General features: G+C 45.4%; 38 protein-coding genes and 3 pseudogenes. 17 read left to right on the forward strand and 24 right to left on the reverse strand.

What is annotated here, in order from left to right; genetic code table 11:
- Positions 1-75 precede the first annotated feature (75 nt).
- The 4 genes and pseudogenes from QGP82_RS24475 to QGP82_RS24490 form a co-directional block, all read right to left on the reverse strand.
- On the reverse strand, positions 76-2,355 hold the full coding sequence (locus QGP82_RS24475) for a strawberry notch family protein (RefSeq protein WP_499061312.1): 2,280 nt from the start codon (positions 2,353-2,355) through the stop codon (positions 76-78).
- 68 nt (positions 2,356-2,423) lie between these two features.
- Positions 2,424-2,516 (reverse strand): annotated as a pseudogene (locus tag QGP82_RS24480) (SDR family NAD(P)-dependent oxidoreductase); the annotation flags it as partial.
- A 134-nt stretch (positions 2,517-2,650) separates the two neighbouring features.
- Positions 2,651-3,022: a VOC family protein gene (locus QGP82_RS24485; protein WP_490795093.1), complete on the reverse strand. Its 372-nt coding sequence runs from the start codon at positions 3,020-3,022 to the stop codon at positions 2,651-2,653.
- 109 nt (positions 3,023-3,131) lie between these two features.
- Positions 3,132-3,482, reverse strand: a complete 351-nt coding sequence (locus QGP82_RS24490) for a winged helix-turn-helix transcriptional regulator (protein ID WP_490795094.1) — start codon at positions 3,480-3,482, stop codon at positions 3,132-3,134.
- 210 nt (positions 3,483-3,692) lie between these two features.
- Between QGP82_RS24490 and QGP82_RS24495 the strand changes: the two genes are divergently transcribed.
- The 4 genes from QGP82_RS24495 to QGP82_RS24510 are packed head-to-tail and all read left to right on the forward strand — an operon-like array spanning position 3,693 to position 6,760.
- Entirely contained in the window at positions 3,693-4,535 is an 843-nt protein-coding gene (locus QGP82_RS24495) for an enoyl-CoA hydratase/isomerase family protein (protein ID WP_163698385.1), read from the forward strand.
- Positions 4,535-4,939, forward strand: coding sequence for a nuclear transport factor 2 family protein (locus tag QGP82_RS24500; protein WP_499061313.1), 405 nt, complete (start codon positions 4,535-4,537; stop codon positions 4,937-4,939). The genes QGP82_RS24495 and QGP82_RS24500 overlap by 1 nt, the downstream gene beginning before the upstream one ends.
- A gap of 30 nt (positions 4,940-4,969) precedes the next feature.
- A complete protein-coding gene (locus tag QGP82_RS24505) occupies positions 4,970-5,938 on the forward strand; it encodes an LLM class oxidoreductase (RefSeq protein WP_163669617.1) in 969 nt (322 codons plus the stop codon).
- Between the two features lie 24 nt (positions 5,939-5,962).
- Positions 5,963-6,760, forward strand: a complete 798-nt coding sequence (locus tag QGP82_RS24510; protein WP_499061314.1) for an SDR family NAD(P)-dependent oxidoreductase — start codon at positions 5,963-5,965, stop codon at positions 6,758-6,760.
- 143 nt (positions 6,761-6,903) lie between these two features.
- On the opposite strand, the gene QGP82_RS24515 is transcribed toward QGP82_RS24510, so the two are convergent.
- From QGP82_RS24515 to QGP82_RS24530, 4 genes are all read right to left on the reverse strand, one after another.
- Entirely contained in the window at positions 6,904-7,191 is a 288-nt protein-coding gene (locus QGP82_RS24515) for a LuxR C-terminal-related transcriptional regulator (RefSeq protein ID WP_490795096.1), read from the reverse strand.
- 4 nt (positions 7,192-7,195) lie between these two features.
- Complete coding sequence (locus QGP82_RS24520) at positions 7,196-7,891, reverse strand: DUF547 domain-containing protein (protein ID WP_490795097.1); 696 nt, start codon at positions 7,889-7,891, stop codon at positions 7,196-7,198.
- Positions 7,892-8,253: 362 nt separating this feature from the next.
- On the reverse strand, positions 8,254-8,496 hold the full coding sequence (locus tag QGP82_RS24525) for a DUF1816 domain-containing protein (protein WP_163669609.1): 243 nt from the start codon (positions 8,494-8,496) through the stop codon (positions 8,254-8,256).
- 189 nt (positions 8,497-8,685) lie between these two features.
- On the reverse strand, positions 8,686-9,138 hold the full coding sequence (locus QGP82_RS24530) for a VOC family protein (RefSeq protein ID WP_499061315.1): 453 nt from the start codon (positions 9,136-9,138) through the stop codon (positions 8,686-8,688).
- A 333-nt stretch (positions 9,139-9,471) separates the two neighbouring features.
- Here QGP82_RS24530 and QGP82_RS24535 point away from each other — a divergent pair, with 333 nt between their 5' ends.
- A complete protein-coding gene (locus QGP82_RS24535; RefSeq protein WP_250565152.1) occupies positions 9,472-9,690 on the forward strand; it encodes a hypothetical protein in 219 nt (72 codons plus the stop codon).
- Positions 9,691-9,819: 129 nt separating this feature from the next.
- Here the strand turns inward: QGP82_RS24535 and QGP82_RS24540 are convergent, their stop codons facing one another.
- From QGP82_RS24540 to QGP82_RS24565, 6 genes are all read right to left on the reverse strand, one after another.
- Positions 9,820-10,260 (reverse strand): VOC family protein, encoded by a 441-nt coding sequence (locus QGP82_RS24540; protein ID WP_163698398.1) that lies wholly within the window; start codon positions 10,258-10,260, stop codon positions 9,820-9,822.
- Between the two features lie 61 nt (positions 10,261-10,321).
- Positions 10,322-10,693, reverse strand: a complete 372-nt coding sequence (locus QGP82_RS24545; protein ID WP_499061316.1) for a cupin domain-containing protein — start codon at positions 10,691-10,693, stop codon at positions 10,322-10,324.
- Between the two features lie 324 nt (positions 10,694-11,017).
- On the reverse strand, positions 11,018-11,482 hold the full coding sequence (locus QGP82_RS24550; protein ID WP_163669603.1) for a glutathione peroxidase: 465 nt from the start codon (positions 11,480-11,482) through the stop codon (positions 11,018-11,020).
- 68 nt (positions 11,483-11,550) lie between these two features.
- Positions 11,551-11,778: a hypothetical protein gene (locus QGP82_RS24555; RefSeq protein WP_163669602.1), complete on the reverse strand. Its 228-nt coding sequence runs from the start codon at positions 11,776-11,778 to the stop codon at positions 11,551-11,553.
- A gap of 244 nt (positions 11,779-12,022) precedes the next feature.
- Entirely contained in the window at positions 12,023-12,772 is a 750-nt protein-coding gene (locus QGP82_RS24560; RefSeq protein WP_163669600.1) for a class I SAM-dependent methyltransferase, read from the reverse strand.
- A gap of 6 nt (positions 12,773-12,778) precedes the next feature.
- Positions 12,779-14,380 (reverse strand): alpha/beta hydrolase, encoded by a 1,602-nt coding sequence (locus QGP82_RS24565; protein ID WP_499061317.1) that lies wholly within the window; start codon positions 14,378-14,380, stop codon positions 12,779-12,781.
- Between the two features lie 275 nt (positions 14,381-14,655).
- Here QGP82_RS24565 and QGP82_RS24570 point away from each other — a divergent pair, with 275 nt between their 5' ends.
- Entirely contained in the window at positions 14,656-15,315 is a 660-nt protein-coding gene (locus tag QGP82_RS24570) for a TetR/AcrR family transcriptional regulator (protein WP_499061318.1), read from the forward strand.
- 163 nt (positions 15,316-15,478) lie between these two features.
- Here the strand turns inward: QGP82_RS24570 and QGP82_RS24575 are convergent, their stop codons facing one another.
- The gene (locus QGP82_RS24575) at positions 15,479-17,197 is read right to left on the reverse strand and encodes an adenylate/guanylate cyclase domain-containing protein (RefSeq protein ID WP_499061319.1); all 1,719 of its coding nucleotides are present in this window, start codon (positions 17,195-17,197) and stop codon (positions 15,479-15,481) included.
- 103 nt (positions 17,198-17,300) lie between these two features.
- The gene (locus QGP82_RS24580; RefSeq protein ID WP_163698407.1) at positions 17,301-19,055 is read right to left on the reverse strand and encodes an adenylate/guanylate cyclase domain-containing protein; all 1,755 of its coding nucleotides are present in this window, start codon (positions 19,053-19,055) and stop codon (positions 17,301-17,303) included.
- 221 nt (positions 19,056-19,276) lie between these two features.
- Here QGP82_RS24580 and QGP82_RS24585 point away from each other — a divergent pair, with 221 nt between their 5' ends.
- Both QGP82_RS24585 and QGP82_RS24590 read left to right on the forward strand, forming a co-directional pair.
- The gene (locus QGP82_RS24585) at positions 19,277-19,786 is read left to right on the forward strand and encodes a GNAT family N-acetyltransferase (RefSeq protein WP_163698409.1); all 510 of its coding nucleotides are present in this window, start codon (positions 19,277-19,279) and stop codon (positions 19,784-19,786) included.
- Between the two features lie 128 nt (positions 19,787-19,914).
- On the forward strand, positions 19,915-20,739 hold the full coding sequence (locus QGP82_RS24590; RefSeq protein WP_163671817.1) for a class I SAM-dependent methyltransferase: 825 nt from the start codon (positions 19,915-19,917) through the stop codon (positions 20,737-20,739).
- 47 nt (positions 20,740-20,786) lie between these two features.
- On the opposite strand, the pseudogene QGP82_RS24595 reads toward QGP82_RS24590, so the two are convergent.
- Positions 20,787-21,009 (reverse strand): annotated as a pseudogene (locus tag QGP82_RS24595) (IS1 family transposase); the annotation flags it as partial.
- Positions 21,010-21,558: 549 nt separating this feature from the next.
- Here QGP82_RS24595 and QGP82_RS24600 point away from each other — a divergent pair.
- Together QGP82_RS24600 and QGP82_RS24605 are read left to right on the forward strand one after the other, a co-directional pair.
- Positions 21,559-24,291 (forward strand): protein kinase domain-containing protein, encoded by a 2,733-nt coding sequence (locus QGP82_RS24600; RefSeq protein ID WP_499061320.1) that lies wholly within the window; start codon positions 21,559-21,561, stop codon positions 24,289-24,291.
- Positions 24,292-24,895: 604 nt separating this feature from the next.
- Positions 24,896-25,669: a hypothetical protein gene (locus tag QGP82_RS24605; RefSeq protein WP_499061321.1), complete on the forward strand. Its 774-nt coding sequence runs from the start codon at positions 24,896-24,898 to the stop codon at positions 25,667-25,669.
- Between the two features lie 89 nt (positions 25,670-25,758).
- On the opposite strand, the gene QGP82_RS24610 is transcribed toward QGP82_RS24605, so the two are convergent.
- From QGP82_RS24610 to QGP82_RS24635, 6 genes are all read right to left on the reverse strand, one after another.
- A complete protein-coding gene (locus tag QGP82_RS24610; RefSeq protein ID WP_163669584.1) occupies positions 25,759-26,184 on the reverse strand; it encodes a universal stress protein in 426 nt (141 codons plus the stop codon).
- Between the two features lie 15 nt (positions 26,185-26,199).
- On the reverse strand, positions 26,200-27,759 hold the full coding sequence (locus tag QGP82_RS24615) for an alanine/glycine:cation symporter family protein (protein ID WP_163669582.1): 1,560 nt from the start codon (positions 27,757-27,759) through the stop codon (positions 26,200-26,202).
- A gap of 437 nt (positions 27,760-28,196) precedes the next feature.
- Complete coding sequence (locus tag QGP82_RS24620; RefSeq protein WP_499061323.1) at positions 28,197-29,582, reverse strand: aminotransferase; 1,386 nt, start codon at positions 29,580-29,582, stop codon at positions 28,197-28,199.
- A gap of 271 nt (positions 29,583-29,853) precedes the next feature.
- Entirely contained in the window at positions 29,854-30,576 is a 723-nt protein-coding gene (locus QGP82_RS24625) for a sulfite exporter TauE/SafE family protein (protein ID WP_499061324.1), read from the reverse strand.
- Positions 30,577-30,578: 2 nt separating this feature from the next.
- Positions 30,579-31,358 carry an SDR family oxidoreductase gene (locus QGP82_RS24630; protein ID WP_499061325.1) on the reverse strand — a complete coding sequence of 260 codons (780 nt, stop codon included), beginning with the start codon at positions 31,356-31,358 and terminating at the stop codon, positions 30,579-30,581.
- Positions 31,339-31,581, reverse strand: coding sequence for a hypothetical protein (locus tag QGP82_RS24635; RefSeq protein WP_499061326.1), 243 nt, complete (start codon positions 31,579-31,581; stop codon positions 31,339-31,341). The genes QGP82_RS24630 and QGP82_RS24635 overlap by 20 nt, the downstream gene beginning before the upstream one ends.
- 691 nt (positions 31,582-32,272) lie before the next feature.
- Here QGP82_RS24635 and ald point away from each other — a divergent pair.
- From ald to QGP82_RS24665, 6 genes are all read left to right on the forward strand, one after another.
- Positions 32,273-33,364: an alanine dehydrogenase gene (gene ald / locus QGP82_RS24640; RefSeq protein ID WP_499061327.1), complete on the forward strand. Its 1,092-nt coding sequence runs from the start codon at positions 32,273-32,275 to the stop codon at positions 33,362-33,364.
- A gap of 406 nt (positions 33,365-33,770) precedes the next feature.
- Positions 33,771-33,971 (forward strand): hypothetical protein, encoded by a 201-nt coding sequence (locus QGP82_RS24645; RefSeq protein ID WP_499061328.1) that lies wholly within the window; start codon positions 33,771-33,773, stop codon positions 33,969-33,971.
- 603 nt (positions 33,972-34,574) lie between these two features.
- Complete coding sequence (locus QGP82_RS24650; RefSeq protein WP_499061329.1) at positions 34,575-34,727, forward strand: DUF4058 family protein; 153 nt, start codon at positions 34,575-34,577, stop codon at positions 34,725-34,727.
- Between the two features lie 564 nt (positions 34,728-35,291).
- Positions 35,292-35,975: a hypothetical protein gene (locus tag QGP82_RS24655; protein ID WP_499061330.1), complete on the forward strand. Its 684-nt coding sequence runs from the start codon at positions 35,292-35,294 to the stop codon at positions 35,973-35,975.
- A 2-nt stretch (positions 35,976-35,977) separates the two neighbouring features.
- Positions 35,978-39,238, forward strand: a complete 3,261-nt coding sequence (locus QGP82_RS24660; protein ID WP_499061331.1) for an ATP-binding protein — start codon at positions 35,978-35,980, stop codon at positions 39,236-39,238.
- A gap of 20 nt (positions 39,239-39,258) precedes the next feature.
- On the forward strand, positions 39,259-41,907 hold the full coding sequence (locus QGP82_RS24665; protein WP_499061332.1) for a COR domain-containing protein: 2,649 nt from the start codon (positions 39,259-39,261) through the stop codon (positions 41,905-41,907).
- Between the two features lie 32 nt (positions 41,908-41,939).
- Here QGP82_RS24665 and QGP82_RS24670 read toward each other — a convergent pair.
- Positions 41,940-42,358, reverse strand: a pseudogene (locus QGP82_RS24670) (IS1 family transposase); the annotation flags it as partial.
- Positions 42,359-42,969: 611 nt separating this feature from the next.
- Here QGP82_RS24670 and QGP82_RS24675 point away from each other — a divergent pair.
- Complete coding sequence (locus QGP82_RS24675; RefSeq protein ID WP_499061333.1) at positions 42,970-43,359, forward strand: SET domain-containing protein-lysine N-methyltransferase; 390 nt, start codon at positions 42,970-42,972, stop codon at positions 43,357-43,359.
- Positions 43,360-43,464 lie beyond the last annotated feature (105 nt).

Here is a 43,464-nt window from a genome sequence, read left to right on the forward strand (position 1 = left end):
TATCCGTAATATGGTCATCAATATTGCACGGCATAATGGCTATCATTCTTTGACCAAAGCTAGGCGATTCTTAGCTCATGACATTCCAACAATTCTTTCCTTTCTTAAATGAATTCTCCCTGCTTTTACACCCTTATCGTATTTTCCACTTTCTTTAGCAGCTTCAATAGCCCCCATGTGCAGGGCTTCAAATTCACCAAAGATAAAATTCTGTTTTTCAATCGGCAATGCCAACATCCGATTTAGGAACCGTGACATCGGTGGCATATCGGCTTTTATGGCCCCTTCCCTGGTTTTAAGGGCAAGTCCTGTAATGTCTTCAAATTCAGCACAGCTCATGCCTTCTATCCGGTTCTGGGCCATCCGGTTGTAAAAGAGGGAGAGGGCATACTTGGCGTAATCGGATTCAAGGTTATTTTCTGCGGTAAAGACGCCCTGGCCCGCTGCATCCCGCTGGCCCCTGGTGAGCGCTCCAAGCTGGCCAATACGTCGGCTAATGGTTGCGGTAAATCGTCGTTCTCCAAGCACATCAGTGGATACCACGCGCACGATGGGAGCTGACGCCTGGTGCGTTCGATGGGTACGGCCAAAGCCCTGGATAGCAGTGGCGGCATTCCAACCTGGTTCCAGCAGGTAGTGAACCCGGCGCTGCTGATTCTGGCAGGCAAGGGAGGCGTGGTAGCTGCGTCCGGTACCTCCAGCCTGGGAAAAAACAAGGATTCGTTTCTCTCCACTTTGAAATGCTTTAGTCTCTTCTGAGTTAGCCCGTGCGCCTCGTTTTGAAGCGTGGTAGCGTCCTGATTCGGGGTCGTAGAGTATCCGCTGGCTTCGCCCAGTCACTTCAGCAACACTTTCCTCTCCAAAGTGAAACAGAATTTGTTCTAAGGCCCCTGGCATCTCAGGTAAGAGCATTAACTCTTTGATAAGGTCCTCTTTCATCTCTAGTGCCCGCTGGCACTGCACTGGGTTATCCTCTGCGTCTTTTACAATGCGAGAGCGGATATTTCCATACTCATCTTCGTAGGGCTCAAAGAGCGTGGTTGGAAATGATCTATCGAGGTATTCAAGGATGCCTTCACGAGGGGTAAAGTCTATCTGGAGATTGTCTCGTTCTCCCACTGGCACCGATGAGAGCTTCCTATCCAGAATCGCTTCATTAGTGCTCACTATCTGAATAACACAGGAGCGATCATGCGCTAAGTCATCCTCAATCGCCTCAATCATTTCAGGGGTTTTCATTGAGGTGAGCAGATGGTTAAAAAAACGCTGCCTTGTGCCTTCAAATACGGATATCGCAGCGGCTTTTGCTCGGCTGTTATAGGCATACCCATCAGGGCTCACCACCCCTGCTACCTGTAAGGCTTCTTGTAGATTGTGGTGGATGATGTAAAAGGCATCGGCAAATTTGTTGTAGATCCGTTTTTGATCATCAGTAAGTGAAACCTCTAACGGTTCATTCTCCACACCATCAAAGCTAAGCACCCGTGCGTTATAGAGCCCAAGGGCTTTTATATCCCGTGCCACCATCTCCATCGCAGCCTGACCTCCGGCATCGACCTGGCTAATAAAACTTGACCGGCTTTCAAAGGGGAATTCCCCAGTGGACCAGAGACCCAGCCGTGAGGCATAGGCTAAGTGAGAGACTTCGGTAGCTCCTGTAGCACTCACATAAATGACTCTGGCATCTGGGTGCAGGTTTTGGATTTTTAAGCCTGCTAAGCCCTGCTGAGAGGGGGCGGTAACGCCCATACTGGTAACCTTCCCTACGGCTCCCCCCATGTTATGGGCTTCATCAAAGGCGATACAGCCGTCAAAGTCATCTCCTAGCCAGTCACTTATCTGCTGTAACCGGCTATAGTGATTCCCTCCACTAGACCGTGTAGAGCGAAGCGTGGAATAGGTGGTAAAGAGAATACCGTCTGGGAGTTCAATGGGCTGATTTATCTTCCAGCTTCCTTGAAGATGCACATCATCTGGATTCCCACCAAGAGCTTCCCAGTCTCGTTTAGCGTCTTCCTGTAGGGTCTTTGACATGGAAACCCACACCGCCTTTTTCCGCCCCTGTAAGACGTTATCCATGATGATGCCTGCCACCTGTCGCCCTTTCCCGCAGCCAGTGCCATCGCCAAGGAAATAACCTCGCCGAAACTGCACCGCATCTGGATTACTGGGGACGGTTGGTTCTGTGGTTTCGCCGTCATCAGTTACCAGGAAATAACCATTGAGGAAGCCCTGGTGAGCGTTTCCGGCATAGGTGACGGTCTCTATTTGAGCATCAGACAATACCCCGTCTGCGATCACTGCTCTTGGCAGCACCGGTTTATAGCTGGGCTCTGGTGGAAGCACCACTGACATCGCCTGACTTTCGACTAGATCCGTTGGATGTGGGTGGGCTCCTGCAATCTCAATTCGTTTTGGTTTATAGCTCCTTCTTCAGCAAAAAGTTTGGCAGTTGCGTAGCCAATACCAGCACTAGCACCTGTTACAATAGCAACTTTGTTAGAAAGCACATTCATGATGTCGTTCTCACAGATCAAACGATACAGACATCATTTTCAAGCGTCAGATAGCCATTGACGATCCAAATCTTGCTATCTTGCTACTCAACTATAAGACTTGAATTCTCACTGCAATCGGTAGTACTGCTTGATCACCCATGGTTGGAATGTAAAGCAATCAAATTTCCTTCTGTATCTTCGAATTCAGCCACCCACCCCAACTCCCCAATCGATGTTTTGGGATACGCCACTTTTCCGCCTACAGCGACTACCCGACTCAGAGTGAGGTCAATGTTAGGCACCGAAAAGTAGAGCCGTGGCCCTTCGTTTGAAGGAACATAGCTTTCTCCCTGAGCCAGTGCACCCGATATGCCTTGACCCTCTTCCGTGACTGGAAACAGTGCCATTTCTACACCATCGATCGTCGTGCGTTCCAATGTATTGGAGAAAACAGTCCCATAGAAAGTGACTGCTCGATCTATATCGGTAACAGGTATCTCAAAATATGAAACAAGGGAATTCATTGATGCGTAGATGAATGTGATTGTGGATTTAAGGGATGTACCGGTCTAGAGCTATGACTATTTACGATGTTTCACCACTAAAGCCATTCCAAGGAGCCGCAATGCCAGATTAATTGTGTTCTGCTTCTTCGGCAAGTCGATGGGCTTTAAATGCATGGCCCCAATCCTGCATGACAACGAGGATGGGCTTCAAAGATTGTCCAAACTCCGTTAGCTCGTATTCGACGCGGGGCGGAACTTCGGCATAGACATGCCGCGCCACCACGCCATCCGCCTCCAACTCGCGCAGTTGTAATGTGATCATGCGCTCTGTTGCGTTAGGAGTAAGACGTCGCAGTTCACCAAAACGCTTGCGCCCATCTAGCAGATGGCAAATGAGTATTGGCTTCCATCGACCGCCAATCACACTCATTGTTGCTTCCACATCGCAACCCGTCTTCCAGTTATATTTCCGCGTCATTGTTGGTTGCCGATACGTTCAAAGATCTCCATTACTTACAAAAATGTGGGTACTTGTCAATATCGTTTTAAGTGACATAGGCTGATGCTGGAACAAGGATGCATCCAACGGAGAACATTGCGTCCTAGCTTACTCCCCCTTCAAGACCAGGTAACTAGCAAAGCCAACTTTTTGACAAAAGCGAACCCTGTAGCCTCTAGGAGACACCCAATGAAAGATAATTTCACTACTTTCAACGTTAAGGTTGAAAATGCGATCGCATGGGTCACCTTTGATTATCCACCCGTGAATATTCAAGGCTTGCCTATGCTTGCCGACCTGAATACGTTGGCCCAAAGATTGGAAACAAATCGCGACATCAAGGTTGTTGTATTCCAATCCGCCCACCCAGAGATTTTTGTAGCCCATGCTGATACGGACTTCCTTAAGGAAATGTCCGCGACTGTAGTCTCCCGTGACGACGTTAAACTGCTCGATCTGCAAACCACGCTAGAACGGATCAGTAAGCTGCCCCAGGCAACCATCGCTAAGATTGAGGGCTTCGCCCGCGGTGGTGGTCACGAATTTGCCCTTGCCTGCGATATGCGCTTTGCCGCCCGCGGCAAGGCAACGTTCATGCAGATGGAAGTCGCCATGGGTATTCTGCCCTGTGGTGGTGGCGCGTCACGCATGGCCCGTCAGATTGGTCTAGGGCGTGCACTGGAGATTATCCTGAGCGCCAGAGACTATGATGCCAACCAGGCCGAGGCCTATGGCACCATCAACAAGGCGCTCGACCCCGAAGAAATCGGCTCGTTTGTTGAAGCGTTGGCTAACCGCATTGCCCTTTGGCCCGCCGAGTCGATCAATGCTTGCAAACAGGCTGTGTATGCCTCCATTGACAAGCCCATTGAGGCAGCGCTAAAGGAAGAGGCCTATTGGCTCTATCAGGCAACAAGTCAAACCCCAGCGCTGAAGCGCTTTAAGTGGGCCGACGACAACGGTGCACAATTCGATATGGACAATCAGCGCGGCTGGGAAGAGGCTCTCATTAGTATTCAGGAGATTAAATAATGAGTATCGAAGATAATAAGAGAATCGTCGCTGATTTCTTCGAATACTTTTCGGCAGCAGACGTACCAGGCGCTCTTGAATTGCTCGATGATGATGCCATCTGGCGTGTGATGGGTCGTGAAGGTGGGTTGCCCATGTCCGGTGAGATGAATAAGGAAGCCATTGGCACGCTGATGGGTAATGTCAAGGCTGCTATCCCAGATGGTATGACGCTAACATCTACTGGATGGACAGCTGAAGGCGATCGGGTGGCCCTGGAAATGGAATCCTACGGCAAAATGGCTAATGGCAATGTTTACAACAACCATTACCATTTCTTGGTCACGGTCTTGGACGGTAAAATCACCTCGCTTCGGGAATATATGGATACGTACCAAGTCAAACGGCTTTTTATTGACGCCTAGGATCACGTTCTTTTTGAACAGAACTCAAAAATGCTCAAACATATTGAAGAGATAAGGTTTCAACCCATCAATAGAGGATATAATTCCGTGTTTCGGCCAAATCGGTTGAGCCTTGGATTGGTGGTGCCAATTGAGACCTATGCAAAGAGTCCGGTACCGACCATGGCCCGTCACCTGGAACGTATCCAACTTGCAGAAGAATTAGGATTTTCCGCCGTCTGGTTGCGTGATGTTCCATTCAACGTGCCCTCATTTGGAGATGCTGGTCAGATTTATGATCCCTTTGTTTATCTCGGTCTCTTGGCGGGCCAGACCGAACGGATTGCCCTGGGTGTGGCCAGTATTATTCTGCCGCTGCGACATCCGGCCCATGTTGCCAAGGCTGCGGCCACCGCTGATGTACTTTCTGGGGGGCGGCTTATTCTGGGGGTGGCTTCCGGAGATCGACCCGAGGAGTATCCGGCACTCAATTTGCCCTTTGCTGACCGTGGTACACGATTTCGCGAAAGCTTTGACTACATTAGACGCATAGGCGAAGATACCCCATCTTGTGAAAACCGCTATGGTAGCCCTAATGGTGGCATGGACATGCTGCCTAAACCAGTGTCTGGAAAACTGCCGCTGCTGATTACGGGAGGCAGTCAGCAAACTCCCGAATGGATTGCACAGAACGGAGACGGCTGGATGATGTATCCGCGCCATACTGACTTGCAGGCAAAAATCATTTGCGATTGGCAGGCGCGGGTTAAGGCAGCGGGACGATCTACAAAGCCGGTGATGCAACCGCTCTACCTTGATCTGACTGACAATCCTGAGACACCCCCACAGCCGATCCATTTAGGTTTTCGGCTGGGCACGCGCCACCTGCGTGCTCATCTAAAATTACTGGAAGAGATTGGTGTAAATCATGTGGCGTTGAACCTACGGTTTAATCAAGCAGCTATGGAGACAACGCTCAAACGTCTCGCCGATGCCATACTGCCAGACTTCGCTGATTAGAAAAAAAGACAAGGAAACAAAATTATGACAAAGACTCTTCTGGTGACGGGGGCAACCGACGGCATTGGCCTGGAAACGGCCAGGATGTTAGTCTCATTGGGTCACAATGTCTTGTTACATGGGCGTAACCGAGCAAAACTGGAAGAATTAGCAAAAATCCTAGCTACAGACAAAGGACAGGTTGAAAGCTATGTGGCTGACTTCTCTCGCATGGCCGATGTGGAGGCTCTCGCGGAGGCTGTTACTGAACGACACACAAGACTTGACGTATTGATCAATAATGCAGGTGTCTATAGCGCGTCCAATCCGGTGACGCAGGATGGTCTGGATGTACGGTTTGTTGTCAATGCGATCGCACCCTATCTGTTAACGCAAAAACTGATGCCACTGATGGGAGCATCTGGAAGAGTTGTTAATGTATCCTCTGCTGCTCAAGAACCCGTTGAGCTAGAGGCATTAACGGGCCAGATTAGGCTCAACGAAGACTTTTCAGCCTATGCCCAAAGCAAGTTGGCACTGACGATGTGGTCGCGCGCGCTTTCCCGCAAAGAAAATAGTCCGACCATTATCGCAGTCAATCCTGGATCAATGCTCGGTAGCAAGATGGTGAAACAGGCCTTTGGTGTAGCAGGTGGTGATATTCGCATCGGAGCTGAAATACTCACTCGTGCAGCATTCTCAGAAGAATTTGGCACTGCTTCTGGCCAGTATTTTGACAATGACTCAGGTCAATTTGCTGCGCCCCACTCGGATGCACTTGACCCGCAAAAATCTGAAGAGATTGTAAGTGTTATTGAGAAGATTTTGGCTGAGATACCATAGGAAGTGAAATTGCCGTCAAATTTCCACAGTTCCAAATCGCCTTTTATCCACCTGGTCATTGGCTTTCTATGGGGTATGGGTGTTTTTGAGTGATGGCTGAGGCAATTTTGCGAAGATGTGCACTAACGTCCCTTGCCAACTGCTTACTCCTTGTTTTTAAGGATCTGGATTAGGGGAGATTCTTTACTGTATCTAGTAACTTTCTGTTGGAGACGGAGAATATATTTCTCAATATTGTGACGGGTTGTACCTAATTGCTGTGCGATTTGCAGATTATCTCGCCCTGCTATGGTCAACCGAAGGATATTGATTTCTCTTAGGGTAAGACCAGGGGGGAAAGAGTCATCTTTATAGCCCACCGCTGTGGGTCTGGTGGGTGGCGGCGGCGGTGGCGACTGGACTTCCGTCAGTACATGAGCTTTTGGGTCCATGGATTTAATTCCCATTTAATTCCCAACTATAGGATAGGTAAACCACTTTGAGCGTAGTCGGCAGCTGGGCGGCAGTGTAGTAGCGATCGCAATACTCTACAATCGAATTCGCTGTCGTCAAAAAATCTGCCTTGTACCACTTGAAAATCTTGCTACAGTACAATGTTCTGTTAGCAGCATCGTAGTGAACTTTGTCTGGGTTGTTGATAAAGCGATCGCAATCGTCCCCCAGTTGATCCATCAGCATATCTGGCGTGTAAGCCTCCGCTCTTAGCAATGGGCAGCCAATGGACGCACACACTAGGGCAAAGTGGATACGCGGATCGAGAAACTGCTGGCGCAAAATGTCGTGCTCAATAGTATTCAAGCTCAGAGATTGACCGTTTAAGGTATAGACTCTTTTGGTGAAAAACCGTAAAAAAGCTAGCCAGTTAGGGATGCCTAGAAACTTAGGTCGAATGGAATCGATGGGGTACTCATAAAGCACCTGTCGGATCGTCAAGGCATTGTATAGGTTTAGGAGAGTTGCGATCACCTGCGCCCTTTCCAATCCTCGCAGGTCCACACTGCTCATCTCTGCTAGCCACTGCTCTAGCACTGGCAGTGATGTTTGCCGCCAGCGGCTATAGGCTACTCGGCCTTGACCATCCACATATTTCTGTAGCAGACTGTCCCAGACAGCAAAATTGAGTTGAGTCATGGGGTGAGCCTTCGCATTTTTACCACATTTTACGGTGATACTACATCTCCCTCGTTAGGATCATTCTCAGGACATCCACAAGGGGGTGTCCCGACAGGATTGTCCACATTTATTCAAGCAAGCGCCAATAGTTCTCATAAGCATAAATACTCATCTGCTTTGATGAGTACTATACACATAACAACTACATGAGTATTTATGCTTAATACTTAACAAACCTACTTATTCCTAAAGTCTTTGTACTACAAGGTTTAGGAATAAGTAGTTGATGTTTTGGTAAACCGGAACGGCTATCTAGAGTCTGTTCTTCCGTAGCAGCCTGGAGATACAAAAAATACTGTAAGAAAAGAATATTGCGTCAATTAAGCCGCCTCAGAGTAATTCACCATACGCCTTTTGGGGGCCTGACGGCGGACAACCGATACTAGTAAAACTTCACGTCCCTGGTGTTCTAGAGCTTTTACGTAGCGCAATTGTTCCTGTAGCGCTTCGCTTTCTGAATTAAAGGGACCGAAAAAATATCCACAACTTGGAGATGCAGCCATTATTTCCAGCCACCAAGACTTGTTAAGCAGGTCAAACACCTGATTGATAAGGTTCGCCATAATGATTAGATGGGTCAGTGAGATAAACGTAGCTATGTGTTCTTAAGAACACATAGCTTTTCTTATACTGTGCTCAGTGTCTCATGCCTGTCGGCTTTGATACTTTATGCTACCTAAAAGTCACAGGACTTTAATTTGGATAAACTAATACAAACTATAGAACATCTATCAAAATTTGTCAGATGTGATTTAATTCGTTTCTTGGGCGAACTCAACAATGTTACCGTCAGGATCCTTGACCGTAGCAATTCTGGTCCCGTTGTTCAGCTGTGTAACGGGTAGCGCAATAGAGATGTTTCGAGCTTTAATCTTGGCCATAATGACATCTAGCTCAGCAACGAGCAGGGTAATATATCGGTAGCCTAGAAATTCTGAGATATCTGTTGGGCCGGGCTTAGAAGGGGGGTTGTGTAACTCCACTAGCTTAATTAGGGACTCGCCATGCTGGAGTTGCACCATACGCCCTTTACCAATGAGTGAGGTTGTTACCTCTGCAACAACTGACAACCCTAATAAGTCTCGATAAAAGCTGAGGGAGCTCTCCATTTTAGCAACAACAATGCCAATATCAATCGCAATACGGACGGTTCTAGCTGTTTGTATCGAGCTATCTGTATTCATCGGTGCCCATGCCGCTGGCATAAATAATTAAAATTTGTGTCTAAATAATATCGACATTGCTGATCCTTGGAATGCCTTTAGTGGTGAAGCATCGTTAAATAGCCATAACTCTAGACCGGTGCATTCCCTCAATCAGCGATCGCATCATACATATCTTGCCTGCTGCCCAAAACTCCTGAAAATGCTTCGGCACCAGGTGCTTATCAACGTATACCTAAACCATCCCAAGGGCACATTTTCAATTTTTTAAGGCAAGTAGAGAGGAATTATTGTCAAATCAGAATAATTCTGATTAAAATATAGCTAACTCAGAATAATTCTGGGTTAGCTATGGCCCAAAACATTTAATTATCTATGGCAATTCTCTATGGGTTTCTCAAGTTCCTAGAAATATTGGAGTATATCGCTGAGCATGTTGACTGCTTGACTACACCAGCAGGAAAGACAATCTGGGTGTGCTTAGTAAGCTATCAGATCTGTCTTATGACTGGCTATCACGAATTAACGGCTGCCATGATTGCGGGGTTGATGTCTCTAACGCTGCATTATGAGGTGCATCATTCTGAGTTTTAGGCCATAGATTGTTTGAGAAAATCCATAAAAGCTCGAACTTTGAGGGGGACATAAGCGCGCGAGGGATAGCCCCGCCATTGAATATTGGACTTACGCTACTGCATAACAACTCATTGTTCAGTTATGTGGCTAATAACTCAGAGCGACTTTTGCCGATGAGTCATACACTTTAGAGCTATCTTCAAACGATTTAAATTCTAGTGGGTTGCCACTATAGTCCAGCACAAACATGGTGGACTGCTGTGCAGCTTCGCCTGGATAACGCGTTTGAGGTTTAACTATAAAATCAATGTCAGCAGCCTCTAGCTTCTGTTGTACATATTTGAACTGAGCTTTACTCAACAGACATCCAAAGTGAGGAATAGGCACTGATATGCCGTCGACATTGCCGCAGTAATCAACGTTTGTACTGACGTCACCTACGTGGGCAGAAAGCTGATGCCCAAAAAACTCAAAGTCGATCCAGCTATCGGTTGAACGACCTTCTCGGCAACCTAAAATCTCTCCATAAAATCTCCTTGTGCTATCAAGATCTTTTACCTTGAATGCATAGTGAAAACTGTTAGTCATAAAATTGATGTCCCTACTGATGGAGAACACATATTATACCTAAATTTCCACCTGGATATCCTTAGATCCAAACATCATTTTGGGCCGTTTTCTCTCCAACAGTGTCTCCTGTGTTAACGACACCACGAGGCTCAATGAGTAACATATGACACTCTTTCTCGGCATGGGGTTTATGTTCTATCCCTTTGGGGACAACAAACATTTCTCCTGTAGATAGCTCTACAGCACCATCTCGAAATTCAATGGTCAAATGACCATTGACAACAATAAATACCTCATCAGTATCTTTATGATCATGCCAAACAAAGTCACCTTTTAGTTTAACTAGCTTAAACTGGTAATCATTCATCTCAGCAATGACTTTAGGAGACCAGCGATCGCTGAATTTAGCTAGCTTTTCTTGAAAATTGAGCGCAGTGTACTTTATTTGCATTGGGGAAAGAGGGGATAAGAATAGAGCCTGAAACCTCGTCAGCCTTGTTCTTAAATTCTATAGGCCTTTTCTATCTGCCTCGCCTAATTATGTTTTTATTTTGGAGAGTGCGGCTGAATTTATATTCTCAGGAAAGAGATTTTTAAGATATCCGGTTATTTTGTAGGGGCGCACCGCAGGGCACCCTGCGGTGTATAGGCAAATGGTTTATCTTCTGCATTGGGTACATATCAATACGCCCCTACGGATTATCCGATTAAATAAAAATGTAAACCCCCTCTATCCAGTTAAGGATAAAGGGGGAAAGCAATTTAAACCTTAGGTTTAACCTAGAGCTTCCTCAATAGCAGCCTTGAGTTCAGGTGCATCAGGAGCTGTCTTAGGATCGAAGCGAGCAACGACATTACCGTCGCGCCCTACTACAAATTTGCCAAAGTTCCAGGTGATATCGTCGCCGTCGCCCACTAGAAACTGGTATAGAGGACTACGATTAGCACCATTAACGTCCTGCTTTTCGAGCAGCGTAAACTCTACATCGTATTTAGTCTTGGTAAAGTCCTTGATTTCATCAGGAGTGCCAGGCTCTTGAGCGCCAAACTGGTTGCAGGGTACGCCTACAACGACGAGTCCTTTGGAGCCATATGCCGTGTCCAGCTCTACCAAGCCGCTGTATTGGGGGGTTAAACCGCAAGCGCTGGCAACGTTAACGAATAGTACAACTTTATTTGCGATCGCATCTGGGGACAGGGGGGTACCATCCAGAGTCGTCAGATTAGTGGGTACAGGCATAATGGATTAACGTTTTTGACAACGCTTTCTATTATCAACCATCCTTGCTCTGACAGGTAAGCCGCATTTTAGTTTCTATGGGTGAGGCTGTCGAATGGCAAAACTGCATCATCGGTGCAATCATCGATCGTCATCTTAATGGCTGGTTCGTCATGACAGGGCTCGGCAAAAAGATATGCTGACGAAAAACAGATATTCAGCTGTAAACAGTTGAAGTCATCGCCATGGGCGGGTACAGCTAAGTAGCCCAAAAGGCTAACTATTCCTAAAGGAATAGATTGAAGGCACCTATTCATAAAAACAAGTGAGAGTTTAGAACTGATAGTTTCTAACTCTAAGTCGGCTAGTCAAACCTACCATCAGAATAAATGCGTAAATAGGGGGCATATCACCCAACGATTTACAGTCTCCTCAGCATATGCACGGAAGCCTCACTGCGAAAATGTGGCAGTTCTCGGTTGGGATCAATAAAACCTGGTGGTAAGTAGTGAGTAGTGACTATGGGCAGGGTGTATCAACGCCAATGAGAAACGCGATGCGTTACTGATGACATATCCTGTTGCTCTGACAGGCAAAGATAACAGAAGCCGGCTTACCCGTTTTGGGATGTATCGGTTCAATTAAGTCCTGCAATACCAGGCCACTTTTAGAGAGAAGACCGATCCAGCTTGCCATTGTTCGAAAGTACCAAGGAGCTGGGTCTACAAAGTCTTGACTAAAGCTAGCCCAGGAGCCTGCACGCCAGCCATCTTTATAGGGTTGGTCACCACACGCCATGAGCGGATGTAGTGTTTGGATTATAAAATGACCACCAGGACTGAGTAATGTCGACACCTGTTTTAAGAGCGCGGCTACAGATTCATTGCCAAATAGGGAAAAGTTACAGACAACAACATCGAAGGTGTCTTGCAAGCAGGTGTCTTGCAAGCAGGTGTCTTGCAAGCAGGTGTCTCGCAAGAAGATGTCTCGCCATTTGCCCGCACTAATCTCTTCATAGGACATCACATCGAACCTGCCATCTCCCTTGGCCCTGGCTTGTTTCACCAGGGCTGGAATCCCATCCACACCGTGAACCATAACGTTATGGGCATGTAACGCCCTGGCTAACCAGCCTTCACCACAGCCAATATCCAACACCGTCTTTGGTGAATAGGACACTACGGTCTCTACAATTGCCTGGTTGGTAACTAGCTGACGACTCTCAATCTGTTGTTCACGGACAGCCACCGTCCACGGGGCAGCATTCTGTTGCCATGAGTGGAGAATCTGTTCTTCATTGGAAAAAATCATGGTCGCTTATCGACTGGCTTCTAACGTTTCTAAGGAGACATCCTGCACCAGCGTCAAGGGTAAAGACTCTCGGCTTAAATATTGGGCATAGCCTGCTTGCAAAAATTGGCGATAGTTTGACTGCCCAGCCACATGGGTTTGCATAAATGCCAGACCCAGGGCTTTAAGATATTCGCGGGCAAGGGTCGGGTCGGGACCCGATAGCTCATCAGGCAACGTCTCAGACTGGGCATAGTTATGGTGACCTCCCTGCATGAGCGCCAGGTATTTATCCGACGGCGTTAACCAGGTAAACGGTTGAATTTGTTCCGTTAAGGCCGGAGCCACCGGATCGGCACTGCCTCCCACCATCAATATCGGCGTACTGAGCTGCCCCAGCCCGGCTTCTCCAAACACTAAGCTGGTAATGGGGTTAAAAACAAACGCTGCTTTGACTCGCTCGTCTTGAAGGGGTTGTTCAAACTGACTTTGTAGGGCTAGACACTGTAAAGGTATGGAAATATTAACCGAGTCTGCTTCAATTAAGTCGCTGGTGCAACGGGCTTCTAACTGTTCAACATTAAGCTGAGCACCAGCCAGGGCCAGGGCTGTATACCCCCCAAAAGAATGTCCTATAACACCCACGCTATTGAGGTCAAACTGATGGGTCAGCGCTCCTCTCGTTTGGGTTTCCAGGTAGTCTAACAAATAGGAAATATCCTGGGGGCGATCTACAAATTCGTTGGGGGCCATTGCAGCTGAGGCATTGCCCGCCAGTAAATTTTCCACCTGCTGAAAGTTGCTACCAGGATGCTCAATGGCTGCCACAGCAATGCCATGGCTCGCCAGATGCTGGGCCACATCGACAAAGTTAGTGCGGCTGGCGGCAAACCCATGGGAAATAACCACCAGAGGAACGGGTGCATTGCTCTGGGGGATATACAGATCCACAGGCAATTGGCGATCGCGTTGTAAGTCTCGCAATTCTAACGTCTGAGTTCGCCAGGAGACTGGCCCCGCCTGGGTTAGATCAGGGCGTTGGGCATAGTCGATGGGCTCTGTAGCGGCTATTTCGGTATTTGTTTGGGTGTGGAGCATTGCGATCGCAGTCTCAGTTTGGTCCAGCAGATCTACCACTGTGTTAACCACATCCAAAATCTCAACCGAGTTAATCCGCAGCGTGGGTGTAGGAAACCGGCGTATCAGATTGAGCAGAGTCAGCCCTTCCTCATCATCAGCGGCCAAAATCAGGGCCCCCCGCAGTCCCCGTGCCCCATTTTGTCGCGACGCTGTTTGAATGACGTTCCCCAATCGATCTAACCAGAGTTCTCCTAAGGGATCGTAAAGTACCTGGGATAGGGTGACAGCACTCACATCCAGCGGTGTCGTCAAAATCTCTCGCAGATCGCGACGTTCTTCTTCATTGAGAAACTTAAGATAAAACTCTAACTCCTCGCTAACTTGGTTGTCAGTGGCATAGCCTTCCAATGAGGCCACTGATACTGATAGCTCTAACAATCCATAGGATAGGGTGACATCTTCCGCAGCCAGGGTAGGAGCACTGAACACCAGCGGTGCAGCACCGCCTAGAAACAGGGCCAAGTTCCGAAACCAGTGAAGGGCTTTCATAGTTGCTAATAGAGCCTTTAAAAAATAAGCAATTAAATCAGAGAACCGTCAGGATAATAGACGGATAGAATGGACCTGAGTTCGGCACCAAAATCAAGGTTGAGATAATAGTATTGTATGAGTTTTGTCGGAACCCTTAGCCTGGGCAAGTAATTGCCAGACATACACGTCCCTAGCGTAGATACCAGCTCCAATTATTAGGGTAAACCAGCAATAAATATACACACTTGTCTAAGATAAGACATCTTTGTCTCATTAGGCTATACTAGTAGCCGATGGTAAAAATTTGGCGCTATTGCATCCACCCATCCATCCATCCATCGACTCATCCCCATGTGATGGTGGGCAAACTTACGCCACAAAGTACTAGTCTAATGAGTGGTCAATCGTCTCGAAACGCATCTAACAAGCAGGCTATTTTGCACGCAGCTGTTGCTGTATTAGCGAAAAATCCAGGGGTTTCTCTCAGTGATGTTGCAGGCAAGTGCGGTGTTGGGCGAGCGACGTTATACCGCCACTTTTCGTCCCGTGAGGCCCTGATCCGTGAGATCGCCTTCGAAGCGATTGAGGCCATTGATCAAATCACAGCTCACATTAGGAATCAAAACCTATCGGCTGCCGATGCCCTACTGGCGTTTCTAGAGGCAGTGGTGCCTCTAGGTGATCGGTTTCACTTTTTGGTAGCAGAATCATCAACCTATACCGACCCAGATATTAATGCGGCCTACGCCCGACAAATGCAAGAACTAAATGACTTTGTAAATGTCCTCAAACAAGATGGGGTGATTGCCCTAGATGTCCCCAATGCATGGGTTGCCACCACCATTGATGCCCTGATCTGGGCAGCATGGTCAGCCATACAAAGTGGTGATATTGCCCGCAATGATGCCGCTAAGTTAACCTATCGAACCCTGATCCAAGGTTTAAAGCATTAGGCATCGTTAAAAACATTCCCGGTCATTATTGACAGTGCCCGTCAATACGATCAGGGCGCAGCATCTGAGGAGGTCAGGTAATCAACGGATAAAACGCGATTGTGTTCATTGCACTCGGCAACCCCAAGCCCCTGTCCGGTGATCCTAAACGTTGTTAGAAAATTTATTTTATATGGACATGCTTTGAAGAACTGCTTGACGTTATTAAATTGAGATAATACGTTGAAGGTCCGTCGTCTGGGACTATGTCTAAACATGCCTGAAACCTTGATATCGCCTCTTCACCAGACATATTTCGATAGACTTCTAACGCCGTCTGAAAACAATCTCGCAACAGAATTAACTTATGATCTGTGCTACCAGCAATACCTAGCAGTTCATAAATAGACTCAGGTTCTCCAGCGAAGGCAATCCGATCAATTTCCCTAACCTCGATGGTATTACCCGCTAGTTCTCTGGTTTTAGCCGTCATCAAAATGCGAGTCCCGTATACCTTATTTAAGGTTTCTAGTTTCTCCGCCAGTTGGGTCACTGGCCCAATAACCGTGTAAGACTTAGATTGTTCAGAGCCAATATTCCCAGCTAAGGCCTCCCCCGATGCCAAACCAATGCGAATATTAATCTCTGGCAGACCTTTTCGAATACCCAGTAAGTCTGGCAAACTACGCCGTAGCTTAGTAAGCTGGTCAAACTGCTCTAGGGCCGCGTAACAAGCCAGCTTGGCATGATCTGCTGGATCTACAAAGGGGGGAGCCCAAAACGCACTGACCGCATCACCAACAAACTGATTAATCACTCCATGGTGCTCCTTAATGGGAGCAGAAGCCAGGGTGAAATATCGATTGATCAGGGTGACTAACCCCGTTGGTGTGAGCAGTTCGCTAATGCGGCTAAAGTTGGCCATGTCCGAAAAGAACAGCGTCATCATCTGCCGTTGACTCCCTTCAGTTGGGTTGGGTTGTCCCAGCAGCGTTTCTACAATGCGTGGGTCCACATATTGACCAAAGGTGGCTTTGAGCTGTTCTTTTTCACGAATCTTGCTGACCATGTGGTTAAAAGATTCTGTCAGCTGACCAATCTCATCACTGGAGTAGACAGGGACTTCCACATTCAGGTTACCTTGTTCAATTTTCTCGGTATTGTTCACTAAACGTCGCACGGGGCGTACTAGTCCAGCGGTAACCCAAGCAGAAAATAGGAGACCAATACCGCTGGCAAGACCGGTTAACCAAAAGCTCAGGTTTAGTGTGCGTTGTTCGGTGGCCTGGGCGTGTTTTGCAGATTGTTCAATAAAAGCAGTGAGCTCAAATAAAATATCCTGAATTCGACGATCAAAATCGTCTTTAAAATCGGTAATTTGATCAATTAGTAGGGTGGCGGCCTCTTGATCACTCGCTTTTAGGCGGTCAATAATGTCCAAGCTATAGTGGTGGAGGTTTTGGTGCTCGGATGCAAGCACTTCTAACAGTGGGCGAATGCGAGCAATTTCAAGGATATCTTCAGGAGTGTGGGCCGCTTGAGCGGCCTTGTCAGCAAGGGCGATGGCGATAGCAATATCTTGTTTAACCCGTTCCCCCCGTTCCTTAAAGGCCTCTTCTTCGGCGTTGACTTTAGCGCTGCCGATACCGTCGATTTTGTTGTTGCTAATGGTGTAATACCGAACCATGCGTTCAAAGTGAATCTCCTCTTCAAGCACATGGACGTTAATATTGGCGATATCTTCTGTCAGGGGAGCTAGGTAGTAGGCAATGTCAATCAGTTCATAGTTAACCTGGCGAATGCGGACATGGTTGAGATAGGCCACCCCTAACAGTAGACCTAGCATGCTGCTGGCAATACCAAAAATCTTAGTGCCAATGGAGAGAGAAAAACGGGACTGCATGGTAAGTGTGGTGGAGAGGGACTCTGGGGTTGAGGAAGAACGGAGTTTTTAAGGAGATTATTGCTGTTGCTGATTTATGGAAGGATCAGCAATGGCAGATTATTTATTTCTGGGTTAGCTGCCATACTCCGTCCCAGCTGGTGTCAGGTGGATTCGCCTCTAGTTGGTCAACCCGATCTAGATAGAGTAGGGCGGGACGGTCGCCAGGTTTTTGGGCCAAACATTGATTAAAGTGCTGGCGGGCCTGGTTCCATGCCTGTTGTCGATAGGCTGCAAGACCCTGGGCAAAAGCTGCGATCGCAGCCCCATCTGTAGTCGTTAGAGTATTTCTATGACCCAGTAATTCATAAATGTGGATAGGATCTTCTTTGCCCACCACTCGAATCAGGTCTAGCTCTCGGGTGGCCATGACATCTGACACCTGTTGCTGGGTGGCCTCATTGATCACAATGGTCACTCCGTACTGTTGGCTCACACCCTTGAGACGGGATGCGGTATTTACGGTATCTCCCATAACGGTGTACGCCTTAGCCGCCTCTGAGCCCATATTGCCCACGACTAAGGGACCGGTGGAGAGACCAATGTGGAGATTTCCGGTGTGCGTAATGTCTAGCTGGGACAGTTTGGGATATAGCTGGGTAAGCTGGTCAATGCTGGCTAGGGCCGCCTCACAGGCCAGGCGAGCGTGACTGGCCCCATCGGTGAAGGGAGGTCCCCAAAACCCCATAATCAGGGTGCCAATAAATTTGTCGATTACCCCATCATGGTTACTGATGGGGGCCGACATCAGGCTCAGGTAGTCGTTTATGATCCGCTCTTGGTTTGTCGGTGTTAGCGGGGCCAAACAGGTTTCTATACCTTGCACCTGGGCAAAAAAGACGGTCATTACCTGGCGTTCACCATCGGTGGCAGCGGTGTCACTGCTCTGAACAAGGGATTTTACAATGCGCGGATCGACATACTTGCCAAAGGTCTCTTCTAGACGCGCCTTGAGTCTTAGCTCATCCACCATAGTATTAAAGGTACGGGCCAGGGTGCCCACCTCATCGCGGCTGGAGGTGTCTAAGTGAATGTCCAGGTCACCGGCTTGCACAGCGGTAGTACCCACTTTAAGGGAACGCACAGGCCGCACTAACCCTAGGGTGACCAGGGTGGCATAGACCAAACCCACCAAGGTGGCCAAACTTGCCACTGATGCACTGAGGGTTTGCACTACCTGCTGGTGATGTTGTCCCGCTTGGGCCGCTTCGACAGTAAAGGCTTCTAGCTCCAAAAAAATATCGTTAATTGCCTGGTTAAAGTTGGTCTCTTGGGCAATCAGCTTTTCTTCCAGCTGATGGGCAGACTCTAGATCTCCGGCGGCTAACAGCTCCAAAAGCTCACTAGCATGGGTTTGAAACGCTTGATGCTCGGTTTCAATGGCCCTTAACCTGGGGGCAATATGCTGCCATTCGGCCTTGGCTTGGGGAAGAGTCGTCTCATCAATGGCGGTTTGCACCAGTGCGATCGCAGCTTCAATTTCCCCATCGACCTGCTGTCCTCGCTCTGCAAATCCCATTAGCTCTGACTGCAAGCGCTCCTCATGTAGGGGCTCAATTTCATACAGCGTTTGCACCCGCTCAAAGTGCAGCTCCTGTTCCAGCACATGCACATCAATTTGTGCCACCCGATCAGTAATGGGAAGGGCATAATCCGCCAGATTAATAATCTCTTCGTTTACCTGTCTCAGGCGTCGAGTGGAGACCGCCACCACTATTACCATCAGTCCAAGTAAGCTGGCAGTCAGGCCAAATATTTTAAGACCGATGGGGAGGCCCCGCCGATGCGTAGATGGGCTGATGGGCTCAAGGGCGGTCATGGGACAATAAAATAGAGGTTGCTAGTTTAAATTTCCCCACTGACTTTAGAAGAATCAGCTTAATTTGTTAAAAATTTGACCTACAACCATCGACTACATGCCCTAGCCCATAGCCTGCCAAATTTAGTTAGCGAGTAGAGCTTTTAAAATATATTCACATCCCTGATTTCAATCCGTTAGGCAGCAATTCTGCTGCAGTCTCTTGTTCAAACTCCTTAGCTATGTCAGCCAATAATTACCATAGAATCACGTTCACGCGGCTGAGTAAGATTCCTCCGAACGCAATCATTGACTTGATGAACGATCCCGCAGTCCGGCGGCACCTGCCACTGGCCCAGGATGAGTTTGGATATGTTGAGTGCGATCGCTTTGTCGCCATCAAAGAACGAATGTGGGAGGAGAGAGGCTTTGGACCTTGGGCCTTTGTGCTGGATGACGAGTTCATCGGCTGGGGTGGCCTGCAGCCGGAGGGTGATGATGTAGACTTGGGTCTCGTCCTCAATCAAAAGTACTGGGGAGCAGGATCTGCTCTCTACCGGAGGATTCTGAAACATGCATTCGAAGAGCTCTGCGTTGACTCTATTACTGCTTTGCTGCCCCCCAGTAGGAAACGGGTCGCAGCGCTGCGGCGGCTTGGTTTCCACAAAGATGGCGAGATTGTGATCCAAGACCAGCGCTTCATCCGCTACCGGCTTATCCGAAGCGAAGTTACCCAGAGTGTAATACGTTGATGATGTTTATTGGGCAGATGAATCGAGAAGATGTTGCAGAATATGGAGATGGCATGTTTTACGCTTTTCTATGTAAGGCATGTGGTATTGCCTGTACTTGGTATCAACAGACCTAATTAGTGGATTATATGGCCGACTCGTCGAGCAATACATACAAGCAACAAGTCCTGAATGACTTTAATAATCGCATAAACTATGAGAACGAATTTCATAGGCAGGCTGCTGCACGATTGGTAGAGCTTTCAACATTACGGCCAGGTCAGTATGTTTTAGATGTTGCCACTGGAACTGGCTTGGCGGCAATTGCCGCAGCTCAGATAGTTGGCTCCACAGGATATGTTCTGGGAACTGACTTTTCTATTGGCATGTTACGCCAAGCGAAACAAAAGCTTGAGACTTTAGGACTGAAAAATATTGAGTTTGCACAAGTAGATGCGGATGAACAAACATTGCCAGAGAAGCGGTACGACGCTATCTTGTGCTCATCTGCAATTGTTTACTTGACGGATATTCCAACTGTACTTCATCGATGGTATCGAGCGCTGCAACCACAAGGAATAGTCGCTTTTTCTTGCCTGGCAGAATCTTCTCCTAGTGCATCTGTCTTATTCAGACAGGTAGTTCGCTCATATGGCATCAATATTCCCAATCCGAATGAATTGCTTGGGTCCCATGAACGATGTCGTGACCTGCTTGAAATGGTCGGCTTTAGGGATATTTCGCTCATAACTGAGCAGTTTGGCCGTTACCTTCAAGATATAGAATCTGTTTGGACTGGTAATGCCAGAAGTGCATTTGGGCTTCAGGATGTGGAATGGTCTAACAAAAAGTTGGAACAGTGCAGGCAAGAGTATTTCGCAGAAATAGAGAAAGTTTCAGATAAAAAAGGGTATTGGAATGATGTCACAATGTTTTTTGTAACAGCTCGAAAACCGAATGAAGTAGTGACATAATAAGTCAACCTATTCCTTTTTGGATATAGTGGTTTTGACGTCTCCGAACTCACTGGGCTGGTGGCTATAAAGGGATGTTCCCGCTTAAGCCACATGACTCGGGCTTGCCTTGAGATCCCTTGATCGTCATAGCGCCTCTAGTCCCTCAGTCCAGACCTTTCGATAGGGATAGGTACCGGTAGTGTGACACGTCGGTAGATAAACACTCGCCAGTTGCCATGGGGTATTGCCATACCGTCTCTCCCCCTTAGTAAACCACTGAACCATAGACTGAATCTACATTCTAGTCTAGCAATCACCCTAACGATTTTTTAAGTGGTATGGCCCATTCCTTAAAGGGTATTCCTTTGTTCATGCCCGAGCTTAAGAATATAAGGAGCACCGCTTTACCATGGTTAATGGAGCTCTGTTTTCTTCCTTTTTCTTCCTTATCCTCTCTCCTTTGCAAGTATACTCACATTCCTAACAAAAAAGAGTGGCATTCAGGTAAGTTTGTTGAATAGCCTTGTTCACGCTACCGATGTCTCCAACTCGGCATTGTAAAGATTTGAATTTAGATTGAAAATCAATCGAGAATAGCATCCTAAGACAATCAAACTAGTTACTTGGGTATAATACAGATTGAATCAGATACAACTGTCCCACTCGATATGCATCAGGACGTTTGCTATAACCAAGGTAGTGTAATAGTTTGGTTTGGAGAATAGGAAATTGGTGGGCACCATAAGGACTGTTGGGCAATTCACTAGCCTGCAGTTCGTAATATTTGCAGCTATTGTTGTAGCTAGTTGTGACCAAGCTTTATAAGACTGAACTCCTATGGCTTATTGCTTGAATCCTCAGTGTTCTGCACCACAAACGCATCACCCTAACATAAAAGTCTGTCCTAGCTGTGGTTTCGTGATTGGTCTTCGAGCTCGTTATGTTGCCATCAAACCCATTGGTCAGGGTGGTTTCGGTAGAACGTTTTTAGCAATTGACCAAGGCTTTCCCACTAAACCTCGATGTGTCATTAAACAGTTTTTCCCAGCGCTCAGGTCAAGCAAGCATCCAGATACAGTTACTAAGCTTTTTTATCAAGAAGCCAATCAACTTAAGAAGCTAGGCCATCATGGGAACATACCCAGACTCATAGACTACTTTGAGCAAGATAATCATCTTTATCTTATTCAGGACTATATAGAGGGGCAAGACTTAGCCCATGAGCTACAAAAGACAGGCACCTTTTCTGAAGCGCAAATCTGGCATGTCCTAAATCAGGTATTGCCCACGTTAAAATTTATTCACAATCACAATATTATTCATCGTGATATTAAGCCTGCCAATATCATTCGTCGCGCCACTGACCAGAGCCTGGTATTGGTAGATCTGGGGGCAGCAAAACATGTCACGGGTTTAGCCCTGGCCCAAACGGGTACAGTCATTGGCAGTGCTGAGTATACAGCCCCTGAGCAGGCGCGGGGAAAAGCTGTTTTTGCCAGTGATATTTATAGTCTGGGGATTACCTGTATTCACCTACTGACAGCTGTTTCTCCTTTTAGTCTCTATGAGACTGGAGAGGGAAGATGGGTTTGGCAAGACTATTTACAGCAGCCCGTCAGCCCGAGACTCGCTCAATTGCTAAATAAGATGATCCTCATGCCAACAAATCATCGTTATCAAACCATTGAGGAAATTCAGACATCTATCGATGGGGAGAATGCTCAATCAGGTCCCGCATCATTCCTCAAGACTCCCGAATCCAAAGCACCCTATGGCAGGGGAAAAAGATCTTCTAATCGCTTCAAGAACAAAGAAGCTTCCCCATCACCTCAGCCGTTTATTGCTAAAACTCCGGAAGAAAGTCCCCTCGCTGTCCCCTCACCATCGTCTGAATTATTAGATACCGATCAGTACACACTCTCATTAGATGCCAGCGATCAATACACACTGCCTAATTCTACCCTCAAGACTCCCGAATCCAAAGCACCCTATGGCAGGAAAAAAAGATCTTCTAATCGTTTCAAGAACAAAGAAGCTTCCCCACCACCTCAGCCATTGATTGCTAAAACTCCGGAAGAAGGTCCCCTCGCTGTCCCCTCACAATCGTCTGAATTATTAGATGCCGATCAGTACACACTCTCATTAGATGCCAGCGATCAATACACACTACCTAAGTCTAATAATACCGACAGGCAAGTTACTCGAAATAGTGCTAATCCATTTAGCTTTATAACAACAATTTCACTTGGCTTACTAGTAGCGTTTTTTGGGGCGGTGGCGGTGGTAATATACTATCCTTCTCTACTCGAAAGTACTTTTCAGCGACATGAAATCACAGGCTGGCTTAATTCGGAAGAGAGGAAGTCGATGTCGACTGATGCAGATATTGTTATTAACAGCGAGGGTTTAGAGCTAGGGCAACCAATCATCAGTAGAGATGGAAAATTGTTGTATGCTATTTCGGGAACTATCGAAGGTTTATATGTCAAAGTCTGGGAACTTGAATCTGGCAATCTGGTAGATGATATTCCTATAGAAGAATCCCATATTGCAATGAGTTATGATCGACATCAATACCTATTAGCAGGTCATAATTATCAGGGGCTAACAATCTTTGATACGACTAATGGGCAGATATTTACATCGGTTGATGATTTTATACCTGCAGGAGGATTTTCTCATAGCCCATCTTTTGGTGACTCGCGTCTTGGACTAAGTGAAAATCAATCCTTCTTAGTAGAAGATGCAGTAACTCAGACGGATCAAGGGGACCCCTTACATAGCACTAGTGTTTGGGATTTAAGGTCACATAAACGATTGATCCATGAAGAAACAATTTATTCATCCGATAATCTCTGGGTAGGGGTTTCCTGGTCTTTGTTATCTAGTAACGTTCATCATAGTAGCCACCTATTTAGTGCTGATAGTCAACATGTTGTTGTTGACAGGCAAAATAGGGTTGAAATTTGGAATGTGGATTCTGGTACCCGATTCTTTTCATTAGAGGCAGATGCTGCTAGCTTTACCACAAAAGAGAATATTCTCATTAGTGAAAAACATAGAGAAGTTGTGGTAGGAAATGATACTACTTCATTTTCTAGGCTAGTTCCCTATGACATTACTGTTTGGGATACCAGCCAGCAACGTCCTATTTTAGAGTTAGGCGAAGGTCGCATTAGCTTTACTGGGACTGGAGAACGATTTGTGTTTTATGATAACCAAACAAATCAGCTCAGCTTATTTGATACCCAGTCAGGAAAAGAAATTCGTGAATTTTCCCAATATGACCTATCTGCAAATAAGCATATCTCTCATATTGCACTCAGTGATGATGGTGATTTACTCGCCACTATTGTGTCCGAAGATCGTGTTGATGCTCTACACACTCGGAAAAAGCACCTGATATGGTGGGATGCTAAAACAGGAGAGGTTTTAGGCAAGCCTCAATCAGTTGATATTGGTTCTTATGATTACAGCATTGTTCAATTTACCCCTGATGGTCGTTATCTTGTGATTGGTGAAGGGTTTGATGCCCCATTGCAAATTTGGAAGACGCCGAAGTGGGACTGAGAAATTTAAGCACCCGATATACCAGGTCACCCTATAGGTGACACGCCTCCCTCGCTTGGTAATGTTTTTTACTCCACACTCAAGTGCAGCAAATGCCCTCGGCCCAACACATCGTGCGAACAGTCTTGTAGCATTTATCCTCATCGATTCACTTGGAAAGCATTAGCATTGCTGGGCTGACGGGAGGCGGCATGCCCTGACATACCCTGCTCAACTTGAATTTAGCACCCTTCCTGAAGCAGCTATTGAGCCATTGTATATAAGCTGTGTAAATCAAGGTGTTATCACCACGAAAGTGGCGGATAAGATCCAGAATTATGGGCCTGATCTACCAAATCTAATGCTGAATATATAGCTATTTCGGCACGCAAGGTATGCCTGTTAGGGCTTGGGAAACCTGCTTGAAGCGTGCAACATAGTAAATCACTGGAGCCGACGACCCCCGCTAGCCGACGGCAGCGTACTCGGCAGTGTTAGCGGCTTAGCTCAATCGTTGGACGGCAATTGAAAGTCCGCTACCAGAACAATCAAACTTACACTTTCTTTCTGGAAGCGATAATTACATCGCTCCACCACTACCCTAGTTCGCATTTAGGAGGACAAGATGATCAATTGCTACTTGCTGTTTCATAAATGTGGGAATAACTACATCCAAAATGTCCATCGCATCGATAAAAAGACTGGGTTTGTCAAGAGCGTGCAGCCTGATAAGGCTGACAGTGTAGGCGGCTACGACAGGCCTGGGAGCGTGGTGAACATCCGTTGTCGCAACTTCGGTTCCGAGGCACTCGAAGCAACGGGCCTCCTGGATGTCGAGTCAGCGAGGTTCTTAATTTTTACGCGGGATCCGGCGAGTTTTATCTTCAGCGCAGCGAAGTACCATTTGCGAGGTGGTGAAGCATGGGCGGTAGAGAAAGCTCATGCAGCTCTCGGCGGACAGACTCTGACGCAAGTTCTCCGGGACGCAGAATCTCTTGACGAACAGCATATCGCCATCATGAGGCAATTTGATTGGCTATATGAGCGCCAGGTGTCGCTTCTCGAACACCTGACCGATTCGAGGTTCATGCGAGTTCGCTGTGAGGACATCTTCACTTCGACTGAGGACGCTTACTTCGCCAGAATTGCTAGCTTCCTGCGCTGTTCGGCACGACCGTCGATTCTGGACAGGTTGCTCCGTCAAGCCAGCAACGAGCCACGTTTTCTGAGCGCCCTCAAAGCCGCGTCACCCGCCTTTAAGCAAAAACTTCCGAAGCATTCGACAGGTGCCTTCGCTATCGAGAGACCTTATCATGCGTTGGGGCCCAAAGCGAAGCGTTATTACGATGCTCATTGGCAAGGGTACGCGCGCGCGCTGGGCTACGACTGTGGCGGCTGAGTGGGCTAACCGTCTTACGAAATGTTCTGTTACGAACATCCAGTCATACGAGATTCACCCCACATGCTGAATTAACGTTGCCAAAAAGTTTACTTCAGAATCAACACTGGACAATGAGATAATCGCACCACTTGTTCAGCCACCGACCCAATCAAAAAACGACTGACACCTTTGCGTCCATGGGACGGCATGACAATTAAGTCCGCATCTATCTCTTGGGCATAGTCCACAATTTTTGACGTAGTGTCCCCAATGACCACCTCAATGTGAAGCTTGTCGTAGCCCATTTCGTTAAGCTTTTCATGGGCAAAGGCCTGGACTTTTTGCTTGCGGTCTTCATCACTGACTGTGTCCCACATGGCCGCTGGATCGGCAGGGTGCAACGGTGCAAGCACATGAATCAGTTTCAAAGATGACCCATCGTCCACAAGTTCTTTGGCAGGCCCCAGTGCCTGATAAGAAAGGTCAGAAAAGTCTATGGGAATCAGAACAGATTTTCGCTTAAGCCAACTCATCTCAGTTACCTCCATTTATTTAAAGACTGTTTCCTGAGCAATTGGAGTCTGGGGTAGCATTTCTCCCGAATTGAGCCGCTCCATATAGCTCTTCAACTCCCTAGCAATCAGTCCAGACATCAAGAAGCAACCCAACAGATTAGGCAGCGACATTGCCAGGGCCATAATGTCGCTAAAATCAAGCACGGGACCTAAGTTAACCACTGCACCGACAAAGACACAGAACAAAAAGATGCCCTTGTAGATGTTAACAGTGCTGTCACCAAACAAAAATGCCCAGGATTGTTGTCCATAATAGCTCCAGGAAATCATGGTTGACAGGGCGAACAAAAATCCGGCCACTGCAATCACATAGGGGAACCAGCTAATAACCGTTTCGAAGGATGCCGCCGACAGCTGGGCTCCATTGAGATCAGCAGCGGTGGGATCGGCATAAACTCCGGTCAGAACAATTACCAATGCTGTCAAATTACAAATAAACATGGTGTCGATAAAGGGTTCTAGCAAAGCCACAATCCCTTCTCTAATCGGTTCATCTGTCTTGGCAGCAGAGTGGGCAATAGCCGCTGAACCTAATCCTGCCTCATTGGAGAATGCTGCCCGCTGAAAGCCAATCACCAGGGCACCAATCGCTCCACCTGCCACTGCCTCTGGGCTAAAAGCTGTCGCAATAATTGTACCAATGGCACCGGGAACCTCCGGGAGTTTGACTAACATCACCCAGAAACAAGCGATGGCATAAACCACAGCCATAAACGGCACGAGAACGCCGGCAACAGCACCAATCCGTTCAATACCTCCCAAGATAACCAAACCCACAATCAGAGCTAAGACAATACCAAATAGCCAGCTAAAACCGTTTAGAAATGGCAACACATTAGAAACAGCGGCAAAGGCCTGGTTGGCCTGAAACATGTTGCCAATGCCCAAGCTACCAATGGCACAAAGAACAGCAAAAATGACTGCTAATGCTTTACCCACCGGAGCCATGCCCATGGCCGACAATCCCCGAGATAGGTAATACATGGGACCGCCACCCACGGTGCCATCAGGTTTGATGACGCGATACTTTTGACCCAGGGTACATTCGGCAAATTTACTCGACATGCCTAGAAAACCTGCCATGGTCATCCAGAATGCAGCGCCTGGACCACCGAGACGAATTGCGATCGCAACCCCCGCTATGTTACCAATCCCTACAGTTCCTGAAAGCGCCGCTGCCAGGGCCTGGAAGTGAGAAACATCGCCTTCGTCCTCCTCACTGTCGTATTTGCCCCGCACCACATCAATGGCATGTTTAAAGGCACGGATATTAATAAATTTAAGCCGAAACGTGAAAAAGACAGCGCCAATCACCAGCCAAAGAACAATAAATGGCATGCCATTCTCGCCGCCAACCTTGAAGTAAAAGATTAGATTGAGAACATCTACGACACCCTGGACACCAGCCTCAATGGAACCCAAGATCCCAACGGAGGCAGTATCGTCCTGGGCAAAAGCAACCTGGGGGAGAAAGATAAGTAAAAATGCCAGGGCATAGAGATAGTGTTTCAATCTAAACAGTGGTGTTTTCATGGTATTAACTCCAAACGAGAGAGATAATTGAGAACGCTGATTGTCCCATCGTCTTTTTTGAGGAGGACTCAGTGAAAATTTTGATTGGTCGAGGTACAATGGGATTGTTGTAATCTTTCCTCTGCTAATAAAGAGGGTTCAATCCATTGGCTAAAACCTTATATTGAGATTGGTTGGATACCTTGAACCCGCATTGGGTGCAGAATTCAATGCTAATTGAGAATTGTTGCTTTAGCAGACAACCTGACTATGGGGCTCTATACATGGATCGTTTACCGATCGCTCAACCCCTTTAGCGAGTTTTAATTTGATCAGCCTTGTGACTTTAAGTCCCAGGCAGGATATCGCTACCCCGCCTGGAGTAAAATATGAGCTAGAGGAACTAGATTAGTGACACCATCTTAATTTAGAGACTTTAGGGATCTAGTGAGACAACATCAGGAACTGGATAAAGCAAAAACAGCATCACAGAGAGTATCTGCTAGCCGATCGGCGTCTTCTCGACTCATCACCAACGGTGGAGCCAGAATTAGCACATTGGTAAAACCAGGAATTGTGTTCGTGTTTCGACCAATAATCATCTGCTTGTCCATGCAGTATTTAGTTACCGAAGCAACGGCATCGCTATCTAAAGGTGTTTTGCTGGCCTTATCTTTGACTAGCTCCACACCAAGCAGCAAGCCTTTGCCTCTAACGTCACCTACATTGGGATGCTCTAACAGCCGTTGCAACTTTCCAAGCAGATAATTACCCATCTCAGCCGCACGCTCACACAGGTTTTCTCTTTCTAGGATTTCGATACTTCTTAGACTGACTGCTGTGCAGACAGGGGTGCCGCCATAGGTAGTAACATGCCGAAAATGGCTATCACTGCCAGGGTCGTCTAAGAAAGCTTCGAAGATAAACTGTTTTACCACTGTGGCAGACAGGGGCATATAGCCACTAGTAAGACCTTTTGCAAAGGAGATAATGTCTGGCTCCACACCCCAGTGTTGATGGCCAAACATTTTTCCAGTGCGACCAAAGCCGTTAACGACTTCGTCATAGATGAGAAGGATGCCGGTGCGATCGCAAATCTCTCGCACACCTCGCAAATAGCCTTCTGGCGGCACAATCACCCCACCCCCAGAAATGATCGGTTCCACAATCACTGCTGCAACAGATTCAGCCCCTTCATAGAGAATTGTCTGTTCCAGTTCTCGCAAGCAGGCGGCATTGTAAACATCTTCCGGCTGTCCATCACCAAACCGATAGTAGTAAGGTGGGCTTACATGAAGAAAACCAGGAACTAAGGGCTCATACTTGAGCTTACGTTCAGCCTGTGCCGTTGCGCTTAGCGCTCCCATGGTGTGACCATGATAGCCTCGATAGCGAGAGATAATTTTGTAGCGTGGGCCTGAGCCAGCAGGAGCCGTCTGAGCATGGTACTGACGAGCAATCTTAAAGGCTGTTTCATTGGCCTCTGAACCGCTTGTGGAGAAAAACACCTTACCCTCGTAACCCAATAGCTCCAATAATTTATGAGCCAAACGAATGCCCGGCTCATGGCTCATGGTGAGCGGGAAATAGGCCAGATCGACCATTTGCTCATAGGCAACTTCCGCCAACTCCTGACGGCCATAGCCAACATTGACGCACCACAAGCCAGAGATACCGTCGAAATATTCGATTCCGTTTGTATCAGTCACATAACACCCCACACCCCGTGTCATACACTTGGGAGGCTTCTGAGAAAATGACTTGTGTTGCACCAATGGATGCCAAAGTGATTCAGCATCCATTGTTCCTAAATCAGTCTTTTCTGGACTCAAACTAGCAAACATTAAAAATGATCCTTAAAGCGAAAGAGCATTTTCCAAGAGCCAAGTTACTTTTATCGTGAAGCGAATTCATGGGATGTTTTCAACACAATAAAAGTATTTAAAAGCTCTCTTCTGTATATTTACACACGATTCAATAAAGTTTTTCTTAATAGAAAAACCAATTCGAAAGCAATGCTCGTTAAAGAAAACATGTCTATTTCATGACAGCAAAAAATAGACAGCAAGAACAATGACTGAAAAACTTTGCTGCCCTTTTGATACTTTTATGGATTTATAGATAGATGCCAGAGAGAATAAGCCGCACTCCAATAATTGCTAATAAAATAGTGATAATTTTTCGGAAAACATTAGGGTCAAACTTCTTTGCAAGTATGACACCTAACAATAATCCCAGCATTACACTCGGTACAGCCATTAAAAACTGACGAATAATATCTGCCGAGAGTCGATTTTGAAAGCCATGCCCTACAACAACAATCGCCACACTCACCCAGAAAAAACTGGTGAGGTTGCCTTTGAATGTTTCCGGAGACCAGCGTTGACTCGTGCCATACAAAATGACTGGTGGTCCTGGCAGATTAAAGCTGCCCAACAAAATACCTGATGTGAATCCAGCCCCATAAGCCCACAATTTAGACTTCAAAACAGGCACCGCTGGACTCCTTAAGGAATATAGAGCATAGGCAACAATGATCAGCCCTAGGGTAATCAACATCAGTCCTGGAGGAATGTAATCCAAGGCTAGAAAGCCAATGGGAATCCCTAGGACGGATCCCAACAACAAGTGGGTGACCACTTTACGGTCAAACGATTGGCGGTAATAGATACACAGTATGAGATTGTTCGTTAATGTGGTGAGGGCAACAAGGGGAGCTGCTGCCTGAATACTGGTTATGCCAGACAAAATTGGCATAGCTACCAATGCAAACCCAAATCCCGAAATCCCCTGGATAAAGGCCGCTCCAAACACCGTGATGACAATGATCAATGCCATCGTTATACTGAACTCCGATGAACATGGGTGACCGAAGACTGATCCGTCGGCATGACAAAGATTTCACTGATATTGACGTGGGCGGGACGAGTGACTGAAAACAAAATTGTGTCGGCAATATCATCGGGGGTGAGGGGCGTCATTCCCGTATAAACCGAGTTAGCCTTATCATCATCGCCTCGAAACCGCACATTACTAAACTCAGTTTCCACTAACCCTGGCTCGATGTTAGTCACCCGCACAGGCGTGCCTAACAAGTCTATTTTTAACCCTTCTGATAAGGACTTCACTGCTGCTTTAGTAGCACAATAGACGCTGCCACCCATATACGTTTGCCGGGCTGCAATGGAGCCAATGTTAACCACATGTCCCTGGCCCCGTGTCACCATGCTGGGTACGACGGCACGGGTGACGTATAACAGACCTTTAATATTGGTATCAATCATCTCCTCCCAATCTTGAATCGGGGATTCATACTGTTTTTCCAACCCCCGGCTCAGACCAGCATTGTTAATCAAGATGTCAATGGTTTTCCACTTTTCAGGCAGCCCTTCCATGGCAGTCATGACTGCCTGGCGATCTTGCACATCTATGCACAGTAGAAGGGTTTCGGTCTGATAGTGCTTTTGTAATTCATCCGCAAGCGCTTGCAGTTTCTCTTTACGACGAGCAGCCAGGATCAGGCGGGCACCTGCCTGGGCAAATAATCGGGCACAGGATGTACCGATACCGCTGCTAGCGCCAGTGATGAGAACGCATTGCTCAGTTAGAGATAGTGCCATAGAGAATAATTACTCCTGGTATTGCCTGTTGTTTAGTCATCTTATCCCCCCCCAGAATTGGGGGGCTAGGGTGGCCTCGATCACCGATGGCTTCTTTACCGGTTGTCTTGTTATGGAAATATTCTTCTGCAAAAGAATCAACCCCACCGCCGATCCACACCATGCAGCGATCCCAAGACCAACACCAAGTATCTCCCCACCCAGAAATGCTTAGCGCTGGCAAAGGTCAACCTTCCCAATCTGCCCCACATTTTTGGAATTGAGAGGTCTAAGCCCCAGGTAAATGACCTGGAAACATGGTCAGTATCAACAGATGAGAACAAATATTGTACAGGTGCTGCCTCCAACACCAACCGTTTGAAAAGCTTACTGTTAGCCGCCTCAAACTTTCCACAGCTTCCGCTGGAAATACGCTCAGCCTAGAGTTAAACGCAATCACTGTTTGGTCATTATTGACCAACAGCTTTAAGCTCAGCGGATCTAAACTGTCATGTAGGCTTACACAAACACTCCAGCGTAGGGCGAACCGACGCCGTTCCATTTGAGCAAGTGCTTATGAAGCCTCCCTTCTTTGAGATTCAAATTAAAGGGCTCATGACTCGGGCTTAGAGATGAAAAGTAGATAAATAGCACCACCATCTTTTGAGGCCTATGTAGCGAGTCTTCAATATTATAACTCTAGCAAGAGATCGTCATAGTTTTTGTATAAAAATCTACTTATTGAGTTTTTTTACCATTTGTTATCAACAGGCTACAAATTCTATTGATCAATTATCAAGATTAATGCTAACGTTCAATCTGTCAATACTGAAATGAGAGTAGGTGGCTTTCCCCACATCCCCACCTAATATTTCAGCAAGTATTACAACAACAACGTTAGGACACACTCCCAACCGATAGGAGGTTAATTTGTTATGAGAATTGGACTGCCCAAAGAGATTAAAGATCAAGAATTTCGAGTTGGATTAACGCCTGCGAGTGTACAGGCCCTGTGCCAACGGGGACACCAAGTCGTCGTTGAGGAAAATGCAGGACATGGGGCTGGGTTTACAAACGTGGATTATGCTGCCGCAGGGGCGACCCTGGTATCGGATGTTACTATTCCCTGGTCTCAAGATATGGTGGTCAAGGTTAAAGAACCCCAGCCCTCTGAATATGGATACTTTCGGCATGATTTATTGCTGTTTACTTATCTGCATTTGGCAGCAGAACCTCAGTTAACTGAGGCATTGATGGCCAGTGGGGTGAGTGCGATCGCATATGAAACCGTCATGACCAGCGACAGCAAACTACCGCTGCTGACACCCATGAGCATTATTGCAGGGCGATTAGCCGTTCAGTTTGGAGCCCGATATTTAGAAAAACAACAGGGTGGTCGCGGTGTTCTCCTCGGGGGTGTTCCTGGTGTACAGCCAGGACGTGTGGTGATTTTAGGTGGAGGCATTGTTGGTACGGAAGCTGCACGCATTGCCGTAGGTATGGGGGCTCAAGTGCAAATTTTAGACATTAACATTGAGCGTCTTGCTTATCTGGAAACCTTGTTTGGGTCACGGGTTGAGCTACTCTATAGCACCTCAGCTCAAATTGAGCGTGTTGTTCCTGAGGCTGATTTATTGATTGGTGCAGTCTTAATTCCAGGTCGTAAAGCACCCACCCTGGTTGACAAAGCCTTAGTTTCTAAAATGCGTCCCGGCTCAGTCATAATCGACGTGGCTGTTGATCAAGGGGGGTGCATTGAGACATTGCGACCTACCTCACACACCCAACCGACCTATATTGAGTCAGGTGTTGTGCACTTTGGTGTTCCCAATATGCCAGGAGCAGCCCCCTGGACAGCCACCCAGGCATTGAACAACAGCACCTTACCCTATGTGCTCAAGCTAGCTGACCAGGGACAGGATGCGTTATTAAAAGACGCCGCTCTGGCCCAAGGATTAAATGTCGCTAATGGCAAAATTGTTCATCCAGCTGTACAAGAAGCGTTTCCTGTGATGGTTGCGGCATAGGCACTAAGGGGTTTGCACAACAATAAAGACCCAGGTTGGGGCTGTAGATGGGGGTGCGATTATCTTCTTCATAGCGGTCAGCCTCCATGCCCTTGAAAGCATGGGTAGGTGTTGTGCCGTTATAGAAATGATGAGCATTGAATGCCGCCATACTCTCATCTGCACTGAACAGAGCATAGTGTGGATGGTTGTGATTGGTCCGTTCCAGCCATCTTTAATGTAGACGCCTTGGGGGGCTGCGATCGCAAAGTAAAGACGATTAGGACCACAACCCAAAAATTCTACATCAGGTTCATCTGAGACCGTATCACCAACAATAAGAAATTATTACGATGTAAACAACCTGGCTAAGTATTATCTCCAGAAATAAGTTCCATGATTTTCGGGAGCGAGGAGTTTCTCCTAGATGGGCACGCTGGTGACATCAAGATTTTTGATTACTCTTTTGATTACTCTACTGTTGCCAATTATCGATGTTACAACAAAAGAGGAAATGCCCGATGTCACCCAAGGGTTGGTTCATAGTGGCATCTTCTATAGTTGTTTGTTTTTTGACTCCATCAGCATGGTCGCAGCAGGCAACAATCGTTACGAGTATAGCAAATGAAAATTTTGGCGACTCGTTTACACCCGATGGTCTGTTAACGGAAACGGAGTCCAATGAAGTGCCTATGTTAGCGGCGTCGGATGAGACTGTTTTAGAGTTGATTACAATAGGCGATTGAGCAGTGGCTGAGCCAAGAGGTACGATGATCCTATTGTTTGCTGACAAGACATTCGGCACGGTGACAATTAACATGCTGTCTTAACTGAGCAGTTACCGTTGGGGATGCAACTGCTCCTTGATTCGGTGGAGGGGTGTTAGTCGTGGGCAATACTAGCAGGCTTCTGTGGGTCAGTCAGGGTCAACGGCCAGGTTTTAATACAATGGTGTACTGGGTCCGTCTCAAGATGAAGAAAATGAAGAGACTCTGGTGGAGGATATAGCGTGCGCTGAATCATGAGATTACCTGTAGGGGCATTCTAAATGACGGACGGTATGTTCTTTTTATTTTCTGACTCTGAGTTGTAAGGCCAACAAAAGCTATAAGTCCTTTCTAAAGGATAGGTGCCTCCTAATGCTAGATGATATATATTTCAATATGTAGATTAAAGCGGCATTTGACTCAGTTGCTTAGAATTGAGGGGTACTTTTTACGGCTATATATCAATGCCTTCCCCCTTGCCTGGCATGGATCCTTCTCTGGAACATCCCTGGTCCTGGCCAAATTTTCATCATCGGCTGATTACAGCGATCTCAATTAGCTTGGTACCAAGATTACAACCCAGGTACCGTGTGGTGGTCGAGGGGGCTATCTATTAATCAGATAGAGGGGCAGAAGGCATGACGTATTCTTCTCTAGCCAAAATGGATGTCGTTTGGCTAACAAATTGGATGAGCCAATATGAGTCGGGATGAACGTTGAGTTTGTCTAAAGTAATGTTACGTATTTAAGACATCAAATCATCTGCATATTGAGAAGTTCTCAGCGGTATATAGAGACATACTCACAATACTTGGATCAGAGCTTATTCATTTAAGGCTTTCTTTACGTTGAAAGTTTTTCTACAGTGATTGCTGAAGGAGGCATAACGACAATGTATTTAAATCCATAAAATTTGCAATGCTGGAAAGCGTTGGAATTTTATTTCTTTAGAGTCAAGGCTCTGAGGAACTAAGGTGTGCTGCCACTACTACTAAATACACTAAATGTGTGATTTGGTTAGCTGTATAAGTAAAGTTTTGTGTGAAGGAGACTATTTTGTCTGTAACTAGAGTTCATGTAATGATGGCCACGAGCTTATCTACATCAAAGTTGTAATTAAGTAGATTTGAGATGTGCTACGGTTGCGTCTTAGTCCTTATTAGTCTAAGCGAGGTGCAGTAGTGTCCTTTAAGGCAACTCCGAAACAAACTCTTGCATTGTGGTATCTCATAGCGCTTTATGTCGCTGATAATGAAGAACCTACAAAAGGTGATTTTCGTATTTTACGAGGAGCAGAACGAAAACCACTTGAGGAAGCTGGCTTGATTGAATATGAAAAGAGGCCAAGACCTCTTAAGAATAATCGGAAGAGTTATCCAGAGCATATAATTTTGACTGATAAGGCTTGGCATTGGGCTGAAAATAATGATGATATAAAATTTTCAGACTCTAAGTATGGAGTACAAATTCTTGCAAATTTGCTACCGAAAGTTGTAGCAAATTTGCATAAACGTGAAATTCGATTGACAGAGTTTCTATTGCTCAAAACAGAGAATGCTAAAGAATTAGACAGAATTTTCTCAGAGAAAACAACTGACACAAATTTGCTACAAGAAAAAATTTGTGAAGCCTATTCAAAAATTTCTGAAGGTGACTATGACGTTGGAGTACGTCTTGCCGAATTACGTCAATACTTAGGCGACCTGCCACGTGCAAATATCGATCAAGCCTTAGGTGCAATGGAATTAGCGAAAAAGCTTATTCTCATGCCCATTAATGACCCACAAGCGATCAGTCTTGACGATGAAACAGCAGCAATTGATGTAGATGGTGAAAAGCGCCATATTATCTATATGGAAGGGTAAAGATGACAATCAATCAAGAACTGGTTCTCAATGCTTTGAGAGAAGTAAACTTTGACTGGACCATGCATATTAAGAGTGTCTGGCGTCATCCTAAATATGACATTGATAATTTAAATGAAAAGCCACGTCAGAAGATAACAAATGATCTAAATCGTCTAAAAAATTCAGAAGACACAAATTCTCCACTAGGAAGAGTTGTAGTTGGAATAGGAGGGTCAGGAAAGACTCATCTTTTGAATGCAGTAAGGAATTATGCATTCTCTAACGACATTGGGTTTGTGTTAGTTGACATGACTGATGTTCGTGACTTTTGGGAAACTGTTTTGCAAGGGTATATTAGTTCTCTTCAAGAAACTGATGCGAATGGAATACCTCAGTATCAAAAACTCATCGAGCATCTTATCAATTCAACAGGTAGCCCTATTTCACCCAAAAAGTTAGCCGGACTACGAGCCCCTGCATTGGGGAAAGCGATGAAGTTGATTCTGGCTGCACTTGTTAAACAAGAACGCCAAAAAACTATTAAGTTTCAAGATGTAGTTCGTGCTTTACTATTGCTTAACTCAGATGATTTTGACGATCAGAATCTAGGATACAACTGGCTACAAGGATTCGGTGTTGAGGTGGAGGATAAAGCCAAGTTTAGTTTTTCTAGATCTTCTGTTGACAGTGTTAGCATTGTAGAAGGACTTTCTTGGTTAATGGGTTTAAGAGGTCCCTCTGTTTTGGCATTAGATCAACTAGATCCTGTAGTAGCACAATATCATTTAGTTGCGGATATCGAAACTAATGCGCTTTCTGAAGAGCAACAGGCAGCTAAATCAATAGCCAAATCGATTATTGAAGGTATTGGCAGTGGACTATCGTCTTTGCGAGATAAAACTGCCAAAACACTAATTTTAGTTTCCTGTATCAGAGAGACATGGCAAATTTTAGGTCAACAGGCAATTAGTACTGTCCAGGATCGTTATCATAAACCTATAGTGTTAGGACCAGTTTTACAGAGCAACCTTGCCAAAGAAATGGTTAAAGTTCGTTTACAAGAAGCTTACAACAAGGTTGGTTTCTCTCCACCTTATGAAACATATCCCTTTTCTCCAGAGTTCTTTCAAGCTGCTGCCAGCCATTTTCCTAGAGGTATTTTAAAGAGTTGTGAAAAACACCGAGAACAATGTTTGTCACAGAATCAAGTTTTAGAATTACAATCATTTAATCAAGATATCGTTGTTTTTCAAACATCACTAACAACAGATACGGAAGCTCAGTTTAAGCAGCTTGATCGAGATTTTGAAGCCGCTAAAGCACAAATAATTTTAGAAGATGCATTAACTCCAAAAAATGAAGATAAACTACTCGGTGTTTGGCTTCAGACAGTATGTTACTGCTTAATCAAAGAAAATCCCACTATTGATTCTGTTGATGCAATTTTAGAAAAGGCATTCTCCGGTGGAGCAAATTATCCTTTGCTCCATGGACGTGTGCGTCTTGCCTTTCGTAGTGAGAAGGATAGAGAGAAGCATTTATGTCTGAGAGCTTTACAACAAGAGCATCCTAGAGCTTACCAAAGCCGCCTAAAAGCAGCAATGACATCGTCAGGTATTGACAAAAGAGCTTTAACCTTTCGACGTCTAATGATTCTTCGGACACGAGATATCCCTAGTGGAAAAGTAACTCAAAAGTTAACCAAAGATTTTCGGGAAGCTGGTGGCTTATTTGGATACCCTTCTAGAGAAGAACTGAGTATCCTATGTGCACTGCATAAGTTGAATACTGACCAAAAGACAGGTTTCACCCAATGGTTAAAAGAGCGACGTCCAATATCACAGCTCTCATTTATTAAAGAGATAGTTACATGGCTCTTTAAAGATGCTGTTGAATCGGAAAATTCTAGCGAGCCTCATAAAAAAGTAGATTCTTCAAGCCTTAATCAAGAAATCTCTGTAGAGAAAAATGCAGGCAAAAAAGACATTAGAAGATCATCATCATCATCGTTAGGTGATTTACCCATTGGAACACGCTTTGTTGGACATCAACTTAGGGAGGCCATTTCAATTCCAACTGAGAATTTAACGAAACATACTGTTATTCTTGCTGGTAGTGGATCAGGGAAAACAGTTCTAGTAAAGCGGATTGTGGAAGAAGTAGCCTTGCTCGGTATTCCCGCAATTATAATTGATGGAGCTAATGACTTAGCTCAAATGGGTGATCGTTGGAATTCGTCTTCAGCTTCTTGGCGAGAGGGGGACATTCAAAAAGCAGAACAGTATCATCATACTACTGAAGTTATTATATGGACACCTGGGCGTGAATCAGCAAATCCTATTAACTTAAATCCGTTACCTGACTTTTCAGGAGTATTAAGCAATCGTGATGAATACAATCAGGCTCTTGATATGGCTCGTGAGAGCTTGCGAGATATTGTCGCTCCTGGAAAGTCTCAGACTTCTCAAGTTAAGCAAGGAATACTAACAGAAGCTCTTGATTATTTTGCACAAAATGGAGGTGAAACTTTAGAAGAGTTTGCCGAACTTCTCGCTGACGCACCCTCTGAAGCAATGGGTAGCTACTCAAATGCACAGAAGAGGATGCAGGAGATGGCTGACTTACTCAATGCGCAGATTTCAACAAATCCTCTTTTACGTCAGCAGGGTTCTACTCTAGACCCTACAGTTTTGTTCGGCACTAATGGAACATCTGATAAAACACGCATTTCAGTCATTAACTTTATTGGATTACCAGGACAAGAACAACAGCAACAATTTCTCAATCAGCTCGCAATGACTCTCTTTACTTGGATCAAAAAGAATCCTGCTCCTCCCAATTTGCCATTAAGAGGATTATTAGTGATTGATGAGTCAAAAGACTTTGTCCCTTCTAGAGGTTCTACCCCTTGTAAGGCAAGCATTAATCGCCTTGTTGCTCAAGCACGAAAATATGGACTTGGGTTAATTTTTGCAACTCAGGCTCCTAAAAGTATTGATCATAATATTATTGCTAATTGCTCCACTCAGTTTTATGGACGTGCTAATTCTCCCGCTGCGATCAATGTGATTCAAGATCAACTGAGTCAACGTGGTGGTAGAGGGCAAGACATTGCAAAACTTCCTAGAGGCCAATTTTATGCGATATCAGAAAGTTTAGCTTCTCCAGTTAAAATTCAGTCGCCATTATGCTTATCCTATCATCCTGCAACACCACCTGACGAAGAAGAAGTACTAAAACGGGCAAAAGCCTCACGTGATATTACGCAGAAAGCTTTTTAGGGTATGTATATTGACTCCCTATGAATAAACAAGAGATTTTACAAGCTATTGAACAAGCTGCCAAAGAGCAGATAGAAGTGTTGGATTTTTCCAGTACCCAATTAACTTTATTGCCACCTGAGATTGGAAAACTTAAAAATTTAACCTGGTTAGATCTAAGTAATAATCAACTGGAAGAATTACCCCCTGAAATTGGACAGTTAGAAAATTTAACTTGGTTAGAAGCTTACAACAATCAACTAAAAAAAATACCAGTAGAAATTACTAATTTATCTAATCTAGCTGTTTTAAATCTTAGAAATAATCAACTAGAAAAACTACCAAAATTTATTGGAAACCTTCAAGAATTAATACAGTTAAACCTTGAAGGAAATAACTTTAGACGTTTGCCTTTAAGTCTTGGCGAGCTTCAGAACTTAGAATGGTTATGTCTTTCTGGAAATGAACTTCAAGGTTTTCCAACAGGTATCAAACAGTTAAAAAATCTAGTCTGGCTAGATCTCAGCAACAACAGATTAAAAACTCTACCGGACACTATTGGAACATTAGATAAATTATCTTCTTTGAATCTCAGCAACAATAACTTACAAAGTCTACCAAATAAATTTTCTAGCTTAGAAAATATCAAAGAATTATTCCTTCAAGATAATCATTTAACAAAATTACCAAGCTCATTAGAAAAATTACTTCTAGAGCGCAATGATTTAAATCCTCTTATACACAAAAAAATTCAGATAAATCTTAGTGGAAATCAACTATCCATCCCATTTGAGCTTTTAGCTGGGGGACACCGGCCTGAAACCGTAACCAATTACTATCTAAAACAGAAGGGAGAACCTCAGCAATTCTTGAATGAGGTGAAAATGTTGTTAGTTGGACAAGGGGGGGTTGGCAAAAGCTCTTTAGTTCGCAGGTTAGTGCGTGGTGATTTTTTTATTAATGAAGACAAAACTGAAGGGATTGATATCCAACGATGGAAAGTTAATATTGGTTCTAGGAAGATTCATGTAAATATATGGGACTTTGGTGGTCAAGAAATAATGCATGCTACACATCAATTTTTTCTGACTAAACGAAGTTTATATCTATTATTAGTTGATTCAAGGTTAGGAGGAAGAGAGAATCGGATTGAATATTGGTTGAAAATCATTCAAAGTTTCGGGGGCAACTCTCCAGTTATTATTGTCGCTAACAAAATTGATCAACATCCACCTGATTTTGATCAAAATGGGTTAAAGCGAAAATATAGAAATATCAGAAGAATAGTTGAAGTCTCCTGCAAAACGAGAAGTGGGTTAAAGCGATTACGCTCTACTATTACTCAAGAGATTAGTAGCCTAGAACATATTAATGATTCTCTACTTGTCTCTTGGTTTAAAGTGAAAAGTCATTTAGAAAAATTGAGCCAGAGTGAAAATTATATTACTTATAGCACCTATGAGAAAATATGCCAATCAGAAAATATTGAGGACCACCATGGCCTTATACAACTCTTAAATGATCTTGGAATAGTTTTGAATTTCCGAGAGGATCTTCGCTTAGGAAATATATGTATTCTTAACCCTAAGTGGATTATTGAAGGAATTTACAAGATTCTCAATGATAATCTTCTCATGACTCAAGATAAGGGAATCCTGAGTTTTGAAACGCTTGATCGAATCTTAGATAGTGGAACATATCCCAATAATAGAAAAATCTACGTCATCGATCTAATGCGAAAATTTGAGCTATGCTTCGAATTGGATTGTTTTACAAATCAGAAGTTTCTCATACCTGCTTTGCTACCGCGAGAAGAACCTTTTACTGGAGATTGGAATAACACATTGTTGTTTGAATACCACTATTCAGTTTTACCTGCTAGCATCATTTCTCGTTTTATGGTGAAAATGAATGACAAAATCCACGAGAAAACCTACTGGCGAAATGGTCTTGTGCTAAAGTATGAGGATAATATTGCACTGGTAAAAGCAGACTATGAAGATAAGAAAATATGCATATTCATTGGAGGGAATAAAGAGGGACGTCGAGAAGCATTGACGACTATTCGCTCAGTTTTTCAAGCTATTCATAAAGGTTTTCAGAACTTATTTCCAAAAGGGAAAATACCAATTCCTGATAATCCTGAAGTTGTAGTTGACTATCAACATCTGTGTACATTGGAAAGAGCAAATGTCGTTGAACACATTTTTGAGGGATGCGAAAAATCATTAAATGTTAAAGCTCTACTAAACGGTATTGAGTCCCAAGAAATTAGTTCTCTCAACCTTCAAAATTCTCAAAATGCTATAGTCTTGCCTCATATCAATATCAATATCAATAACAATAACAGTCAGGAGGATGGTCGAACCGTGTCAAATACTTATCAAAATCATTCTGGTAGCGGTGATAATGTTGCTGGCGATAAAAATGTTTCAAATATTCGAAATTCTCAAAGTCTGACACAAGCTGCTAAAGATATTCAAGAGTTACTTGACCAGCTTTCACAGGATTACTCTAATGCAGCACTTGTCGGCGCTAAAGCTATTGAAGAAGTTGAGCGTAACCCTACGCTCAAGACTCGGCTTGTTAATGCTATAAGAGAAGGTGGCACGACAGCTATAGAGAAGCTTGTTGAACATCCTGCTGCTAGCATTATCATTGCAGCAGTGAAAGGTGGGATGCAAAGTTGATCAACTCTATCTAATTCATGAGCGTTGCTGAATTAAGGGATGATTCTGAAGGGAACTGTGACATCGTCAACCGCGAGATAGTGAATGAGTAATCGAAGCGAGTGCTTCAACATCTCCACGGATTTGGAATGGCAGAGGGTTTTGCGATGAAGTCGAGCAAGATAATAGCGTAACCGGGTGTTCTCACCTTCGACTCGGGTCATGTAGGTTTTGCACACAATCTGATCGCCGTCTGGAATGAACTGGGGATAGACCTTTAGCCCGTCTGTTACATAGAAGAAGTACTGCCACAGTCCCACTATAGCCCACAAGGGAGCCAAGGTTTGAGCACTGTGGTCACCCACGACCCATCCTAAAATGCCAGGTTTGAAATAGTTCACGGCTGTCCAAATCCGGATTTTGTTTTTTTAGACCCGACAAAGGTCTGAAGCTCATCGAGTTCACCCACCTCATACAGCACTGCTATTATCCATTTCATCCTCTATTTCAGTAGCGCTCAAAAATCTGAGCTTTTACTTTGCTGATGAAGATGAGCAACCCATCGGCCAGCGACTTTACTCGTTATCTCGGGATGCCTTCGAACAGGGGGTCCAGTTGATTCATCGGCTCACGGGGCAAGGGCAATCGGTTGATCTCATTATGGAGGTCCTGATGCTGAGCTAACCCCATCTCACTAGTTATTTTTCTCTGCTCGTACCCCTCCAAGTCGTGTGGTGGCATCAAACACTGTCAGTTTTGGTGCAAAAATTCCGTAATCGGGTTGAGGCATTTGTGGCTGATGTGATGCAAACAGCTTGCGGACTTCACAACGTTCATTTAGAGTTACGTACGGATGTTACGCTATAGCGGGGTAGACGAAGAGGGCAGAGCAAAGCTGTAGATGCCTTTCTCTAGTTCCGATAATGTCTAATAGTTATCGGGTGAACTTGAGCTCGCTTGGGGACTTGCGAGATTTCTATTAAAATTTAGTGCGTTTCTATTCTCTAAATCTGAGATGTAAGTCTTCTACAAAAAATAGGTTGGGACATTATAAGAAAAGTCAAGCAATATGGGGCCTAGACAATGACCTGCACAAATCTAGCTATAGAATCTATTGCCATTAAAGGGCGCGGTGTGGTTACTACAAAAGCCATTGCTGCTAACACCGTGCTTGAAATTGCTCCCGTTGCCTCATTTCCATCAACAGAACGTAAAATCATTGATACAACTCAAATTGCCAAATATTACTTTGTTCAACCAGAAGCCTATCAATACAATCATGAGGTTGATGGGTATTTTGTGTTTGGTCTTGCTTCGCTATGCAATCATGACAGCACTCCAAATTCAAAAGTTGAGTGGGTAACCGATGAAATTGGCCTATGGTCACATCTCACGAGTATTAAAGATATTGCATCAGGTGAAGAAGTAACCTTGTATTATACCAATATAGATGAGGGCACCTCTATTTATTAGGCTTCTGAAAAATCGAGTCTCATCTGAGACTGTTATCCTCCCCTTTTTTTAGATGTTGAAGGGTTCCAAACGGACAAAATCTGTTCATGGGGGCTGTTTTAGAGC

The sequence above is a fragment of the Leptothoe sp. LEGE 181152 genome (assembly GCF_032906605.1).
In the GTDB taxonomy this organism is placed as follows: domain Bacteria; phylum Cyanobacteriota; class Cyanobacteriia; order Phormidesmidales; family Phormidesmidaceae; genus Leptothoe; species Leptothoe turfae.

Excerpts from the sequence above, each read along its gene's own strand:
- QGP82_RS24665 (WP_499061332.1), top strand. The coding sequence starts at position 39,259 with ATGAATAAACAAGAGATTTTACAAGCTATTGAACAAGCTGCCAAAGAG.
- QGP82_RS24505 (WP_163669617.1), top strand. The coding sequence starts at position 4,970 with ATGCTCAAACATATTGAAGAGATAAGGTTTCAACCCATCAATAGAGGA.
- QGP82_RS24530 (WP_499061315.1), bottom strand. The coding sequence starts at position 9,138 with ATGCCAGCGGCATGGGCACCGATGAATACAGATAGCTCGATACAAACA.
- QGP82_RS24475 (WP_499061312.1), bottom strand. The coding sequence starts at position 2,355 with ATGTCAGTGGTGCTTCCACCAGAGCCCAGCTATAAACCGGTGCTGCCA.
- QGP82_RS24560 (WP_163669600.1), bottom strand. The coding sequence starts at position 12,772 with ATGATTTTTTCCAATGAAGAACAGATTCTCCACTCATGGCAACAGAAT.
- QGP82_RS24550 (WP_163669603.1), bottom strand. The coding sequence starts at position 11,482 with ATGCCTGTACCCACTAATCTGACGACTCTGGATGGTACCCCCCTGTCC.
- QGP82_RS24570 (WP_499061318.1), top strand. The coding sequence starts at position 14,656 with ATGGTAAAAATTTGGCGCTATTGCATCCACCCATCCATCCATCCATCG.
- QGP82_RS24485 (WP_490795093.1), bottom strand. The coding sequence starts at position 3,022 with ATGAATTCCCTTGTTTCATATTTTGAGATACCTGTTACCGATATAGAT.
- QGP82_RS24495 (WP_163698385.1), top strand. The coding sequence starts at position 3,693 with ATGAAAGATAATTTCACTACTTTCAACGTTAAGGTTGAAAATGCGATC.
- QGP82_RS24675 (WP_499061333.1), top strand. The coding sequence starts at position 42,970 with ATGACCTGCACAAATCTAGCTATAGAATCTATTGCCATTAAAGGGCGC.
- QGP82_RS24580 (WP_163698407.1), bottom strand. The coding sequence starts at position 19,055 with ATGACCGCCCTTGAGCCCATCAGCCCATCTACGCATCGGCGGGGCCTC.
- QGP82_RS24520 (WP_490795097.1), bottom strand. The coding sequence starts at position 7,891 with ATGACTCAACTCAATTTTGCTGTCTGGGACAGTCTGCTACAGAAATAT.
- QGP82_RS24645 (WP_499061328.1), top strand. The coding sequence starts at position 33,771 with ATGGGCACGCTGGTGACATCAAGATTTTTGATTACTCTTTTGATTACT.
- QGP82_RS24620 (WP_499061323.1), bottom strand. The coding sequence starts at position 29,582 with ATGTTTGCTAGTTTGAGTCCAGAAAAGACTGATTTAGGAACAATGGAT.
- QGP82_RS24650 (WP_499061329.1), top strand. The coding sequence starts at position 34,575 with ATGCCTTCCCCCTTGCCTGGCATGGATCCTTCTCTGGAACATCCCTGG.
- QGP82_RS24515 (WP_490795096.1), bottom strand. The coding sequence starts at position 7,191 with ATGGACCCAAAAGCTCATGTACTGACGGAAGTCCAGTCGCCACCGCCG.
- QGP82_RS24535 (WP_250565152.1), top strand. The coding sequence starts at position 9,472 with ATGGCAATTCTCTATGGGTTTCTCAAGTTCCTAGAAATATTGGAGTAT.
- QGP82_RS24540 (WP_163698398.1), bottom strand. The coding sequence starts at position 10,260 with ATGACTAACAGTTTTCACTATGCATTCAAGGTAAAAGATCTTGATAGC.
- QGP82_RS24585 (WP_163698409.1), top strand. The coding sequence starts at position 19,277 with ATGTCAGCCAATAATTACCATAGAATCACGTTCACGCGGCTGAGTAAG.
- QGP82_RS24625 (WP_499061324.1), bottom strand. The coding sequence starts at position 30,576 with ATGGCATTGATCATTGTCATCACGGTGTTTGGAGCGGCCTTTATCCAG.
- QGP82_RS24525 (WP_163669609.1), bottom strand. The coding sequence starts at position 8,496 with ATGGCGAACCTTATCAATCAGGTGTTTGACCTGCTTAACAAGTCTTGG.
- QGP82_RS24545 (WP_499061316.1), bottom strand. The coding sequence starts at position 10,693 with ATGCAAATAAAGTACACTGCGCTCAATTTTCAAGAAAAGCTAGCTAAA.
- QGP82_RS24600 (WP_499061320.1), top strand. The coding sequence starts at position 21,559 with ATGGCTTATTGCTTGAATCCTCAGTGTTCTGCACCACAAACGCATCAC.
- QGP82_RS24555 (WP_163669602.1), bottom strand. The coding sequence starts at position 11,778 with ATGAATAGGTGCCTTCAATCTATTCCTTTAGGAATAGTTAGCCTTTTG.
- QGP82_RS24500 (WP_499061313.1), top strand. The coding sequence starts at position 4,535 with ATGAGTATCGAAGATAATAAGAGAATCGTCGCTGATTTCTTCGAATAC.
- QGP82_RS24510 (WP_499061314.1), top strand. The coding sequence starts at position 5,963 with ATGACAAAGACTCTTCTGGTGACGGGGGCAACCGACGGCATTGGCCTG.
- QGP82_RS24615 (WP_163669582.1), bottom strand. The coding sequence starts at position 27,759 with ATGAAAACACCACTGTTTAGATTGAAACACTATCTCTATGCCCTGGCA.
- QGP82_RS24575 (WP_499061319.1), bottom strand. The coding sequence starts at position 17,197 with ATGCAGTCCCGTTTTTCTCTCTCCATTGGCACTAAGATTTTTGGTATT.
- ald (WP_499061327.1), top strand. The coding sequence starts at position 32,273 with ATGAGAATTGGACTGCCCAAAGAGATTAAAGATCAAGAATTTCGAGTT.
- QGP82_RS24630 (WP_499061325.1), bottom strand. The coding sequence starts at position 31,358 with ATGGCACTATCTCTAACTGAGCAATGCGTTCTCATCACTGGCGCTAGC.
- QGP82_RS24605 (WP_499061321.1), top strand. The coding sequence starts at position 24,896 with ATGATCAATTGCTACTTGCTGTTTCATAAATGTGGGAATAACTACATC.
- QGP82_RS24565 (WP_499061317.1), bottom strand. The coding sequence starts at position 14,380 with ATGAAAGCCCTTCACTGGTTTCGGAACTTGGCCCTGTTTCTAGGCGGT.
- QGP82_RS24610 (WP_163669584.1), bottom strand. The coding sequence starts at position 26,184 with ATGAGTTGGCTTAAGCGAAAATCTGTTCTGATTCCCATAGACTTTTCT.
- QGP82_RS24590 (WP_163671817.1), top strand. The coding sequence starts at position 19,915 with ATGGCCGACTCGTCGAGCAATACATACAAGCAACAAGTCCTGAATGAC.
- QGP82_RS24490 (WP_490795094.1), bottom strand. The coding sequence starts at position 3,482 with ATGACGCGGAAATATAACTGGAAGACGGGTTGCGATGTGGAAGCAACA.
- QGP82_RS24660 (WP_499061331.1), top strand. The coding sequence starts at position 35,978 with ATGACAATCAATCAAGAACTGGTTCTCAATGCTTTGAGAGAAGTAAAC.